The sequence below is a fragment of the Stenotrophomonas sp. 28608_Sma genome, assembly GCF_056486185.1.
In genome coordinates this window covers 4,962,501-5,019,622 of record NZ_CM151308.1, presented here as the reverse complement: position 1 = coordinate 5,019,622, position 57,122 = coordinate 4,962,501, and the positions used below count along the sequence as shown (strand labels likewise).

At 67.9% G+C, this 57,122-nt stretch carries 48 protein-coding genes (1 of these 48 only partly in view); 25 read left to right on the top strand and 23 right to left on the bottom strand.

The genetic code is table 11. The features are described from left to right. The first annotated feature begins 255 nt into the window (after window positions 1-255). The 6 genes from rpmH (at window position 256) to ACZLHH_RS23530 (ending at window position 8,099) form a co-directional block, all read left to right on the top strand. Window positions 256-396, top strand: a complete 141-nt coding sequence (rpmH, locus tag ACZLHH_RS23555) for a 50S ribosomal protein L34 (protein ID WP_005411729.1) — start codon at window positions 256-258, stop codon at window positions 394-396. A gap of 5 nt (window positions 397-401) precedes the next feature. Beyond that, entirely contained in the window at window positions 402-896 is a 495-nt protein-coding gene (gene rnpA / locus ACZLHH_RS23550; protein WP_021203275.1) for a ribonuclease P protein component, read from the top strand. After that, window positions 896-2,608 carry a membrane protein insertase YidC gene (gene yidC / locus ACZLHH_RS23545; protein ID WP_180844737.1) on the top strand — a complete coding sequence of 571 codons (1,713 nt, stop codon included), beginning with the start codon at window positions 896-898 and terminating at the stop codon, window positions 2,606-2,608. Before rnpA ends, yidC begins: the two co-directional genes overlap by 1 nt. Before the next feature lie 150 nt (window positions 2,609-2,758). Beyond that, window positions 2,759-5,431 carry a polysaccharide deacetylase family protein gene (locus tag ACZLHH_RS23540; RefSeq protein ID WP_180844736.1) on the top strand — a complete coding sequence of 891 codons (2,673 nt, stop codon included), beginning with the start codon at window positions 2,759-2,761 and terminating at the stop codon, window positions 5,429-5,431. Between the two features lie 3 nt (window positions 5,432-5,434). Next, a complete protein-coding gene (gene mnmE / locus ACZLHH_RS23535; protein ID WP_165711156.1) occupies window positions 5,435-6,784 on the top strand; it encodes a tRNA uridine-5-carboxymethylaminomethyl(34) synthesis GTPase MnmE in 1,350 nt (449 codons plus the stop codon). 199 nt (window positions 6,785-6,983) lie between these two features. After that, on the top strand, window positions 6,984-8,099 hold the full coding sequence (locus ACZLHH_RS23530) for a glycerophosphodiester phosphodiesterase (RefSeq protein ID WP_049420924.1): 1,116 nt from the start codon (window positions 6,984-6,986) through the stop codon (window positions 8,097-8,099). A 154-nt stretch (window positions 8,100-8,253) separates the two neighbouring features. Here the strand turns inward: ACZLHH_RS23530 and ACZLHH_RS23525 are convergent, their stop codons facing one another. Then, window positions 8,254-9,024, bottom strand: coding sequence for a rhomboid family intramembrane serine protease (locus tag ACZLHH_RS23525; RefSeq protein ID WP_049420925.1), 771 nt, complete (start codon window positions 9,022-9,024; stop codon window positions 8,254-8,256). A 93-nt stretch (window positions 9,025-9,117) separates the two neighbouring features. Continuing rightward, entirely contained in the window at window positions 9,118-10,080 is a 963-nt protein-coding gene (locus ACZLHH_RS23520) for a TerC family protein (protein ID WP_005411722.1), read from the bottom strand. 365 nt (window positions 10,081-10,445) lie between these two features. On the opposite strand from ACZLHH_RS23520, the gene ACZLHH_RS23515 reads away from it, so the two are divergent. Together ACZLHH_RS23515 and ACZLHH_RS23510 are read left to right on the top strand one after the other, a co-directional pair. Beyond that, window positions 10,446-11,615 (top strand): class I SAM-dependent rRNA methyltransferase, encoded by a 1,170-nt coding sequence (locus tag ACZLHH_RS23515; RefSeq protein ID WP_049400342.1) that lies wholly within the window; start codon window positions 10,446-10,448, stop codon window positions 11,613-11,615. 124 nt (window positions 11,616-11,739) lie between these two features. Next, window positions 11,740-12,981 carry a dipeptidase gene (locus ACZLHH_RS23510; protein ID WP_180844735.1) on the top strand — a complete coding sequence of 414 codons (1,242 nt, stop codon included), beginning with the start codon at window positions 11,740-11,742 and terminating at the stop codon, window positions 12,979-12,981. A 93-nt stretch (window positions 12,982-13,074) separates the two neighbouring features. Here ACZLHH_RS23510 and ACZLHH_RS23505 read toward each other — a convergent pair whose 3' ends face one another. The 5 genes from ACZLHH_RS23505 to ACZLHH_RS23485 all read right to left on the bottom strand — a co-directional run bounded on the left by ACZLHH_RS23505 (window position 13,075) and on the right by ACZLHH_RS23485 (window position 17,415). Continuing rightward, complete coding sequence (locus ACZLHH_RS23505) at window positions 13,075-14,502, bottom strand: amino acid permease (protein WP_032128498.1); 1,428 nt, start codon at window positions 14,500-14,502, stop codon at window positions 13,075-13,077. A 177-nt stretch (window positions 14,503-14,679) separates the two neighbouring features. After that, window positions 14,680-15,369, bottom strand: a complete 690-nt coding sequence (locus tag ACZLHH_RS23500; protein WP_219634980.1) for a suppressor of fused domain protein — start codon at window positions 15,367-15,369, stop codon at window positions 14,680-14,682. Between the two features lie 5 nt (window positions 15,370-15,374). Further along, window positions 15,375-15,803, bottom strand: coding sequence for a hypothetical protein (locus ACZLHH_RS23495; protein ID WP_049420929.1), 429 nt, complete (start codon window positions 15,801-15,803; stop codon window positions 15,375-15,377). After that, window positions 15,800-16,429: a leucine efflux protein LeuE gene (gene leuE, locus ACZLHH_RS23490; protein ID WP_049420930.1), complete on the bottom strand. Its 630-nt coding sequence runs from the start codon at window positions 16,427-16,429 to the stop codon at window positions 15,800-15,802. The genes ACZLHH_RS23495 and leuE overlap by 4 nt, the downstream gene beginning before the upstream one ends. Before the next feature lie 14 nt (window positions 16,430-16,443). Continuing rightward, window positions 16,444-17,415, bottom strand: coding sequence for a LysR family transcriptional regulator (locus ACZLHH_RS23485; RefSeq protein WP_132811082.1), 972 nt, complete (start codon window positions 17,413-17,415; stop codon window positions 16,444-16,446). 91 nt (window positions 17,416-17,506) lie between these two features. Between ACZLHH_RS23485 and ACZLHH_RS23480 the strand changes: the two genes are divergently transcribed. Then, window positions 17,507-18,514 carry a zinc-binding alcohol dehydrogenase family protein gene (locus ACZLHH_RS23480; RefSeq protein WP_049420932.1) on the top strand — a complete coding sequence of 336 codons (1,008 nt, stop codon included), beginning with the start codon at window positions 17,507-17,509 and terminating at the stop codon, window positions 18,512-18,514. A gap of 121 nt (window positions 18,515-18,635) precedes the next feature. On the opposite strand, the gene ACZLHH_RS23475 is transcribed toward ACZLHH_RS23480, so the two are convergent. After that, window positions 18,636-19,241, bottom strand: coding sequence for a glutathione S-transferase family protein (locus tag ACZLHH_RS23475; protein ID WP_049462905.1), 606 nt, complete (start codon window positions 19,239-19,241; stop codon window positions 18,636-18,638). A 45-nt stretch (window positions 19,242-19,286) separates the two neighbouring features. Between ACZLHH_RS23475 and ACZLHH_RS23470 the strand changes: the two genes are divergently transcribed. The 3 genes from ACZLHH_RS23470 (at window position 19,287) to ACZLHH_RS23460 (ending at window position 21,975) form a co-directional block, all read left to right on the top strand. Next, window positions 19,287-20,822 (top strand): DNA recombination protein RmuC, encoded by a 1,536-nt coding sequence (locus ACZLHH_RS23470; RefSeq protein ID WP_049400349.1) that lies wholly within the window; start codon window positions 19,287-19,289, stop codon window positions 20,820-20,822. 71 nt (window positions 20,823-20,893) lie between these two features. After that, the gene (locus tag ACZLHH_RS23465) at window positions 20,894-21,292 is read left to right on the top strand and encodes a hypothetical protein (protein WP_049462906.1); all 399 of its coding nucleotides are present in this window, start codon (window positions 20,894-20,896) and stop codon (window positions 21,290-21,292) included. Window positions 21,293-21,429: 137 nt separating this feature from the next. Then, window positions 21,430-21,975 carry a glutathione peroxidase gene (locus tag ACZLHH_RS23460; RefSeq protein WP_010487473.1) on the top strand — a complete coding sequence of 182 codons (546 nt, stop codon included), beginning with the start codon at window positions 21,430-21,432 and terminating at the stop codon, window positions 21,973-21,975. An 84-nt stretch (window positions 21,976-22,059) separates the two neighbouring features. On the opposite strand, the gene ACZLHH_RS23455 is transcribed toward ACZLHH_RS23460, so the two are convergent. Genes ACZLHH_RS23455 through ACZLHH_RS23430 form a run of 6 tightly spaced genes read right to left on the bottom strand, consistent with a single transcriptional unit; the run spans window position 22,060 to window position 26,156 of the window. Then, window positions 22,060-23,073 carry an MlaA family lipoprotein gene (locus tag ACZLHH_RS23455; protein ID WP_049420935.1) on the bottom strand — a complete coding sequence of 338 codons (1,014 nt, stop codon included), beginning with the start codon at window positions 23,071-23,073 and terminating at the stop codon, window positions 22,060-22,062. A 1-nt stretch (window position 23,074) separates the two neighbouring features. After that, a complete protein-coding gene (locus ACZLHH_RS23450; protein WP_032128488.1) occupies window positions 23,075-23,386 on the bottom strand; it encodes an STAS domain-containing protein in 312 nt (103 codons plus the stop codon). After that, a complete protein-coding gene (locus tag ACZLHH_RS23445; RefSeq protein WP_010487479.1) occupies window positions 23,376-24,038 on the bottom strand; it encodes an MlaC/ttg2D family ABC transporter substrate-binding protein in 663 nt (220 codons plus the stop codon). Before ACZLHH_RS23445 ends, ACZLHH_RS23450 begins: the two co-directional genes overlap by 11 nt. Continuing rightward, window positions 24,035-24,559, bottom strand: a complete 525-nt coding sequence (gene mlaD, locus ACZLHH_RS23440) for an outer membrane lipid asymmetry maintenance protein MlaD (protein WP_180844734.1) — start codon at window positions 24,557-24,559, stop codon at window positions 24,035-24,037. The genes ACZLHH_RS23445 and mlaD overlap by 4 nt, the downstream gene beginning before the upstream one ends. 59 nt (window positions 24,560-24,618) lie before the next feature. After that, entirely contained in the window at window positions 24,619-25,368 is a 750-nt protein-coding gene (locus tag ACZLHH_RS23435; RefSeq protein WP_005414955.1) for an MlaE family lipid ABC transporter permease subunit, read from the bottom strand. Further along, on the bottom strand, window positions 25,368-26,156 hold the full coding sequence (locus ACZLHH_RS23430) for an ABC transporter ATP-binding protein (RefSeq protein WP_180844733.1): 789 nt from the start codon (window positions 26,154-26,156) through the stop codon (window positions 25,368-25,370). Before ACZLHH_RS23430 ends, ACZLHH_RS23435 begins: the two co-directional genes overlap by 1 nt. 189 nt (window positions 26,157-26,345) lie before the next feature. Between ACZLHH_RS23430 and recC the strand changes: the two genes are divergently transcribed. Genes recC through recD form a run of 3 tightly spaced genes read left to right on the top strand, consistent with a single transcriptional unit; the run spans window position 26,346 to window position 35,247 of the window. Continuing rightward, entirely contained in the window at window positions 26,346-29,693 is a 3,348-nt protein-coding gene (recC, locus tag ACZLHH_RS23425) for an exodeoxyribonuclease V subunit gamma (RefSeq protein WP_180844732.1), read from the top strand. Then, a complete protein-coding gene (gene recB / locus ACZLHH_RS23420) occupies window positions 29,690-33,370 on the top strand; it encodes an exodeoxyribonuclease V subunit beta (protein ID WP_180844731.1) in 3,681 nt (1,226 codons plus the stop codon). The genes recC and recB overlap by 4 nt, the downstream gene beginning before the upstream one ends. Then, window positions 33,367-35,247, top strand: a complete 1,881-nt coding sequence (recD, locus tag ACZLHH_RS23415) for an exodeoxyribonuclease V subunit alpha (RefSeq protein WP_180844730.1) — start codon at window positions 33,367-33,369, stop codon at window positions 35,245-35,247. The genes recB and recD overlap by 4 nt, the downstream gene beginning before the upstream one ends. Window positions 35,248-35,703: 456 nt before the next feature. Here recD and ACZLHH_RS23410 read toward each other — a convergent pair whose 3' ends face one another. The 6 genes from ACZLHH_RS23410 to ACZLHH_RS23385 all read right to left on the bottom strand — a co-directional run bounded on the left by ACZLHH_RS23410 (window position 35,704) and on the right by ACZLHH_RS23385 (window position 41,351). Next, on the bottom strand, window positions 35,704-36,102 hold the full coding sequence (locus ACZLHH_RS23410; RefSeq protein ID WP_180844729.1) for a hypothetical protein: 399 nt from the start codon (window positions 36,100-36,102) through the stop codon (window positions 35,704-35,706). A gap of 61 nt (window positions 36,103-36,163) precedes the next feature. Next, window positions 36,164-38,203, bottom strand: a complete 2,040-nt coding sequence (locus tag ACZLHH_RS23405) for an FUSC family protein (protein WP_180844728.1) — start codon at window positions 38,201-38,203, stop codon at window positions 36,164-36,166. 3 nt (window positions 38,204-38,206) lie between these two features. After that, window positions 38,207-39,667, bottom strand: coding sequence for an efflux transporter outer membrane subunit (locus ACZLHH_RS23400; RefSeq protein WP_180844727.1), 1,461 nt, complete (start codon window positions 39,665-39,667; stop codon window positions 38,207-38,209). After that, entirely contained in the window at window positions 39,664-40,581 is a 918-nt protein-coding gene (locus tag ACZLHH_RS23395; RefSeq protein ID WP_032973896.1) for an efflux RND transporter periplasmic adaptor subunit, read from the bottom strand. The genes ACZLHH_RS23400 and ACZLHH_RS23395 overlap by 4 nt, the downstream gene beginning before the upstream one ends. Beyond that, window positions 40,578-40,787 carry a DUF1656 domain-containing protein gene (locus ACZLHH_RS23390; protein ID WP_010487502.1) on the bottom strand — a complete coding sequence of 70 codons (210 nt, stop codon included), beginning with the start codon at window positions 40,785-40,787 and terminating at the stop codon, window positions 40,578-40,580. The genes ACZLHH_RS23395 and ACZLHH_RS23390 overlap by 4 nt, the downstream gene beginning before the upstream one ends. A gap of 108 nt (window positions 40,788-40,895) precedes the next feature. Beyond that, on the bottom strand, window positions 40,896-41,351 hold the full coding sequence (locus ACZLHH_RS23385) for a MarR family winged helix-turn-helix transcriptional regulator (protein ID WP_012481667.1): 456 nt from the start codon (window positions 41,349-41,351) through the stop codon (window positions 40,896-40,898). A 599-nt stretch (window positions 41,352-41,950) separates the two neighbouring features. On the opposite strand from ACZLHH_RS23385, the gene folE reads away from it, so the two are divergent. The 4 genes from folE to ACZLHH_RS23365 all read left to right on the top strand — a co-directional run bounded on the left by folE (window position 41,951) and on the right by ACZLHH_RS23365 (window position 48,229). Further along, the gene (folE, locus tag ACZLHH_RS23380; protein WP_004141296.1) at window positions 41,951-42,562 is read left to right on the top strand and encodes a GTP cyclohydrolase I FolE; all 612 of its coding nucleotides are present in this window, start codon (window positions 41,951-41,953) and stop codon (window positions 42,560-42,562) included. 112 nt (window positions 42,563-42,674) lie between these two features. Beyond that, window positions 42,675-44,144, top strand: a complete 1,470-nt coding sequence (locus ACZLHH_RS23375; RefSeq protein ID WP_032130217.1) for a DUF3375 domain-containing protein — start codon at window positions 42,675-42,677, stop codon at window positions 44,142-44,144. Beyond that, on the top strand, window positions 44,131-44,832 hold the full coding sequence (locus tag ACZLHH_RS23370) for a DUF4194 domain-containing protein (RefSeq protein ID WP_005411692.1): 702 nt from the start codon (window positions 44,131-44,133) through the stop codon (window positions 44,830-44,832). The genes ACZLHH_RS23375 and ACZLHH_RS23370 overlap by 14 nt, the downstream gene beginning before the upstream one ends. Before the next feature lie 16 nt (window positions 44,833-44,848). Further along, window positions 44,849-48,229 (top strand): ATP-binding protein, encoded by a 3,381-nt coding sequence (locus ACZLHH_RS23365; RefSeq protein ID WP_107433751.1) that lies wholly within the window; start codon window positions 44,849-44,851, stop codon window positions 48,227-48,229. Between the two features lie 96 nt (window positions 48,230-48,325). Here ACZLHH_RS23365 and ACZLHH_RS23360 read toward each other — a convergent pair whose 3' ends face one another. Next, complete coding sequence (locus ACZLHH_RS23360) at window positions 48,326-49,105, bottom strand: sulfite exporter TauE/SafE family protein (RefSeq protein ID WP_071229494.1); 780 nt, start codon at window positions 49,103-49,105, stop codon at window positions 48,326-48,328. A 102-nt stretch (window positions 49,106-49,207) separates the two neighbouring features. On the opposite strand from ACZLHH_RS23360, the gene ACZLHH_RS23355 reads away from it, so the two are divergent. Continuing rightward, the gene (locus ACZLHH_RS23355) at window positions 49,208-49,600 is read left to right on the top strand and encodes a YchJ family protein (RefSeq protein WP_107433752.1); all 393 of its coding nucleotides are present in this window, start codon (window positions 49,208-49,210) and stop codon (window positions 49,598-49,600) included. Between the two features lie 3 nt (window positions 49,601-49,603). Here ACZLHH_RS23355 and ACZLHH_RS23350 read toward each other — a convergent pair whose 3' ends face one another. Next, the gene (locus ACZLHH_RS23350) at window positions 49,604-50,884 is read right to left on the bottom strand and encodes a GGDEF domain-containing protein (RefSeq protein ID WP_107433753.1); all 1,281 of its coding nucleotides are present in this window, start codon (window positions 50,882-50,884) and stop codon (window positions 49,604-49,606) included. Window positions 50,885-51,034: 150 nt separating this feature from the next. Between ACZLHH_RS23350 and egtB the strand changes: the two genes are divergently transcribed. The 5 genes from egtB to ACZLHH_RS23325 all read left to right on the top strand — a co-directional run bounded on the left by egtB (window position 51,035) and on the right by ACZLHH_RS23325 (window position 56,360). Further along, on the top strand, window positions 51,035-52,306 hold the full coding sequence (egtB, locus tag ACZLHH_RS23345; RefSeq protein WP_180845383.1) for an ergothioneine biosynthesis protein EgtB: 1,272 nt from the start codon (window positions 51,035-51,037) through the stop codon (window positions 52,304-52,306). After that, on the top strand, window positions 52,303-53,277 hold the full coding sequence (gene egtD / locus ACZLHH_RS23340; RefSeq protein WP_180845379.1) for an L-histidine N(alpha)-methyltransferase: 975 nt from the start codon (window positions 52,303-52,305) through the stop codon (window positions 53,275-53,277). Before egtB ends, egtD begins: the two co-directional genes overlap by 4 nt. A gap of 84 nt (window positions 53,278-53,361) precedes the next feature. After that, the gene (locus tag ACZLHH_RS23335) at window positions 53,362-54,630 is read left to right on the top strand and encodes a lytic murein transglycosylase (protein WP_180845380.1); all 1,269 of its coding nucleotides are present in this window, start codon (window positions 53,362-53,364) and stop codon (window positions 54,628-54,630) included. A 40-nt stretch (window positions 54,631-54,670) separates the two neighbouring features. Next, window positions 54,671-55,537, top strand: coding sequence for a D-hexose-6-phosphate mutarotase (locus ACZLHH_RS23330; protein WP_180845381.1), 867 nt, complete (start codon window positions 54,671-54,673; stop codon window positions 55,535-55,537). 49 nt (window positions 55,538-55,586) lie between these two features. Further along, complete coding sequence (locus ACZLHH_RS23325; protein ID WP_107433758.1) at window positions 55,587-56,360, top strand: DUF2628 domain-containing protein; 774 nt, start codon at window positions 55,587-55,589, stop codon at window positions 56,358-56,360. A gap of 6 nt (window positions 56,361-56,366) precedes the next feature. Here ACZLHH_RS23325 and ACZLHH_RS23320 read toward each other — a convergent pair whose 3' ends face one another. Beyond that, window positions 56,367-57,122 carry the 3' portion of a benzoate/H(+) symporter BenE family transporter gene (locus ACZLHH_RS23320; RefSeq protein WP_180845382.1) on the bottom strand. The gene runs 432 nt beyond the window's last position, so only the last 756 of its 1,188 coding nucleotides appear in the window; its start codon lies beyond the right edge, outside the window; its stop codon occupies window positions 56,367-56,369.

Here is a 57,122-nt window from a genome sequence, read left to right as displayed (position 1 = left end):
CAGCAATAATCGTCCGGTGGCCGGGGCATGGACGCGACAAGGCGCCCAAACACAGGCCGGAAAGGGGGGAAATGGATGGCTCAGACTACCACCGAGCGCCCGCCTTCGGAATGCTTGTCCCCTACTTATTCACAAAAACATCCACAGCTATTGCACAGCCCAGTGAATTCGCGTAGCTGCCAGGGGTTGACTTGGGGCGGGGTACCTCTCTAGAATTTCCGGTTCTTTCCGTCCCATTCATACGAGAGGCCCCCAATGGCCACGAAGCGCACCTACCAGCCCAGCAACCTCAAGCGTAAGCGCGACCACGGCTTCCGTGCCCGTATGAAGACCGCTGACGGCCGCAAGATCCTGTCGCGTCGCCGCGCCAAGGGCCGCAAAGTCCTGAGCGCCTGATTGCCATGCCGCACATCGCGGCAGACGCAATCCCTTCGACAGTGAATACTGCAGACCCGCGCAAGCGATTCCCTCGCTCTGCGCGGGTTCGCACGCGTGCCGAATACTCAACGGTCTTCAACGGCGCCCGCCGTGTGTCCGATCCGCTGATGACCCTGCACTGGCTGCCGGCTGACCGGCCGGCCAGGCTGGGTCTGGCGGTTTCCCGCAAGGTTGATCCGAACGCCGTCGGGCGTAACCGGATCAAGCGCGTCCTGCGCGACATCCTGCGTCAGACACGTACCGACATCCAGCCAGGCGACTTTGTCGTCGTGGCTCGAAGTGCTGCGCGTTCCGCCAGCAACGACGAGATCCGCCAGGCCTTCCTGCGCCTGCTGCGTCGCCTGCGTGCATTGCCCACGCCGGGCGTGGACGGCACAATGCCGCCGCCTGATGGCATCGCAACTCCTTCTTTGACCGAGCCGGCATCGCGTCCCGGCCCCGCCGAGCCTGTCCGCTGATGAACCAGACCCGCGTATTCCTCATTTTTGCCTGGCTGATGGTGGCCGTGCTGCTGTGGATGGAATGGAGCCGTGAAAAGGCTGCTCCGACCCCGGCACCGACGACCACGTCGGCTCCGGCTGCCGCACAGAGTGTTCCGGGCGCGACCCCGGGCGCCATCCCCAGCGCCCAGGTGCCGGGTGCCCCGGGCCAGGCCGTGCAGGCCCAGGCCAGCGCCACCCCGGCCAGCCAGCGCGTGACCGTCACCACCGACGTGCTGCGCCTGGTGCTCGACGGCGGCCGCGTGCTCGATGCCGAGCTGCTGCAGTTCCCGCAGACCAAGGACGAAGGCAGCCCGCCGGTCCGCCTGCTGACTGAAGACCCCGCGCACCCGTACAGCGCGATCAGTGGCTGGGCCAGCGAAGACAAGAACACCCCGGTTCCCGGCGCTGACGGCTTCAAGCTGGTCGGTGACACCAAGGACTTCGTGCTGGCCAAGGGCCAGAACGAGCTGCAGATCCCGTTCGTGTGGACCGCCGACAACGGCGTGACCATCAAGCGCACGCTGACCGTCTCGCGCAACGAGTATGCCGTGCGCTTCAAGGATGAAGTCAGCAACGCCGGCGCCGCGCCGTGGAACGGCTACGTCTACCGCACCCTGGACCGCACCCCGACCATCCTGTCGCGGAGCATGACCAACCCGGATTCCTTCAGCTTCAACGGTGCCACCTGGTACGACAACGACAAGAAGTACCAGCGTCGTGCGTTCAAGGACTACCTGGAAGACGGCACGCTGAACCAGAACATCACCGGCGGCTGGCTGGCGATGCTGCAGCACCACTTCTTCACCGCCTGGATCCCGCAGAAGGACCAGACCGCACACTACGTGCTGTCGCAGGTGGCCGGTCGTGACCTGATCGAAGCGCGTGGTCCGGCCTTCACTGTGGCCCCGGGCCAGTCCACCAGCACCGAAGCCCGCCTGTGGGTCGGCCCGAAGCTGGTCAACCTGATCGCCAAGGAAGACGTGCCGGGCCTGGACCGCGTGGTCGACTACAGCCGCTTTTCGATGATGGCGGTGATCGGCCAGGGCCTGTTCTGGGTGCTGAACCAGGTGCACAAGCTGGTCGGCAACTGGGGCTGGGCGATCGTCGGCCTGGTGGTGCTGCTGAAGCTGGTGCTGTACCCGCTGTCGGCGACCCAGTACAAGAGCGGCGCCAAGATGCGTCGTTTCCAGCCGCGCATCGCGCAGCTGAAGGAACGCTATGGCGATGACCGCCAGAAGTTCCAGACCGCGATGATGGAGCTGTACAAGAAGGAAAAGATCAATCCGATGGGCGGCTGCCTGCCGATCCTCATCCAGATGCCGATCTTCTTCGCCCTGTACTGGGTGCTGGTGGAATCGGTCGAACTGCGCCAGGCGCCCTGGTTCGGCTGGATCCAGGACCTGACCGCACGCGACCCGTACTTCATCCTGCCGGTGATCAACGTGGCGGTGATGTGGTTCACGCAGAAGCTGACCCCGGCACCGGGCATGGACCCGATGCAGCAGAAGATGATGCAGTTCATGCCGCTGGTGTTCGGCGTCATGATGGCCTTCATGCCGTCCGGCCTGGTTCTGTACTGGGTGGTCAACGGCGGCTTGGGCCTGCTGCAGCAGTGGTGGATGACCAAGCGCCATGGCGGCGAGCCGGTCCCGGCCACCACCGCGCCGGCCCCGGTCAAAAAGAAGTAATCCAACCGGCAGGTCGCCGGCTTTGTAGAGTCGACCTTGGTCGACTGCCATTGAGCCCCGACCGACCCGCAGAAGCCCGCCGCAAGGCGGGCTTTTCGCATGCGGCGTTAGAATCGCCGGCACACCGTTCCTCCATCCATCGAGTCCGCCATGCCGCGTGCGTCGTCGTTCCGCCTGTTCCTGCCCTCGCTGTTGTTGACCCTGGTCGTTGCCGGCTGTGGCGACAAGGACGCGAAGGCACCGGTAACCGGCGTGACCCAGCCCAGCGCGCAGGCCGCGGCTGCCGCCGACCCGGCCGCCGCGCCGTTGCTGGCTGCGCTGCAGAAGCAGCTCGACGGTTACCGTCGGATCATCGTGCTGCTGGCCGACGAAGAACAGCAGTCGGCCGCCGACCGCGGCACCTCCACGCGTGTGGGCCAGCAGCTGTTCCATGATGGCCTGGAACAACGTACGGCCATCGCCGCGCAGTTCGACACCCTGCTGCGCGGTTCCAGTCCGCAGCGCTTCGCCACCCTGGGTACCGTGCTGGACTACATCGAGTCCGCGCCGGAACTGTTCGATGCCGACCGCCTGGCCTTCCGCGAAGTGCTGCGTGATCTGCATGAGCGCGTCGGTACCGATTCGTCGCTGCCGGCGGTGAAGCTGCACCAGCGCATCGGCGAGGACCTGGAGGCGCTCGACGAGATCGAACGCAACTACAACCAGGAACTGACCCGCATCTTCAGCCGCTTCGAGCGCACCCGCGCCATCGAGCTGAAGCGCGAGAAGTGGGACGATTACATCGCGCACCTGCACAGGGACTACAGCCGCGAAGCGATCCTGCGCGACTACGGGGTGATCGAGCCGTACCCGATGTCCATGAAGGACAGCGACCGCGAGATCTTCGGCCGCGACCTGCCGGCCAAGACCGTTGTGCTCACCTTCGACGATGGCCCGCACAAGGCCTACACCGATGAAGTGGTGGCCATCCTCAAGCGCTACGACGTGCCAGGCGTGTTCTTCGAAGTGGGCCGCAACCTGGGCAAGGTCGAGGCCGACGGCAAGGTCAGCCTCGGCCCGATGGCGAAGATCAGCCGCAACCTGATGGAAGAGGGCTATGCGGTCGGCAATCACAGCCTGACCCACGCCCAGCTGTCGCGCACCACCGGTGACGCGCTGCGCCAGCAGGTGCTGGACACCGACACGCTGCTGAAGGATGTCGACAGCAAGCGCGCGCCGCTGTTCCGCTTCCCCTATGGCGCACGCAACGCCGAAGGCCTGCAGCTGCTCAACGAAGCCGGGCTGAAGTCGATCATGTGGAACATCGACTCGATGGACTGGGCCGACCCTGTGCCGGAATCGATCGTCCAGCGCGTGCTCGACCAGGTGAACAAGGAACAGCGCGGCATCATCCTGTTCCACGACATTCACGATCGTGCGGTGAAGGCGCTGCCGCAGATCCTCGACCGGCTGATCGCCGATGGCTACCAGTTCGCTGGCTGGAACGGCCGCGACTTCACGGTCGCCCGTGCGCGCAAGGGCGATACCGGTGCCGCCACCGTCACCACCGGCTACGAGAAGTCCTGGGCGATCGTGGTCGGCATCGACAACTACGCCAAGTGGCCGAAGCTGGAGTACGCCAGCCACGATGCGCAGGCGGTGGCCGATACCCTGACCGGGCAGTTCGGCTTCCCGTCCTCGCAGGTGATCGTGCTGAAGAACGAGCAGGCCACGCGCAACAACATCCTGGCTGCCTTCCACGACCGCCTGGCCGATGACCGCACTGGCAAGAACGATCGCGTGTTCGTGTTCTTCGCCGGCCATGGCGCGACCCGCCAGCTCGCCTCCGGGCGCGACCTCGGCTACATCATCCCAGTCGATTCGGACCCGAAGGAATTCGCTACCGACGCCATCGCGATGACCGACATCCAGAACATCGCCGAGAGCATGCAGGCCAAGCACGTGATGTTCGTGATGGATGCCTGCTACAGCGGCCTGGGCCTGACCCGTGGCGGTCCATCGTCGTCGTCGTTCCTGCGCGAGAACGCGCGGCGCAGCGCGCGGCAGATGCTGACCGCCGGCGGTGCCGACCAGCAGGTGGCCGACGCCGGTCCGAACGGCCACTCGGTGTTCACCTGGGTGCTGCTGCAGGCATGGGCCGGCAAGGGCGACCTCAACGGCGATGGGCTGATCACCGGTACCGAACTGGCCGCCTACGTGGCGCCGGCGGTCTCAGCCGTTTCACACCAGACCCCGGCCTTCGGCAGCCTGCCCGGTTCGCAGGGCGGCGAGTTCGTGTTCCAGGTGCCGGACAGCCAGGAGTTCCTCAATGCCGATACGCGCCAGTTGACCGCCGATGCGATCGCACTGAACAACAAGGTTGAAGCCGCCAGCGAAGCCAAGGGCAGCCAGGCGCCGGTGACGGTGGCCGACCTGCAGGGCGGCAAGGCCAAGCTGGTGGTGCCGACTGCGGGCCCGGCGTCGGATCGCCAGCGTGCGCAGCAGGCCAATGACCGCGGCCTGCAGCTGTACCGCGAGAAGCAGTACGACGAGGCGGTGGCGCAGTTCACCGAGGCACTGAAGCTGCGTCCGGACTTCGCCCAGGCCGCCAACAACCTCGGCTTCGTCTACTACCGCCAGCAGCGCTATGCCGAAGCGGCGCGCTGGCTGGAGAACACACTGAAGATCGACCCCTCGCGCGCCGTGGCCTATCTCAATCTGGGCGACGCCTACTTCAACGCCGGCGACAAGGCCAAGGCCAAGCAGGCCTACACCACCTACCTGGCCTTGCAGCCGCAGGGCAGTGGCGCGGCACAGGCGCGCGCACAGCTGGAGAAGCTCTGAGCCATGAACGACGCGATCCGCACCGACACCATCGTCGCCATCGCCAGTGCCCCTGGCGCCGGCGGTGTCGGCCTGCTGCGCCTGTCCGGCCCGCGTGCTGCGGCCATCGCCAATGCACTGGGTGCACCTGCACTGCGTCCGCGCCACGCGCACTACGCGCGCCTGCGTGATGCCGAAGGCGAGGTCATCGACGATGGCATCGTGCTGTGGTTCCCGGCACCGAACAGCTTCACCGGCGAGGAAGTGGTGGAACTGCAGGGCCACGGCAGCCCGGTGCTGCTGCAGCAGCTGGTCGCGCGCTGCATCGCGCTCGGCGCGCGCCAGGCGCGGCCGGGTGAGTTCAGTGAACGGGCATTCCTCAACGGCAAGCTCGACCTGGCCCAGGCCGAGGCCATCGCCGACCTGATCGCCGCGGGCGACAACCGCGCCGCGCGCGCGGCACGTCGCTCGCTGGATGGCGTGTTCTCGCGCCGCATCGACGCCGTGGTCGAGCAGCTGGTGCTGCTGCGCATCCACGTGGAAGCGGCCATCGATTTTGCCGACGAACCGCTGGATACGCTCGGTGGCGCGCAGGTGCGGCGTGGGCTGGAACAGGCGCGCAGCGATCTGGCCCTGCTGCGGCGGGATGCCGAGCGCGGCCGCCGCCTGCGCGATGGCCTGCACGCGGTGCTGATCGGTCCGCCGAACGCCGGCAAGAGTTCACTGCTCAACGCGCTGGCCGGCAGCGAACGCGCCATCGTCACCGACATCGCCGGTACCACCCGCGACACTCTGCGCGAGACCATCCGCCTGGACGGCCTGGAGCTGACCCTGGTCGACACCGCCGGCCTGCGCGACGGCGGTGACGCCATCGAACGCGAAGGCATGCGCCGCGCCCACGCGGAAATCGAGCGCACCGACCTGGCGCTGATCGTGCTGGATGCGCGCGATCCGGCGGCCGGCGAAGCGGCGCTGGGCGAGGCCGTGGCGGCGGTGCCGCACAAGGTCTACATCCACAACAAGTCGGACCTGCTGGAGGCGTTGCCGTCGCTGGACGATCCGGACCGCGTGTTCGTTTCGGCCGCCACCGGCGCCGGGCTCGACGATCTGCATGCGCGTCTGCGTTCGATTGCTTCGGCCGGGGCAGGGGAGCAGGTGGATGGCGAGTTTTCCGCGCGCACGCGGCATGTGGATGCAATCGAGCGTGCGCAGGAGCACGCGCAGCGCGCCGACGGCGAGCTGGCGCACGAGCACCTGGAGCTGGCCGCCGAGGAACTGCGGCTGGCGCATGACGCGCTGGGCGAGATCACCGGGCAGATGAGTGCCGATGACCTGCTGGGCAGGATCTTCTCCAGCTTCTGCATCGGCAAGTAAGGCGGAGCTCTGGTAGGTGCCAACCTTGGTTGGCACAGGGCGTCCGGGTCATCGACGCCCGCTGGCAGAGCGCCGACCAAGGTCGGCGACTACCAGATACATGGGTCGGAGCCCCTGCGGGGATCCGACCCCAGGTCCCCCACCTGTCACATTGCCGCCGCATACTGACGCCCATCACATACCGCTTGGGGAAGTCGCAGTGAAGTCGTGGGGTTGTGCGTTGCTGTTGTCGCTGGCCGTGGCACCATCGGTGGCCATGAGTGCTGAATCCTCCACCCCGGCCGCGCACAAGGTGTCGGTCTATGGCCACCGCGGGGCAAGCGCACTGCTGCCCGAGCACACCCTGGCGGCCTATGCGCAGGCCATCGCCGATGGCGCCGACTACATCGAACCGGACCTGGTGATGACCAGGGACGGGGTGATGGTGGCCCGCCACGAGAACGAGATCAGTGGCACCACCGATGTCGCCTCGCATCCGGAATTCGCCAGCCGCCGCACCAGCAAGGTCATCGACGGGCAGAAGGTCGATGGCTGGTTCACCGAAGACTTCACCCTGGCCGAGCTGAAGACGCTGTACGCGCGTGAGCGCCTGCCGGAACTGCGCAGCACCGCCTACGATGGCCAGTTCCGCATCGCCAGCCTGGACGAGATCCTCGCATTCCTTGTCCAGCAGGCCGGGCGTGCCAACCGTGGCATCGGCCTGGTGCCGGAGATCAAGCACCCGACCTACTTCCAGTCGATCGGCCTGCCGATGGAAGACAAGCTCCTGACCGCGCTGCGTGGCAATGCCTATACCAACGTCGGCCCGGTCACCATCCAGTCGTTCGAGACCGCCAACCTGCGCTACCTGCGCGGCAAGATCCCGCGCGGCAGCAACATCCGCCTGCTGCAACTGCTGTGGAAGGGCGACACCCAGCCGGCCGACATCGCCAAGGCCGGTGGCACGCTGACCTACGCGCAGATGATGACGCCGGCAGGACTGAAGGACATCGCCAGCTACGCCGACAGCATCGGCCCGGAACTGCGCTCGATCATTCCGCTGGACGCCAAGGGCGCGCTGAGCACTCCGACCACGCTGGTACAGGACGCACATGCAGTGGGCCTGATGGTGATTCCGTACACCTTCCGTCCGGAGAACCACTTCCAGGCCAGCAACCTGCGCAAGGGCGCCGACAACGCGCGCAATGCCGAGGGTTCGATTGCCGAGATGCGTGCCTATCTGGCTACCGGCATCGATGCCTTCTTCACCGATGACCCGGCACTGGGCCGGCAGGCGGTGGATGGCATGGGCGCGGCGGGGAATGCGGCGAACTGACCGGCCAATGCCGCCGGGCATGGCCCGGCGCTACCGGATGTGACGGAATGCTCTGGTAGTTGCCAACCTTGGTTGGCATGCAGCAGGAGCGCCGACCAAGGTCGGCCACTATCGGTTCATGAGGTTGCCGGCCAGCGGCCGGCACTACCATCGCTCAGCCGCGCGGCTCGTCCGGCCGGCGGAACGGAATCACCACGTAGTCCTGGCCTTCGCGCGGCTGCCACAGCACCGGCACGCGCTGCGGTGACGGCGGTTCCAGCTCGTCGTCGGGTAAAGGTTCGACGTCTTCTTCTTCGTCTTCCCAACTGTAGCGCGGGCGCGGCGGCAGCGGGTCGGCGTTCCGGAACAGCAGCGCAGCAATGATGCCGGCGAAGGCGCCGCCCATGTGCGACTGCCAGGACACACCATCGGCGTGCGGCAGGATGGTCATCAGCATGCCGCCGTAGAACAGCATGCCGATCAGGCCGGTGGCGATGGCCGCGCGGTCGCGGCGCAGCAGGCCCAGGCTGGCCAGCAGGAACATCAGGCCGTGGGTCACGCCGCTGGCGCCCAGGTGCACGCTGCCCGGATTGCCCAGCATCCACGCACCGATGCCCGAGCCCAGCCACAGCAGGGGCAGGGCGCGCACGGTGGCTTTCGGGTAGACGCTGCCGGCCAGCGTGCCCAGGATCAGGATCGCGATGCTGTTGGCGGCGATGTGCTCGACCGAGGCATGCAGCATCGGGCCGCCGATCAGGCCAAGCAGGCCCTTGGCTTCCAGCGGCGCGACCGCCCAGGGCCGCCAGTCGAAGGTGCCCTGCAGGGCGAACACGGCCACCAGCACCAGCACGGCGGCCAGGCTGACATTGAACGCCCGCAGGATGCGCGAGCGGTCATTGCGGGGGGCCGGTACGTCGCCGGCGGGCAGGGGCGCGTTGTTGTCCATACCTCAGCAATGGCGGTGACTGGCGCGAAACCAAGGCCACCGCAACGGGAGAGTGGGTGCGGCCGGCGGGACAATCCCGCCGGCCGGCCATGATCAGGCGTGGCCGGAGCCTTCCTTCGGCGGGTACTTCAGGCTCAGTACCACGGTGGCGGCGATGATCACCGCGACCACGCCCAGCGACACCGGGGTCGGGATCTTGAACAGGTCGATGATCATCATCTTGATGCCGATGAAGCCCAGCACCAGCGCCAGGCCATACGGCAGCAGGTGGAAGCGGTCGGCCATGCCGGCCAGCAGGAAGAACATCGCGCGCAGGCCCAGCACCGCGAACACGTTGGAGGTGAGCACGATGAACGGGTCGGTGGTGATCGCGAAGATCGCCGGGATGCTGTCCACGGCGAAGATCACGTCGGTGACCGCGATCAGGATCAGCACCGCGAACAGCGGGGTGAACCAGCGCACGCCGTCGCGCTTCACGCTCAGTGCGTTGCCGGCATAGTCCGGCAGCAGGCGCAGGTGCTTGCGCATCCAGCGCAGGGCGGGATTGGTTTCCAGGTCCGGCTCCTGGCCGGCGGCGAACCACATCTTCCAGCCGGTGAACAGCAGGAAGGCGCCGAACACGTAGAGCAGCCAATGGAACTGGCTGATCAGCACGCTGCCGGCGAAGATCATGATCGTACGCAGCACGATCGCACCCAGGATGCCGATGATCAGCACCTTCTGGCGCTGCTCCTCCGGCACCGCGAAGTAGCTCATGATCATCAGGAACACAAAGATGTTGTCGACCGCCAGCGCCTTCTCGACCAGGTAGCCGGTCAGGAACTCGAGGCCGACCTTGTTGGCCACCACCTGGCCGGCGGTCTCATTCAGGTAGTACCAGAGGCCCGCATTGAACAGCAGGGCCAGCGCAACCCAGCCGATGGACCACCACAGGGCCTCCTTGAAGGTGACCTTGTGCGGCCCACCATGGCGCATCAACACGAGGTCGACCAGCAGGGCGATGACCACCACCGCTGCGAAGCCGCCCCACAACCACACGTTACCGATCGTCTGCATTGGGAATGTCCGTTGGAAAGATGAATGCCAGGCCGGACGGCGAGGATCTGCAACGGAGGATCGGGAGGGGGATCCAGGGACAGAGCTTCGCCAGTACGGCGAAGGTCTCGCTCGCAGTTCCAGTCGGCTGGAACTGCCGTTGCACCGGAGCCTGCGGGCTCGAAATGACGGCGACAACGTCTGGGAGCTACTCCCCTTCTGGCGCCGATTCTGCGGCCTGGCCGGGCTGCCGTCAAATGTCGGGCGGCCGGGGCCCCCGCTCTGGTAGGTGCCAACCTTGGTTGGCACGCCTTGCCCGGGCCGTTCAGCAACGCCCGTCGCGCCAGCTCGACTCTACGAAAGCGCCCCCCGGCTACAATAGGTGGATGAATACCCCCCTTCCGATTGTCCGCCTCAAGAACGCGTGGCGTTCCAGCCACCCGTGGATCTTCCAGAAACTGGTCGAGAAGCCGACCGTCCGGCCCAAGCCCGGTTCCATCGTCGACGTGGTCGGCGTGGACGGGGAGTTCATCGGCCGCGGGTTCTACAACGGGCACTCGCGCATTGCCGTGCGCATCCTTGAAACCGACCAGAACGTGCCGGTCGATGCCGGCTGGTTCTCGCGCAAGATCGCCCAGGCGGTGTCGCTGCGCCGTGAGGTGCTGAAGCTCGACGCGGTCTCCGACGCCTGGCGCGTGGTGCACAGCGAAGGCGACGGCCTGTCCGGCCTGGTGGTGGATCGCTACGGCGACCTGGTGGTGGTCGAGTTCTTCGCCGCCGGCATGTTCCGCCACCGCGAGTGGATCTACGACGCCCTGCGCGAGCAGTTCCCGGGCTGCCGCTTCCACAGCTTCGCCGACGAGCACGTGCAGAAGCAGGAAAGCTTCGACTTCCACGGCAACACCACCACCGAAGCGGCGGTGATCACCGAGTACGGCATCAAGTTCCGCGCTGACCCGGCCGGTGCGCACAAGACCGGCTTCTTTGCCGACCAGCGCGAGAACCGCGAGTGGCTGAGCCAGCAGGTGGAAGGCAAGAGCGTGCTCGACCTGTGCTGCAACACCGGCGGTTTCGCCGTGTACGCGGCGGCGCGTGGTGCCACTGAAGTGGTCGGCATCGACATCGATGAAGACGTCATCCAGATCGCCAAGGGCAATTCGCGCCTGAACAACGTGCGCCCGAAGTTCGTCCAGTCCGACATCTTCCCGTGGCTGCGCGACGCCGCCAACCGCGGTGAGCAGTACGACGTGGTGATCCTGGACCCTGCGAAGATGACCCGCGACCGCGACCAGGTCATCACTGCGCTGAAGAAGTACCTGGACATGAACAAGCTGGCGCTGGGCGTGGTGAAGCCGGGCGGCCTGTTCGCCACGTTCTCCTGCACCGGCCTGGTGGCCGAGGACCAGTTCCTCGACATGCTGCGCCGCGCGGCCTATTTCTCCGGCCGCACGATCCAGATCCTGAAGGTGGCCGGCGCCGGCCCGGATCATCCGTTCATGGCCCACGTGCAGGAATCGCGTTACCTCAAGGCCGTGTTCTGCCGCGTGGTGGACTGATTTCCAGATGTAGAGTCGAGCGATGCTCGACTCGCGGTGCCTGATCAGTCGAGCACAGTTCGACTCTACAAATCCGCGGTCCGCAGCGCTATGGTCGGGCTCTTCCCATTGCCGGTGAGAGCCCATGCCATCGTTGAGCCACCTGTCCGTCGTGCTTGCCCTGGCGCTGTGCGCGCCACTGTCCGCCCACGCCATCGAGTTCAGCGCGCAGGAGCTGGCCCGTGCCAAAGCGCTGCAACAGCGCCTGGTCACCCTCGACAGCCATCTGGATACGCCGGCCAACTTCGGTCGCAGCGGCTTCGACATCGAGCAGCGTCACGACCGCAACGCGCTTTCGCAGGTCGACTACCCGCGCATGGTCGAAGGTGCGCTGGACGGCGGTTTCTGGGCGATCTACACCGATCAGGGCGACCGCAGCCCCGCCGCGCACCTCGCCGAGCGTGACCATGGCCTGCAGCGGCTGCTGGAGATCCGCGAAATGCTGGCGGCCAACCCCGAGCGCTTCGCGCTGGCATTGACCGCCGATGACGCGGCGCGGATCAAGGCCGCCGGCAAGCGCGTGGTCTACATCAGCATGGAAAACGCCAGCCCGCTGGTGGAAGACCCGAGCCTGCTGTCGTTCTACCACCGCGCCGGCCTGCGCCTGCTCAGCACCGTGCACTTCGCCAACAACGAGTTCGCCGATTCGGCCACCGATCCCAAGGGTGCGGAGTGGAAAGGCCTGAGCCCGGCCGGCAAGGATCTGGTGCGGCAGGCAGTGAAGCTGGGCATCGTGATCGACCAGTCGCATGCGTCCGACGCGGTGTTCGACGACCTGCTGGCGATGATGCCGGTGCCGTTCGTGCTCTCGCACAGCTCGGCCAAGGCGGTCTACGACCATCCGCGCAATCTGGATGACGCGCGCCTGCGTAAGCTGGCCAAGGCCGGCGGTGTGATCCAGGTGAACGCCTATGGTGGCTACCTGATCGACACCGCAAAGACGCCCGAGCGCAAGCAGGCCGAGGAAGCGCTGAGCAAGCAGCTGGGTGGCTGGGAAGGCATGGGCATCGAACAGGGCGTTGCCCTGCTGAAGGCCGAGCAGGCGCTGGACCACGAGCACCCGGTGCGCCATGCCAGCCTCGACGACTTCTTCGCCCACTTCGAGCACATCCTCAAGGTGGTCGGCCCCGAGCACGTGGGCATCGGCCTGGACTGGGATGGCGGCGGTGGCCTGAGCGACCTGCCCGATGTCAGCCAGCTGCCGAAGATCACCGCGTGGCTGCTGCGCAAGGGCTATACCGAGAAGCAGATTGCCGGCATCTGGGGCGGCAACCTGCTGCGCGTGATGCGCCAGGCGCAGGACTACGCTGCAAAGCAGGGCGGTTGACCGCCCGGCGGTAGTGCCGGCCGCTGGCCGGCATTGCCCGTATCAACAGGATGCGAGGTGCCTGCCAGCGGCCGGCACTACCGGTGAATCCGGTTATTTCGCGATCAGCGCGTGGCGGCGGCTGTACAGGAAGTACAGCACCAGGCCGGCCAGGTTCCACAGCAGGAAGTACAGCTGGGTGCTGTGCGGCAGGCTGAGGAACAGATAGATGCAGCCCAGCGCGGCCAGCGGACCAACCACGAAGGCCAGCGGGGTACGGAAGGTACGTTCGCGGTTCGGCTCGCGCAGGCGCAGCACCACCAGGCAGATGCCCACGGCGGTGAACGCGGCCAGGGTGCCGGCATTGGCCAGGGCGGCGATCTCGTCCAGGCGGGCCACGCCGGCCAGCGCCGACACCACCACCGCGGTGAACAGCGTGGTCGCCACCGGCGTGCCGGTACGTGCGTTGACCTTGGACAGGCCACGCGGCAGCAGGCCATCGCGGCTCATCACGAAGAAGATGCGGCTCTGGCCGTACAGGAAGGCCAGCAGCACCGTCGGCAGCGCGATGATCGCGATCACGCCGATCACCATCGCCGCGGTCGGATGGCCCAGCTGACGCATGATCAGGGCCAGCGGCTCAGCGCTGTGGCCGAACACCGCGTAGCTCATCGCACCGACCGCGGCCAGCGCCACCAGCACGTAGACGATGGTGCAGCCGATCATCGAACCGATGATGCCGATCGACAGGTCGCGGCCGGGGTTCTTGGTTTCCTCGGCGGCGGTGGAGATCGCATCGAAGCCGTAGAAGGCGAAGAAGATGATCGCTGCCGCCGCCATTACGCCGTGTTCGACGCCATCAGGGCCCATCGACTTGGCGAAGCCATACGGCATGAACGGCTGCAGGTTGGCGCTGTCGAAGGCGGGCAGGGCCACGGCCACGAAGATGGCCAGCGCGATCAGCTTGAACACCACCAGGATGGCATTGAGGGTGGCGCTTTCCTTGGTGCCGGCCATCAGCATGCCGGCCACCAGCCAGGTGATGACGATCGCCGGCAGGTTGATCATGCCGCCTTCCACGTGCGGGCCGGCTGCGAGCCACGCTGGCAGGTGCACGTTCCAGCCGAACTGGGTGTGGACCCATTCGAGGAAGCCGACGAAGTAGCCGGACCAGCCCACCGCCACCGTACTCACCACCAGTGAGTACTCCAGGATCAGGCTCCAGCCCACCACCCAGGCGAACACCTCGCCCAGCGCGCTGTAGCTGTAGGTGTAGGCACTGCCGGCGGCCGGCATCATCGTCGACAGCTCGGCGTAGGACAGTGCCGCGCAGGCGCAGACCGCACCGGCGATGGCGAAGGAGATCAGCACGGCCGGGCCGGCCAGGTTGGCACCGACGCCGATCAGCGTGTAGATGCCGGTACCGACGATGGCGCCAATACCCAGCGCGATCAGGTGCGGCCAGCTGAGCGTCGGGATCAGGCGCCTGCCGGCTTCGTGGACGGTGACGGAATCTAGGGACTTGCGCCGGAACAGGGACATGCAGGCCTCGGAAGGGGTGACTAAGAACGACAAGTTCCCGAGTGTGACCGAACGCAGCGCAGCATTACCACTGACGGGGGTCATGCGAGGGTCAGATGCGTCACCGGCGCGGCTGTACCCCGAGCATTCTGCCGGAATCGGCACAAATGCCGGCAGGATTCGAAATGATTCGATCCCTCAAGGCGAGCCGGGAGGCGCTTGAAGCGTGAGAGCAGGGGCCAGATCGATGCTGACCCGCTGCGGATCAACCACTGGCGCCGCACCTTGGGTTCTCAACTGGGCCACCAGCACTTCGAAGCCCTGGGCGCGGCCGAACGCATGCTCGTCCAGGGTCAATGGCAGCAGCTGCAGGAAGTCGAATCGTCCCGATGGCAGTTGCTGGGGTCCAGGAAAATGCAGTGACGGAACGAAGACGGCCGCCTGCAGCATGCTCCCTGCGTGATCCACCGGCCCCCCCAGCTTCAGCCGGTCCCATGGCGCCAACGGATTGCCGGGCATGCGTGAGTGGCACAGCAGCAGGTGGTACGCGGTGAACCAGCGCAAGGTGGTCAGTGCCCAGGTCGCTTCTTCCTGCGTCTCAAGCATCAGTTCGATGCCCAACCCCGAATCGCCATCTTCGTGCCGCCCTTCCCAGGGGTTGGACAGGCCGGAGCTGACATAGATCCAGTGCGTTCGATCACCGTGCGGAGGGCAGGCATTGACGCCGACATGCAGCCAGCGCGGGTCGATCTGGTCCTGCTTGAAGACGTTGCGCAGCAGATCCATGTCGATCGGATAGATCCCCGGCCCGGTATCGCCGAACAACCGCCGGTACAGCGTCTCCTCCCGATATTCCCAGCTGCGCTCCAGCAGGGTGTCGTCGTCCATGGTGCTCACTCGGCCACCTTGCCGGGCCAGCGGCAGCCGTCTTCCTGCCAGGCCTCGACGTCATCGTGGAAGGTGGTGCGACGTCCGTCGCGGCTACGCTCGTAGCTCAGGTCCAGCACCAGCGCGCCCTGCGTGCTCAGCAGGTAGCGGCCGTTGAGGCGCCCGTTGATGCGCTCTTCCCAGACGCTGTCGAACTGGTAGGGGCGGTCTTCGGCCAGCACCGTGGTCTCCATTGAAACCCGGCGCAGCAGCAGGCGTTCGCGCTGCCCGGCATAGCGAACGTCGGCCTGGCCGTCATCCAGCCAACGCCATTCGAGATGGATGCCGTCATTGCGGCCGCCGCTCAGGCAGCGATGATCCTGTGCGGTGGCCGCCGGGGCGGTCGTGTTGGCCAGAAGCAGCAGGGCGCCCATCGCCGTCGGCCAGGGTTTCATCCGTTCAGCCCCAACCGGATGCCGAACCCCACCAGGAACAGGCCGGCCACGCGGCGCAGCGCATCGCTGATGCGCGGGTGCTGGATCAGGCGGCGGCGGGCCAGGTTGCCCACGCCGATCAACATCGAGCAGTAGGCGATGCTGACCACCAAGATGATGCCCGCCAGCGCAGCGAAGGTGGCGATGCCCTGGTGTGCCTTCGGATCGATGAACAACGGCAGGAAGGCCATGTAGAACAGGATCGCCTTCGGATTGAGCAGGCTGACCAGGATCGCCTGCTGGAAGTAGCGGCCCGGCTGCATGCGGATCGGACCGGCGTCGCCGCTCTCGTGCTTCGGTGTGCGCAGCAGGCTGATGCCCACCCACACCAGGTAGGCCGCACCGAGGTACTGCACCGCGTGGAACACCAGCGGGTTGGCCTTGAGCAGCGCCGCCACGCCCGCCAACGCCAGCCACATCAGGATCTGATCGCCGACCAGCAGGCCGGCCAGCGCGGTATAGCCACCACGCACGCCGCCACGGCCTGTGGCGGTCAGCAGCGTGAAGGTGCCGGGGCCGGGCAGGGCGAGAAACACCAGCACAGCGACCAGAAACGTCCACAGGTCCTGGATGCCCATCCACGGCATGGCGGTGTTCTCTCTTACGGGGGGCCGCCATTGTCGGCCAGCACCGGGGTGGGCGACAGGGGGCGGAGAAGTCCATCGGGCATGCCAGACAGCAGCGGTTGCAGGTGCTGGCGCAGCTGCGCGTGCAGTTGCCGTACCGCGGGCGAGAACTGCTTGCGGTGCGGGCATACCAGCTGCAACGGAATGCTGCTGCCAACACCGTCGAGCAGCAGCTGCAGGCGCCCTGCCAGCACGTCCTCGCGCAGGTCCAGCCAGGACTTGTAGGTGATGCCTTCGCCGGCCACGGCCCAGCGTCGCACTACATCGGCGTCGTCGCAGACCAGCGGACCGCGCACCGGAATCACGCTGCGACGCCCGTCGACCTCGAATGACCAGCGATCGTAGGCGCGGCCGTTGAGTTGATAGACCAGGCAGTCGTGCTCGCGCAGATCCTCCAGGCGGGTGGGCGTGCCACGCCGCTGCAGGTAGCCGGGCGAGGCGGCCAGCACGCGTCGATTGCCTTCCAGCAGCGGCAGGGCGACGTAGTTGGCGTCGTCGAAGTGGCCGATGCGGATGGCCACGTCGACCGGGTCGCGGAATACATCGGCCACCTCGTCGGACAGGCGCAGGTGCAGGCGCAGCCGCGGGTGCGCAGCGCGGAAGGCGCTCAGCCAGGGCAGCAGCAGGTTGCGGCCGAGGTCCGAGGGCGCCGACAGCTGCAGGGTGCCGTGCAGCTCGGTGTCCTCGCCCTGCACGCGGGCCTGTCCCTCGCGCAGGGTGGCCAGTACCTCCTGCGCATACGGCAGGTACAGCGCACCCTCGCCGGTGAGGCGCAGGCTGCGGGTGGTGCGCACGAACAGGCGCAGGTCCAGCTCGCGTTCCAGCCGCGCCACCGCCGCGGCGACCTGCCCGGGCAGCAGGTCGGCCTCGCGCGCCGCCTGCGAGAAGCTGCCCAGTGCGGCAGTGCGGACGAACAGCTGCAGATCGTCGAAGCGGATCATCTTCATTGCCAGAGTGAAAGTGCTGCCCGATTCTGCGCCTTTCAGCGGGAGCGCGTGCGGCGCAACCTGTCGCCTCCTTCCCCACTGGACCGCTGCCATGCGCGCCATTGCCTACACCCAAGCCGGCCTGCCGATCGATGATGCCCAGGCCCTGATCGACATCGAACTGGAGCTGCCGCAGCCCGGCCCGCGTGACCTGCGCGTGGCGGTGCGCGCGGTGGCGGTGAACCCGGTCGACACCAAGGTCCGTCGCGGCGTGGCCACCGATGGCCCGCGCGTGCTGGGCTGGGATGCGGTCGGCATCGTCGACGCGGTGGGCAGCGAGGTGACCCTGTTCCAGCCCGGCGATGCGGTCTACTACGCCGGCGTCATCGATCGCCCGGGCAGCAACGCCGAGTACCAGCTGGTGGACGAACGCAGCGTCGGCCGCAAGCCGGCCAGCCTCGACGATGCCGCCGCCGCCGCGCTGCCACTGACCGCGATCACCGCCTGGGAACTGCTGTTCGACCGCCTGCGCATCCCCGAGGGCGGTGGCGAAGGCCAGACCCTGCTGGTGATCGGCGCTGCCGGTGGCGTTGGTTCAATCCTGGTGCAGCTGGCGCGGAAGCTGACGAAACTGACGGTGATCGGCACCGCCTCGCGTCCGGATACCCAGGACTGGGCGTACGCAATGGGTGCACACCATGTGATCGACCACAGCCTGCCGCTGGCCGAGGGCCTGGCGCGGCTCGGCATCAGCGAGGTGCAGCACGTGGCCAGCCTGACCCACTCCGACCAGCACTACGCGCAGATCGTGGAACTGCTGGCGCCGCAGGGCCAGCTGGGGCTGATCGATGATCCCGGCCAGGTCGACGTGATGGCGCTCAAGCGCAAGGCGTTGTCACTGCACTGGGAGTCGATGTTTACCCGGCCGCTCTACAAGACCGCCGACATGCAGCGCCAGCATGACCTGTTGAACCGGGTGGCCGAGCTGATCGACACAGGCGTGCTGCAGACCACCCTGGGCGAGCATTTCGGGCGCATCGACGCGGCCAACCTGCGGCGTGCCCACGCGCTGCTGGAGAGCCACCGCGCCAAGGGCAAGATCGTGCTGGAAGGCTGGTAAGGCCCGGTTTTTCCTGTGGAGCCGAGCCTGCGCCCGGCTCTACAGCGCTTCATCCACGCATGGCGTGGATCAGCCGTGTCGACCAAGGTCGACACCTGCCAACAGCTGCAGAAGCCACTGCTCAGGCCACACCGTTGTCGACGTACTCGGCGAAACCGGGCTGCTGGCGTAGGCGTTCGAACCAGGCATCCACATGTGCCAGTACCGGCTTGCTGCCCGGCGTGCTGCGCCAGCGTTGGGTCGACAGCCCGAGCACGATGTCGGCCAGAGTGAAGGTGTTGCCCGCCACGTAGCCGTCGGTAGTGGCGAGCTGTGCATCAAGGACGCCCATCAGCCGGTTCCACTGCGCCAGGCTGGCCTCGGCACGGGCGTCATCCGGATAGTCCGGATGCTGGCGCACGCGTGCCATGAACACATGGCGCCATGCGCTGTTGAGGTCGCTGGCCTGCCAGTCCATCCACTGCTCCACCCGGGCCCGGTCCTTTGCTGCATGTGGCAGCAGATCCTCGCGACCGGCGCGTGCGGCCAGGTAGCGGCAGATGCTGTTGGATTCCCACAGCACGAAGTCGCCATCACGCAGCACCGGCACCTGCCGGTTGGGGTTCAGCGTGGCCAGCAGGTCCGGCGAGGGGGCCGGTTCGTGGTGCAGGGGCAGATCCAGCCCCGCGCACAGCCACAGCACTTTACGCACATTGATGGAGGTGGGCTTTCCGTAGAGGACGACCATGGTCCTGACGCAGCAGTTGAGACTCGGCCAGCCTACACTTGCCCCATGCAAACCGAATATCTGCTCATTGGCGGCCTTCTATTGGCCGTGCTCATCCTGCAGCTGGTCGCCCTGCTGCGCCGCCCGCCGCATGACCGCCTGGAACAGGCGGTGCGCGAGGAGGCGCGGGCCGGGCGCAGCGAGCTGCGCGAACAGCTCGATGGCTTCGCCCGCGCGCTGACCGATCTGTCCACCCGCACCGACCAGCGCCTCGACCTGCTGCGCGAAGCGCTGGGCGAAGATGCCCGCAAGGCGCGCGCCGAAGCGGCCGAGAGCCAGCAGCGCGGCGCGGCGTTGATGGGACAGCGGCTGCAGGAGCTGCGCGGCCAGCTGGAGACCTTCGGCCAGCAGCAGGAAGCCCGCATCCATGCGTTTGGCCAGCAGCTGCAGGAGCTCACCGGGCGTACCGATACCCAGCTCGGCGCGCTGCGGCAGACCCTGGTGGACGATGCACGCAAGGGCCGCGAGGAGGGCGCGCAGTCGCAGCAGCGCCTGACTGAAAGCCTTGGCCTGCGCCTGCAGGAACTGACCCAGCGCAACGAGCAGCGCATCGCCGAGATGCGCACGACGCTGGAAGAGCAGCTGCGCGCGCTGCAGAGCGACAATGCGCAGAAGCTGGAACAGATGCGCGTGACGGTGGATGAGAAGTTGCAGTCCACCCTGGAAACACGCCTTGGCCAGTCCTTCAAACTGGTCTCGGAGCGCCTGGAGCAGGTGCAGCGCGGCCTCGGCGAGATGCAGCAGCTGGCCACCGGCGTGGGTGACCTCAAGCGCGTGCTGACCAACGTCAAGACGCGCGGCAGCTGGGGTGAAGTACAGCTGGAGAACATCCTCGAGCAGACCCTGATCCAGGAGCAGTACGCGCGCGGGGTGAAGGTACGCCCGGATAGTGGCGAAATGGTCGACATCGCCGTGCGCCTGCCGGGTCGCAGCAGCGATGACACGCCGGTGTGGCTGCCGATCGACTCCAAGTTCCCACGCGAAGACTACGAGCGCCTGCTGGACGCACAGGAGCAGGGTGATGCCGAACTGGTACGCGTGCAGGGTGCGCAGCTGGAGCGTGCGGTGAAGGTGCAGGCCAAGTCGATCTGCGAGAAGTACATCGTGCCGCCGCACACCACCGACTTCGCGGTGATGTTCCTGCCTACCGAAGGCCTGTATGCCGAGGTGATCCGGCGCCCCGGCCTGGTCGATCTGCTGCAGCGCGACCACCGCGTGGTGGTCGCCGGGCCGACCACGATCACCGCACTGCTCAACAGCCTGCAGATGGGCTTCCGCACGCTGGCCATCGAGAAGCGGTCCAGCGAGGTGTGGAGCCTGCTGGGTGCGGTGAAGACCGAGTTCGGCAAGTTCGGTGATGTACTGGACAACGTGAAGGCCAAGCTGGACCAGGCCAGCAAGCAGATCGACCAGACCGGGGTGCGCACCCGCGCGATCGCCCGCAAGCTGAGGGATGTCGAGTCGCTGCCGGTTGAGCAGAGCCGCCAGTTGCTGCCGGACGCGCTGCCAGCAGAGGAAGGCAGTGACGGCGACGAGGCCTGAGCCACGCTGACACGCCGCCTGCATCGCCGATGCGTATGCTGGCGGCCTGTCCGCCTCGATCAGGTATCGTCATGCGCCTGCGCCGCTTCACCAGCCTTGTCCTGACCGCGCTGCTTGCCGCCTGCAGCAGCGCACCACCGGCTGCCGATACGACCGCGGCACCTGCCGCAGCCACCAGCCCTGAAGCGGCCGAGGCGTATCGCGAAGCGCGCGACGTCGACTGCCAGGCCGCCGGCGGCAGCCTGCAACGGCTGGGCCGGCTGCAACGCGAGCAGTGCGTGATTCCCTATGCCGATGCCGGCAAGGCCTGCAGCCGCAAAAGCGACTGCACGGGCCAGTGCCTGGCCGGTCCCGAGGTGGGCGCTGGCAGCGCCGCTACCGGTACCTGCCAGCGCGATGTGCGCCAGAACTTCGGCTGCCGCCAGCGCATTGATGACGGCAAGGCGCAGGGCACGATCTGCGTGGACTGATCGTAGTGCCGGCCACTGGCCGGCAACCGCATGAACCCTTGCGAACGGTCGCACGATTGCCGGCCAGCGGCCGGCACTACCGCCATCGCACGGCGCTATGCTGGTGGGCCATTCCCCGCTGTTGCCGGAGCCCCCGCGTGAGCACCCCGATCCAGGACATTTCCCTCACCACCATCGACGGCCAGCCGTCCTCGCTTGCCGACTACCAGGGCAAGGTACTGCTGCTGGTCAACGTCGCCTCCAAGTGCGGCCTGACACCGCAGTACGAAGGCCTGCAGGCGCTGTATGCGGAAAAGCACGCGCAGGGTCTGGAAGTACTGGGCTTCCCCGCCAACAACTTCCTCGGCCAGGAGCCGGGCAGCGAGGCGGAGATCCAGCAGTTCTGCCAGCTCACCTACGACGTCAGCTTCCCGATGTTCTCCAAGATCAGCGTGGCCGGTGACGATACCCATCCGCTGTACCAGCAGCTGACCGCCGCCCAGCCGCAGTCGATCGGCGAAGGCCCGCTGCGTGAGCGCCTGGCCAGCAAGGAGATCCCGATCCACGCAGCACCGGCGGTGCTGTGGAACTTCGAGAAGTTCCTGGTTGGCCGCGACGGCAAGGTCATCGCGCGTTTCGCCCCGGACGTGGCTGCCGATGACGCGCGCCTGCGCGAGGCCATCGAGGCAGCGCTGGCAGCCTGAGGAAAGCGTGCCAACCAAGGTTGGCACCTACCGGAAAAGAAAAACCCCGCCGAGGCGGGGTTTTTCATGCGCTGCAGACCGGACTCAGTGCGTCCACTGCGGCATCGGCATCGCATCGACCGGGATCGGCGAATTGGCATCGTCGTGGCCACGGTCGCGCTTGCTGCGCAGATCGTTCTCGATCTGGTAGTTGCGGCGCTGCATCCACGCATCGCGTACCAGCGAGTACTCGTCCACGGCGGTGTCACGCAGGTCGTCGATGGCCAGCAGCTGCGCGCGGGTATCGACCAGCTGCATGCCCTGCAGGCCGATGCGGATCTTGTCCTCTTCGATGCGGCGGATCGGCGACAGCGGAATGTCACCGGCCAGGCCGAACACATCGCGCACGGTGCGAGGGCCGAAGAACGGCAGTTCCACGTAACGCGAACGACGCCAGCCCCAGGCACCCAGGGTCTGCCCGAAGTCCTCATTGCGGCGCGGCACCATCGCCTTGCTGGCCGGATCGAACAGGCCGCCGATACCCAGCGTGCTGTTCATCAGGAAGCGGCCGAGGCTGTCCCACGCATCTGCACCGCGGCCCTGCAGCAGCTGGTTGGTGATCGTCACCGGTGCGCGCAGGTTGCTGAAGAAGTTGCTGACGCCGGTGCGGGCGAAGCGCGGCACCACGTGGGTGTAGGCCGTGGCCAGCGGGCGGGCGATGCCACGGTCAACCGCGTTGTTGAACGTGTGCACCTTGCGGTTGAACGGTTCCCACGGATCGTAGGCTGCCGCGCTGCCAGTGTTGCCGGCACCGCCGTAGAGGGCATCGAAGTCGTCGTCACCACCGGGGGCGGTCGCCGCCGCGGCCCTGGCCGCATCGGTGTCGGCGCTGCGGGCCGGTGCGGATGGCGGCGTGGCCGGCGCAGGTGCGGCAACCACGGCTGTTGCCGGTGCGGCATCGACCGTAGCGGTATCGGCGGTGGCGGCAGAGGCCTCGGCGATGGTGCTGGCCGGGACCACGGTGCTGGCTGCGGGCGCATCGCTGCGTGCGGGCTTGCCGGCGCAGGCGGTCAGGGCGGTGGCCAGGACGATCAGGGGGAAAGTGCGTACGACGTTCATGTCAGCTCGCAGCAGAAGTAGCGTTGAAATCCAGGTCGGGCGACAGCCGGTAGGCTGCGCTCAGCTCGTTGTAGCCGGCCGGCGCGCCGGAGACTGCCAGCGGGTGACCGCTCTTGCGCGCACGTGCGGCCAGCTCGGCCAGCAGCGCCAGGCCGGCGCTGTCCACGCGTTCGACCTCACCCAGCTCCAGCCGTGACAGCTTTGCAGGCAGGGCCTGCAGCTGCGGCCACAGTGCGATCACCGCGGCACGGTCGAGCACCCCGCGCAGGCGCAGGGTGTCGCCTTCCAGCAGCGCCAGTGCGTTACTTGCCATTGCCCGCGGGCCCGGCCTGCATGCTGCCGCTGTGCAGTTCGTTGGCCACCTGCTTGATGCCCTTCTGGCGCAGCGGGGTGTCGAACTGGTTGCGGAAGGTCTGCACGTAGGAAATGCCTTCGATGTTGACGTCGAAGATCTTCCACTGGCCGTTCACGTTGCGCATCCAGTACTCGACCGGGGTCGGTTCGTTGCCGGCGCGCACCAGTTCGGTGCTCACGCGCACGCCACGATTGCCCGGCAGCGGGCTTTCACCCTTCAGGCGGAAGCTCGGCTTGCCCTGGATGTTGAGCAGGGTGGAGCCGTAGCGCTGCATCAGGCTGTCGGCCATGGCATCGGCGAACAGCTTGATGTCGGCGTCGGAGGCGCCGCGGGCGTGCGGGCCTAGCACCAGGCGCGCGGCGTAGTCGCGGTCGAAGGTGCGGGTCAGCTCGCTGTCGATGTAGCTGCGCAGGCTGGCCGGGTTGCTGGTGAACTCGCTCTTGCGCTGCTGCAGCGTGGACAGGATGCGGCTGCTGGCATCGATCACCACCTTGCCGGCCTGGCTCTGCGTTGCGGCAGCGGCCGGCGCAGCGGCCTGGGCCTGGGCCAGGAACGGGGTGGCCGCCAGCAGCGCCGAGGCGAGCAGGGCCGGGATCAGTTTCATCTTCATGGTTGCGGTTCCGTTGCAGGCGCCTGCGCGCCATCGTTGGGCTTCTGAGCAGCGCCGCCACCGGCGCCGCCACTGAACATGTACTTGCCGACCAGCTGGATCAGGTCCACCGCCGGCTGGGTGAAGACGATCTCGTCGCCGGCCTTCAGCACGTCCGGATCACCGCCCGGCTGCAGACCGATATAGCTCTCGCCGAGCAAACCACTGGTGAAGATGCCGGCCGAGGTATCCGCCGGCAGGTCCTTGACCTTGTTGTCCATGCGCAGGGTGACGATGGACTCGAACTTCACCGGGTCCAGGTCGATCGCGGCGACCTGGCCGACAGTGACGCCGCCGATCTTCACCGGCGCCTGCTTGCGCAGCTGGCCGACCTGGGAGAAGCGTGCCTTCAGGTCGTAGCCTTCGCTGCCCCAGCTCCAGCGCTGGTTGGTCGAGGCCACGGCCAGCACCATCAGCGAGGCCAGGGCCAGCAGCAGGAAGGCGCCGACGGAAAATTCGAGTCTGGGACCGCGGATGGCCATGTGGATTACCTGATCGAGTCGTTGTGGCCGCGCGCGCCTGCGCACCGCCGGTGGAGGGGTTAGGTGAACAACATTGCCGACAGCACGAAGTTGAACATCAGTACCAGCAGCGAGGCGTTGACCACCGCACGGGTGGTCGCCACCGACGTGCCTTCAATGGTGGGCTCGGCATGGAAACCAACGTAGGCGGCAACCAGCGCGGCGGTGCCGCCGAAGATCGCCGACTTCAGCATTGCCACGCCGAAGTCGTCCCAGAAGTCCACGCTGTTGCGCAGCGCCGACCAGAACACGCCATTGTCCAGGCCCAGCACGTGCACCGCTTCGAAGTAGCTGGCACTGATTGCAAGCGAACAGAAGATGCCGGTCAGCAGCGGCACGGTCAGCACCGCCGCCCAGAAGCGCGGCGCCACCGCCTTGGCCACCGGGTCGATCGCCATCAGCTCCAGCGCCTTGATCTGGTCGGTGGCACGCATCAGGCCTAGCTCGGCGGCGATCGAGCTGCCAGCGCGGCCAATGAACAGCAGCGCGGTCAGCACCGGTGCCAGTTCGCGGTACAGCGACAGCCCGAGCAGGGTCGACAGTGCGTCGGCCGCACCGAAGGTGGTCAGCGTGCGGTAGCCCTGCAGGGTCAACACCAGGCCGACGAAGGCACCGCCGACGGCGATGATCGGCAGCGAGCGCGCACCGATCTTGTAGATCTCGCGGGTCAACTCGGCCAGGAAATCACGGGTCGGCAGCGAACCGCGCAGCACGGTCAGCGAGAACAGGCCGGCACGACCCAGCGAGCGGGTGGCTTGAACGAACGGCATCAGGCGACCCTCGCGCGCGGCGCGGCATCGAACGGGATGGGGCCATCGGGCTGGCCGTGCAGGAACTGCCGCAGCAGCGGGTCCTGGCTGGACTGCAGTGCCTCGGGCGTGCCCTGGAACACGATGCCGCCATTGGCGATCGCGATCACCTGGTCGCAGATCGGCAGGGTCTCGTGCACGTGGTGGCTGACGATGATGCTGGTCAGGCCCAGGCTGTGGTTGAGGCGCTGGATCAGGCTCATGATCACCCCAGAGGCGATCGGGTCCAGCCCGGTCAGCGGCTCGTCGTAGATCATCAGTGGTGGGTCCAGTGCCAGCGCGCGGGCCAGCGCCACGCGGCGCGCCATGCCGCCGGACAGCTCACGCGGCCAGGCATCGGCGGCGGCCAGCAGGCCCACCGAATGCAGCTTCATCTGCACCAGCCGGCGCAGCACGGCGGTCGGCAGGCGGGTGTGCGTACGCAGCGGCAGCGCCACGTTTTCCGCCACGGTCAGGTCGGTCAGCAGGCCGTTGCCCTGCAGCAGCACGCCCACGCTCTTGCGCATTTCCAGCAGCGCGCCGCTGTCATGCGGAATCGGCTTGCCGAACAGGGTGACCTCGCCAGCGACCGGGTGCAGTTCGCCGGTCAGCGCCGCCAGCAGGGTCGACTTGCCGCTGCCGGACGGACCCAGAACGGCGGTGATGCTGCCCTTGGGCACCTGCAGCGACACGTCGCGCAGGATCGTGCGTCCGCTCCGGTCGATGCGGACGTTGGATAACTGCACCAGACTGGAGGTGGAAGCCGACATGGGCACCGTTAACGTTTTTTAGACATCGAAGGATCGGGCCCGTCGGCTGAACATAAGCAGACTGGACGGTGCAGTATTGTTGCACGACAAGCCTCGGCGGAGGCCGGGACAATCGGCCGGCGTCCCGGAACAATCCGTACCGCTGGCCGCCCAAGCATTGAATACTGCCTGCCGTCCTGCACACTGTGCATGATGAGTGACCCAGGCAGCGATTTCCGCCTCTACCATTCCAACTCCCTGGACGTGCTGGCCGCGCTGCTGGCGCGCAATGTGCGTGCGCCCGTTCCTGGCCAGCCGCTGCTGGCACCGGAAGTGGTGCTGATCCCGCAGGTAGCGATGCGGCGTTGGCTGCAAGCGACACTGGCCGCCGAGTTCGGTGTGGCTGCGAACCTCGAATTCCTCACCCCGGGTGAGTTCGTGGCGCGCGCGCTGAAGGCCAACGTCAGCGGCGAGCAGGACGACCTGGACGCGGCCGGCCTGCATTGGAAGCTGTACCAGGCCCTGCGCGACCCGGCGTTGCTGGCGCAGCCACCGATGCGCGCGCTGCAGTCCTATCTTGCCGGCGATGACGCATTGAAGCCGTGGGCGCTGGCTGGCGAGCTGGCCTCGGTGTTCGAGAAGTACCAGGCGTGGCGCCGCGACTGGCTGCTGCGCTGGGCGGCCGGTGCCGATCCGTCCGATCCGCAGGCGATCCTGTGGCGCACCATCACCCACGGCCACGACTACCGCGCGCGCCGCATCCAGGAATACCTGGACCGCTTCGAGGGTGCCGGTAAGCCGCTGCCGCAGGGCTTGCCGCTGCGCATGTCCGCGTTTGCGACGCTCAACATCTCGCCCGACGTGCTGCGGGTGATGGCCACCCAGGCACGTGTTGGCGAGCTGCACTTCTATATGCCCACCCCGGTGCAGTCGTACTGGGGCGATCTGCAGACCCTGGCCGAGCGCCTGCGCAGCGGCGCGCCCGATCCCTTCGGCGAAGCAGCCGGCGAGAACCGCCTGCTGGAAGCCTGGGGCGCGGCCGGGCGCGACTTCATGGCGGTGCTGGGCAGTTACGAGGTGGTGCACCCGGCCGGCGAAATCGCCGCCTATTCCGATCCGGAGGACGACACCCGGCCGACCCTGGACGAAGGCGGCCTGTCCGACAGCCTGCTGCATCGCCTGCAGTGTGACCTGTTCCACCGCCGCGCACTGCCCTCGGGTGAGCTGCGTGACGGGCTTCGCAGCGACGACCCCAGCCTGCAGGTACACGCCTGCCATACCCGCCTGCGCGAGTTGCAGGTGCTGCACGACCAGCTGCGCAGCCTGCTGCAGGACCCGCGCTTCGACCCGCCGCTGCAGGCGCGCGAGATCGCGGTGCTGGCGCCGGACATCGATCCCTACGTGCCGTACCTGGAAGCGGTGTTCGGCGGCCGTGGTGGCGAGGAGGAGCACATCCCCTATGCGCTGGCCGACAGCAGCCCGCTGGCCGGTGAACCGCTGGCTGATGTGTTCGTGCACCTGCTGGGCCTGCCGGTCTCGCGCTTTGGCCTGAATGAAGTGCTGGACCTGCTGGCCAGCGCGCCGCTGGCCGAAGCGGCCGGGCTGGAAGCGGTGGACTTCGACCGCCTGCATGGCTGGCTGCAGCAGGCCGGTGCACGCTGGGGCCTGGATGCGAAGCACCGCCACCAGCACCAGGCGCCGGCGGACGACGCCTACACCTGGCAGTTCGCGCTGGATCGCCTGGTGCTCGGCCATGCCACCGGCAGCGAGGCCGACCTGGCCGGTGTCGCACCGTGGATCGAACTGGAAGGCGGCGCGCTGGACGCGCTGGACCGGCTGCTGCGCCTGCTGCGCGTGCTGGCGATCTACCAGCGTCGCCTCGGCGAGCTGCTGACCCCGGCGCAATGGCGACAGCGCCTGCTGTCGTTGCTGGATGCACTGCTGCCCACCGCGCCGAGTTCACCCAACAGCCAGCGCGCGCTGGAGCGCCTGCGCAAGCTGCTCAACCAGTTCGCCGAGGATGCTGCCAAGGCCGGCTTCGCGGAAGGCGTGCCGCCGGAGGTGGTACGTGCGCACTTCGCCGGCGCGCTGGGCGAGGCCGATACGCGCGCACCGCTGCTGACCGGTGGCATCAGTTTCGGCCGCATGGTGCCGATGCGACTGCTGCCATTCCGGGTGATCTGCGTGCTGGGCCTCAATGATGGCGATTTCCCGCGCCGTGACCCGGCGGCCGGTCTCAACCAGCTCACCGCCGAACTGGACACGCCGCGCCGCCGACCGGGCGACCGCTCCACCCGCGAAGACGACCGTTTCCTGTTCCTGCAGCTGTTCGCCGCCGCGCAGGAGGTGTTCTACCTCAGCTACCTCGGTGCCGATCCGCGCGATGGCAGCGTGCGCGAGCCGTCGGTGCTGGTCAGTGAACTGATCGATGCCGCCGCTGCGTATCACCTCGATCCGCCTGCGGCGGTCCGCGACTTCACCGTGCGCCATGCCTTGCAGCCGTTCTCGCCCGCCGCGTTCGGTGACGGCGACCCACGCCGCTTCAGCTATCGCCGCCAGTGGCATCCGGCGGCCGGTCGCCTCACCGGCCAGCGCGGTGGACTGCAGCCGTGGTTCGACGCACCGCTGCCACCGCCGCTCGACGATGCGGTGGAAGACGACGTCGCACTCGATACCCTGCGCCGTTTCCTGTGCGATCCGGCCGGACAGTTCCTCGCACAGTCGCTGGGCCTGCGCCTGGCCGACGATGTCGAGGAGGTCGATGACCTGGAACCGCTGGTGCTGTCATCGCGCGGCCCGGAAAAGCGCAGCGTGCAGGCGGCGGTGGTGCGTGCCACGCTCAGCGGCGATACCGAGCCGTTGTACCCGCGGCTGCGCGCGCGCGGCCTGCTGCCGTCCGGCCCATTGGGCGAGCGCCAGTTCGAGGGGGAGCAGTTGAAGACGCGCCCGTATGCCAGTGCGTTGCTGGGCTGGATGCAAGGCGAACCGCTGGAAAGCCGTCGCTACGAAGTGGACATCGACGGCGTGCGCCTGCATGGCCGCGTGGCCGATCGGCATCCCGAGGGCTTGGTGCGCCTGCGCGCCGGTACCCTCAATGGCAATGCAGTGATCCGCCAGGGCCTGGACTGGCTGCTGGCCAACGCCGCCGGCGATGCGTTGCCGCTGGTGCAGTTCCACGATGGCGGTGACGCCGGTCCCGGCCCGCATGTGCTGCCAGCACTGAGCGCCCCCGCTGCACGCGCCGCGCTGCGCGCGCTGCTGCAATTGCGCCAGCGCGGCCTGCGTGAGCCGCTGCGCTTTGCCCCGTATACCGGCTGGGTGCTGTACAACGCGCCGGCAGAAAAACAGCGCAGCGAAGGCTGGAAGCAGTGGCATGGCAGCGACCGCAGTTGGGGTGAATCCAGCAGCGACGCCTGGCAGCTGCTGCTGCGCGGTGCCGACCCGTTTGCCACCGATGCCAGCTATGCCGAGCTGCTGCGCAACAGCCAGGTGGTCTTCAGCGCGGTGCGCGAAGGCCGCACTCTCGGTACCGAAGCACGCCAGGAGGGCAACGCATGAACACCGCCATCGCTGATCAGGAAACCCAGCGTATGGCGGGCGATCCCTACCTGGCCCTGCCGCTGGACGGCATCCGCCTGATCGAGGCCAGCGCAGGCACCGGCAAGACCTTCACCCTGGCCACGTTGTTCACCCGACTGGTGGTGGAGCAGGGCCTGCGTATCGGCCAGATCCTGGCGGTGACCTTCACCGATGCGGCCACCCAGGAACTGCGCAAACGCATCCGCGAGCGCCTGGCGCTGGCCGCGCGCCTGGTCGATCTGGAACCGGCCGAGGGCGAAGCGCCAGACCTGCGGTTGACCCGCGAGGTACTGCAGCGCCATCTACAGGGCGGAACCGAGAGCGCGGTCGCACTGAAACGCCGCCTGCAGGTGGCTGCCGACGAGATCGATCTGGCGTCCATCTTCACCATCCACGGCTTCTGCACCCGCGTGCTGCGCGAGCATGCACTGGAAAGCGGCCATACCTTTGATCCGCCGGAACTGCTGGCCAGCGATCGTGAACTGCTGGAGGAGCTGGCCGCTGATCTGTGGCGCGTGCATGCCAATGACCCGGCCACATTGGAGCCGCTGACCTGGCTGTGGTCCAACCCGGACGCGCTGGCCGCAGATCTGCGCGCGCTGCTGGGCACGCCGCCCCTGCACCCGTTGCCACAGCCGGTGACGCTGGCTGATCCACACCCGGCCTTGCAGGCCACCGCCGCCGAACTGCAGCAGGCGCTTCGCGAGCATGGCGAGCAGTTCTTCATCGACCTCTGCGATGCCGTCGACAACAAGTGGATCAACGGCGTGTCCTACAAGCTGGGCTGGCTGCACCCGCTGGGCCGACAGCTGCTGGCCTGGGCCGAGCGTGCCGACCCGCGCGAGATGCTGGCCAGCGAGCGCCTGCCGGCACTGCTGCCGGAGGTGCTGGCCGACAAGACCAACAAAAAGTTCCCCGACCGCACGCCATCGTCGCCATTGCAGGCGCCGTTGGCGCGCTATGTCGCGCTGCTGGCCGAACGCGATGCCTGGTTGCGTGGTACCGCGTTGAACTTCCTGCACGCGCTTCGCGCCGAAGCCATGCAACGCCTGCAGGCGCTGAAGCGCACGCGCCGGGTACAGACCTACGACGACCTGATCGATGGCGTGGCGGTGGCGCTGGAAGGCCCGCAACGGCTGACACTGGTGAAACAACTGCGTGCGCAGTACCGCATCGCGCTGGTCGATGAGTTCCAGGACACCGACGATCGCCAGTGGGGCATCTTCCACACCGTGTTCGGCGATTCGCCGGAGGTGCGCGAACTCGGCCTGGCGCCGGCACTGTTCCTGATCGGCGACCCCAAGCAGGCGATCTACGGTTTCCGCGGCGGTGACATCCACACCTACCTGAAGGCCAAGCAGGTGGCGCAGCAGGCGCCGGTGCTGGACCAGAACTTCCGCTCGCGACCGGCTGTGTTGCGCGCGTTGCAGGCGCTGTACGACAACGGTGGCGAAGACGCCTTCCTCGAACGCGACATCCAGTTCGAGCCGGTGCGGCCCGGTGGCGTGCGCATCGACGAGGACTACCAGCGTGATGGCCATGCCGCCGCGGCACTGACCCTGCGCGTGCTGCGCAGTGGCGGTGACAAGGCGATGAGTGCGGACGCCTCGCGTGATGCCGCGACCCAGGCCTGCGTGGCTGAGATTCACCAGATCCTGGTCGAGGCGCGTGCGGACAACGCCGTGTTGCGTGGGCGCCCGGTTCAACCCGGTGATATCGCGGTGCTGGTGCGCTCGCATCGCGAGGCCACGCTGGTGCAGCGCGCGCTGGCCGCGGTCGGCATCCCCGCCGTGGCGGCCGGCAAGCAGAGCCTGTTCGCCACCAGCGAAGCGCGTGATCTGCGCGCGCTGCTGCTGGCGCTGCTGCAACCGGCCGACGAGGGCCGTCTGCGTGCAGCGTTGGCCACTGTCCTGCTCGGTCAACGCGCCAGCGCGATCGCGGCGATGGAGCGCGAGGGCGACCTGCAACGCGAGTTCCAGGCACAGCTGCTGCACTGGCGCGAGCGCTGGCAGCGCGGCGGACCGTTCGCGGTGATCGCCGATGTCTGTGCCGCACAGGGCGAACGCCTGCTGGCGCTGATCGACGGCGAGCGCCGCCTGACCAATTACCTGCAGCTGGGCGAACTGCTGCAGGAAGCCTCGGCGCAGGCGCTGGGCATGCACGGCCTGCTGGATTGGCTGCAGGGGCAGATGGCCAGCGCCGATCAGGATGACGAGCAACAGCTGCTGCGCCTGGAATCGGATGCGCGCCGGGTACAGATCATCACCCTGCACAAGAGCAAGGGCCTGGAGTACCCGCTGGTGTTCCTGCCGTTCGTCGGCATCGACGGCGGCGCGCCGAACACGTCGTCGCACTGCACGGTGCATGTGGATGGCCAGCGCCAGCTGCACTGGAAGCTGGACAAGGACGAAGCCTGGGAAGCGGCCAGCAACCAACGTGAGCGCGAGCAGCGCGCCGAGGATGCGCGCCTGCTGTATGTGGGACTGACCCGTGCCGAGCATGCGCTGTGGATCGCCGTGGGTGATCTGGCCGGGCTCGGCAAGACGCGGCTGGCGCCGCTGCTGGGTGACCTGCAGGCGCTGCGCGCGCACGCCGATGTGCACATCGATGACAGTGAGGCAGCGGCCGCGCTGCCGCAGCTGGCGGCCGAAGTGGAAGGCGACCTTCCGGCGGTGCGTGCCCTGACCCGGCGCGTCCCGCACGACTGGTGGGTGTACAGCTTCACCCAGCTGGCCCACGCCGATGCCGGCGCGGGCAGTGATATCGAAGCCGCCGCCACCGAGCTGCCGGCGCCCGCTGCCGACGAACCCGCTGGCCCGGAACTGCCACTGGAACCGGCGTTGCCGGAGCCCGCCGCGGCGGCCGAAGACAGCACACCGATCGACCCGCGCTTCATGGGCAGTCGCTTCGGCAACGTGCTGCACGAAGCGATGGAGAACGTCGACTTCGCCGCATGGGGTGATTGGCAGCCAGGTCTGCAAGCCCCTGAGGGACAGGCCGAGGTACTGCGCAAGGCACTGCACGACGAAGGATATGCTGACGTCGATCTGGATGATGGCGTGTCCGTACTGGTGCCGCTGGTCGGCCACACGCTCACCGTGCCGCTGCCCGAAGGCGGCGCGCTGCACAGCCTGGGTGAAGGCGAGCGCCGCGCGGAAATCGACTTCCATTTCGCCATCGAGCCGACCACGGTGCCGGCGCTGCTGCAGGTGCTGCATGCGCACGGTGTTTCCAGCACGCGACGCGGCTTCGGCCAGCGCCGCCGCCTGGAAGGGCTGATGACCGGCATGATCGACCTGACCTATGTGCGCGATGGGCGCTGGTACGTGCTCGACTACAAGTCCAACCGCCTGCCTGGTTACAGCCCGGACCTGCTGGCCATTGCCATGCGCCACAGCGAGTACGACCTGCAGGCGCTGATCTACACCGTGGCCCTGCATCGCTGGCTGCGTTTCCGCCTGGGTGCGGCCTACGACTACGAGCGCGACATGGGCGGCATCCGCTATCTGTTCTGCCGCGGCCTGGATGCCGCCGGCAACGGTGTGCATGTGGACCGCTTCCCGTTGGCGCTGGTGGATGCCCTGGATGCGTTGTTCGCCGGTGGCGAACAGGCCCAGGCCGAACTGGCTGCGCGTGCCCGTGGAGCAAGTGCATGAGCCTGCTGCAGGAGCTGTATCGCAACGGCCAGCTGCGCACTCTCGATCACGCACTGGCGACCAGCCTGCAACGCTTGCGGGAGGACACCCCTGACAGCGTGGCAGTGGCGGCCGCACTCGCCTCGCTGGCGGTGTCGCAGGGCCACGCCGGTTTCGATCCGGCGCAACCGCAGCGACTGCTGGAAGGCGTGCCGGAGTGGCCTGCCGCGCAGGACTGGCTGGAGCAGCTGCGCGCATCGCCGTGGGTGGCGACGCCGGAGCAGGCCGATGCCATCGCCGAGGATGCACCGCTGGTGCTGGAAAACGGGCTGCTCTACCTGCGCCGCTATCGTGAGTACGAGCGCCAGCTGGCGGCCGGCCTGCAGCGCATTGGTCGGCATCCGCTGCCGGCACCGGACATGGCCGCGCTGGCACCGCTGTTCGCGCACCTGTTCCCGCAGGCATCGGGCAGCGAGGATCACCAGGCACGCGCTGCCGGCGTGACCCTGCGCCATCCGCTGGCGCTGGTCACCGGCGGTCCCGGCACCGGCAAGACCACCACCATCGCGCGCCTGTTGCTGCTGCTGGCCGCACAGGCCCGGCACGCTGGCCAGCCGCTGCCCGAGGTAGCGTTGGCCGCGCCCACCGGGCGCGCCGCCGAGCGCATGGCCGAGAGCCTGCGCGTGGCTGTGCAACGCCTGCAGGAACAAGGACTGGACCCGGCGCTGTGCGCGGCGCTGCCCAGTACCGGCACCACCCTGCATCGCCTGCTCGGCGTGATTCCCGAATCACCGCGCTTCCGCCACCACGCCGACAATCCGCTGCCGGTGGATGTGGTGGTGGTCGATGAAGCCTCGATGATCGATCTGCCGATGATGGCCAAGCTGGTCGACGCAATCGCCAGCGGCACCCGGTTGATCCTGCTCGGCGATCCCGATCAGTTGCCCTCGGTCGAGGCCGGTGATGTGCTCAGCGCGATCCTGCGTGCCAGCGGTGATGGCATCGGCACCCGCGCCGATGACGCGCAGGCACTGCATGATCTGCTGCTTCCAGCCACGCTGCAGCCGCAGGCGGCACCACGCGCCTTCGCCGGGCGCCGCGTGCAGCTGCAGCGCGGCTACCGGCAGAGCAATGCGCTGGACCTGGCACCGCTGGCCCATGCCGTGCGCGAGGGCGACAGCAGCACCGCGCTGCAGCTGCTGCGCAGTGGTGAACTGGCCGGCGTGCATTTCCACGAAGGCGAAGCCGATCCGCTGCGCGGCCAGCGCGAGCACCTGCTGGGCCACTGGCGCGCGCTGGCCGATGCGGCTGATCCAGTGTTTGCCCTGCAGCAGGCCGGGCGCCTGCGCGTGCTGACCGCGCTGCGCGAAGGCCCGCAGGGCGCGCGCGGGCTCAACAGCCGCATCGAACAGCTGCTGGCCGGCAACACCCCCGGCTACTTCCAGGGTCGCCTGCTGCTGGTCACCGAGAACAGCTACCGTCATCGCCTGTTCAACGGCGATATCGGTATCTGCCTGCGCGATGGCAGCGGCGCGATGGTGGCCTGGTTCCCCGGAGACAGCGTCGACCAGCCACGCGCCTTCCACCCGGCCGCACTGCCCGCGCACGAAAGCGCCTTCGCGATGACCGTGCACAAGGCACAGGGCTCGGAGTTCGATGAAGTGTGGTTGCAGCTGCCGCGCCAGGACAGCCGCGTGCTGTCGCGCGAACTGGTCTATACCGGCCTGACCCGCGCCCGCCAGGTGCTGCATGTGGCCGGCAGCGCGGATGTGCTGCAGGCGGCGTTGAAGCGCCATGCCAGCCGATTGGGTGGGTTGGCCTGGCGGCTGGGTGTGGAAGAAGTGGCCGAAGCACCGGCGCACATCGAACAGCCCACCGTGCAGGGCACGTTGTTCTGAAACGGGCGCGATGCGCCCCTGTAGAGTCGAGCCATGCTCGGCTGATGGGCCATGGAGTCGAGCATGGCTCGACTCTACAAAAGCGTACTTCGATCATTCCGACGTTCATCCACGCATGCCGTGGATCTACCGTGTCGACCAAGGTCGACACCCACCAGAGCAGAACGCCGTGCCGGCAGATCGCAGGAAACTGTCGAAGGCGGGGTGGGTCCGGTTGAGGGGGCGTGAGCCGCATGGGCCCGAGGCATGCCTCGGGCGGGTTGGGCAGGACGCCCAACCCCGGTCTTGCCGTGTACGCAGGACAGCGCACACGAGCAAGCGGCGACCGAGCTTACATGGACGTACTTGCAGCGTTCCCCTCAACCGGACCCACCCCGCCTACCCACGGATAGCACGCATTTGACGTTGCTGTTGACGTTGTTTCGGCAGGTGCAGGGCGCAGCCCTGCCTCCACACCTATTCCGCGATCAACACCAGCCCATCCGGGAACACGATCGCCGCTTCATCGGCACTCACGTCGAAGAAGCCCACGCCGTGCTTCTCGGCCAGGTCCTGCACGCGGCCGTGCGCACGTTCGGCCACCGAATAGGCGAAAGCGCCGTAGATCACCTGACTACCGATGCTGTACTCGGTCACCTCAGCACGATCATCGTCGTCATTGCTCAACGGCCCGTTCATTGGCGGAAATTCCTGTGCCATCTCCGCGAACCACGCCCGCAACGCGGGACTGCTGACCGCCGGGTCGTCGTACTCGTGGCGTTCGTTCCACTGCGTCTGCTTCTCGAACCAGGCGATGAAGGCCGCCGCCTCACGTGGAGCGGTGCTGGCCTCGAACACCATCATGTCGTAACTCATTGAACCGTCCTGCGGGCGTGGTGAAAGGCTGCCGGGCGTCGCCCGGCGCTAGTGCTCATTATCAGGCCGATGCAGTGTTGGCATCCGCCAGCCCCGGCGCCAATGCCTTCGCCTCCGGGAACAGCGCGAAGCGCAGGCCGATCAGGCCCATCAGGGCTTCATCGCGGGCCTTGCAGGCGGCCACACTGCCGACCCGTCCCAGCGAGGTATCCAGCCGCTCGCGCAGCGCCTCGGCCGCCACAATCGGTTTGCGCGCGGCGATCTGCCGGCGGTAGTGCACGGCGACCTCTTCCAGGATGTGCTCGACCGCTTCGCGGCTGCGCTCGGGCAGTTCCAGCCGGGCGCGGCGCAGCTGCAGGATGTTCAGGCCGATGCGTGCTTCATTGAGCATGTCCACCGACGCGATGTCGCTGCCCTCCGGCGTCGCCGCCAGGCGCGGCGCGAGCAGGCCCAGCAGATCGAGCATGCGCGCGGCGAAGCGCTGGCGGTCCTGCTGGCCACGACCTTCGGCGGCTTCGGCCAGCGTGGTCCAACCCTGCCGCACCAGCCGGCGCGCGGTCCACTCGGCGCCCACCGAACGGAACAGGCGCGTCATCACCACCGCAAAGCCAATGCCGATGAACATCGCGATGGACGAGTTGAGGAAGGTCTGGATGTTGGCGCTGTAGGTGTTCTGCAGGCTCAGCAGCGCGGCCAGGTTCACCGTCAGCGGCAACGCGAACAGCGCGCTCTTGGGGTGGTGCAGCATCAGCCCCAGCGGCAGGAACGCCACCGCCAGCACCAGCGCCAGCAGGCCGAAGTCGTGCACGGCCGGGAACACGCCGAACAGGTACACGCCGGCCACCACCGAGGCGACCATCGCCCAGACCAGGAACGACACCATGCTCGGTGCCGGATCGTCCTGCGCGGCGAAAAATGCGGCGGTCACTGCGGCCATCATCGCGCCGTTGCCGCCGCCTTCCCAACCCAGCGCGATCCACAGCACGCAGTAGCTCATCAGCGCCACGCCGGCACTGAGCGCGGAGAACAGCGCCATGCCGTAGTCGACGTGCTTGTCGGCGGCCACGCGTTCGGTGCGGATGCGGTAGTGCGCGCGGTCCAGCGGCGCGGTGCCGTGGTCGATCGCGTGCTGCAGCGTGCGGCAGTCCTGCCACAGGTCCACCAGTTCCTCCAGGCGCAGCAGCAGGCTGGCCAGCTGCAGGTGCTGCAGGTCGCGGTCCACCTGCGGCTTCAGTGCGCTGATGCGCGCGCGCAGGCGGGCGTACTCGCTGGCGTTGGTCGGCCCGTCCAGCCAGTCGTGGATATCGTCGACCAGTGCCGGCAGCCCTTCCGGCAGGGCCTGTCCGTCGCTGCGCAGCGCACTCAGGCGGTCGGCAATCGAGGACAGCACCGGCAACAGCAGCAGCATGCGCTCGCGCAGGCGCTCCATCGACACCGCCGAACCGGTGTGGCGTGGATCATCGCGGCGCAGGAACTCGATCAGCGCCTCGAACTGCACCAGGTCGGCGGCCAGCCGGTTGCGCGGCGCATGCGCGCGGCCACGTTCAAGAATCTGCCGGCACCACTGCGCGGCGTCCTCCATCCAGTTGCCGATGCGCGCGCGCAGCATCGGACGCACCGAGGCCGGGAACAGCAGCGAGGCGAACAGCACCGCTACCACCGTGCCGAGGATGATCTCCTCGCTGCGTGCCACCACCGTGTCGAAGATGGTTTCCGGCGAGGTCACCGCCGGGAAGCCGATGAAGGCGGTGGTGTAGCCGGCCAGCAGGAACGCGTAGCCGCGCGGCCCGCGGTTGAGCAGGGCCATGAACAGGCAGCCGGCCAGCCAGATCGACATCGCCGCGCTCAGCACCAGCGGCGTTTCCACCAGCGCCGGCAGCACCAGCAGGGTGGCCAGGCCGGCCACCAGGGTGCCGACGATGCGGTACACGCCCTTGGCCCGGGTCGGGCCCAGCAACGGCTGGCTGACGATGTACACCGTGCCCATCGCCCAGTACGGGCGCGACAGGTTGCCGGCCATGGCGATGTACAGCGCGGCCACCGCGGCCAGGTAGGTCTTGATCGAGAACAGCCAGGCCTGGCGGTCGGTCAGCGCGTTCATGGCTTACTTCGCTGCGGTCGAGGCGTTGGGCGCGGCGGCGCTGGCCTGCCAGCCACCACCCAGCACCAGGAACAGGTGGATCTGGTCGCGCGAGACCTGCGCTTCGGCGGCGGCCAGGGTGGCATCGCTGGTGGCCAGGCTGCGGTCGGCATCCAGGCTGGACAGGTACGGCGTGCGGCCGCCCTGGTACAGCCGGCGGTTCTGCTCGGCGGCCAGTGCGGCCTGCTCCTGCGCGATGCGCAGCGACTGCAGCCGGCGCAGGTCCTGCGCATAGCGGTCCAACGCGGTCTGGGTCTCGCGCAGCGCCTGCAGCACGGTGTGGTCGAACTCGGCCAGGGCTGCATCGGCACCGGCTTCGGCGGCGTGGATGCGCGCGTGGGTGCCGGACGACGGCAACGTCCACGAGATCAGCGGGCCGATCGACCACTGCTGGGTCATCGGCGTGCCGAAGTCCTCCAGCAGGCCGGCGGCACCGAGCGAGGCACCCAGGCGGATGTCGGGGTACAGCTCGGCGGTGGCGACACCAATCCGTGCCGTGGCCGAGGCCAGCTTGCGTTCGGCCTGGCGCACGTCCGGGCGACGCTGCAGCAGCGCACGGCCATCACCGACCGGCAGCGGCTGCGCCAGGGCGGGGGCGTGCGCGCAGTCGATCACTCCGGCCGGCAGCTGGCCCGGGGTCTGCCCGAGCAGGGCGGCCAGCGAATAGGCGGCCGCCGAACGCTGCGCCTGCAGCGGCGGCAATGCAGCTTCCAGCAGCGCCACCTGGGCATTGGCGCGGGCCAGCTCCGGTGGTGTGCCGCGGCCGGCCGCGATCAGGCGCTCGGTGACCGTGCGGCTGCGCTGCTGCAGCTGCAGCGAATGCTCGGCCACGTGCAGCTCGTGGTTGGCGTGGCAGATTTCCAGATAGCTGTCGGCCACCTGCGCGACCACGCTGACCTGGGCCAGGTCGCGCGCTGCGGCGACCGACTGCTCGTCGGCACGCGCCGCTTCGGCGCCGCGCTTGAGCTTGCCGAACAGGTCGAACTGGTAGCTGACCGCGAACTTGCCATCGGCCAGGTTGATCACCGGCAGCTCGTGTTCCTGCAGGAACGATTCGGCCGACAGCTGCGCGCGGCTGACCCCGGCCTCGGCCTCGTACTCGAAGCCACCGGCGTCCAGCGCCTGTTCGTACACCGCCGCCGCACGACGCAGGTGCGCATCGGCGGCCTTCAGCTCCACGTTGTCACGCAGCGCCTGGGTGATCAGGCCATCCAGCACCGGGTCGTTGTACAGCGACCACCAGCGGTCGGGCAGCGCCTGGTTGGCGGCGATCTGCGGGTTCTGGGGATCGATGAAGGCGGCATTGGCCTGCGGGCGCTTGAACGCCGAGCCTTCCGGCAATGCATAGTCCGGGCCGACGGTCCTGCACGCGGCCAGGCTGGCCAGCGCGACGATCAGGCCGAGACGGGGCAGGGCGGCGTTCACAGGCCCGCCTGTGTCGGCGCGGTGCCGGCCTTGTCGTTGTGCGGATGGCGGCCGGTGTCCACGGTCACCGTGGCGGTGCGGCCGGCGATCAGTTCCACGCCCTTGGGCACCTCGTCGATGGCGATGCGCACCGGGATGCGCTGGGCCAGGCGCACCCAGTCGAAGGCCGGGGTCACGTTCGGCAGCAGGGTGCTGCCATTGCTGCGGTAACGGTCCTCGATGCCGGCGGCGATGCTTTCGACATGGCCACGCAGCGGGGTCGATTCGCCCATCAGGCGGATGTCCACGGCTTGTCCCGGGGCCACGCCACGCAGGCGGGTTTCCTCGAAGTAACCATCGATGCGGAACGAGCCGGTATCCAGCAGCGCCAGCACCGGCTTGCCGGCCACCACGTAGTCGCCCACGCGCATGGTGCGGTCGTTGACCCGGCCATCGGCCGGTGCGCGCACCTCGGTGCGCCCCAGGTTGAGCTCGGCCAGGTCGACCGCCGCCTGTGCGGTGGCCAGCGCGGCCTGTGCGGCCTGCAGCTTGGCGCGGCGCACTTCGGCGTCCTCGGCGGCGACCAGGTCCTGCAGGCTGCGGTCACGGCCGATCTCGCGGCGCAGCTGTGCCACCGAGGCCTGGCGCTCGCCCAGGCTGGCCTTGGCCTGTTCCAGCGCGATGCGGTAACGGGCACGGTCGACCACGAACAGCAGGTCACCCTTCTTCACCGCCTGGTTGTCGGCCACCTGCACCGTTTCCACCAGCCCGGATACGTCCGGCGCCACCTGCACCACGTCGGCGCCGACATGGGCATCGCGGGTCCACGGCTCATCCATGTAATAGACCCACAGCTGGCGCAGCACCAGCAGGGCGACGATCACGGCTGCGCTGGTGAGCAGCACCGGCAGGGTCTTCTTCACGATCTTGTTCACGATTGCATCCAACGCAGGAGGTGGAACAGCAGGCCCAGCACGATTCCGTACAGCGCCAGGTTGAACAGCGCCGGGTGCCATACATGGCGATAGGCGCCGGCACGCTGCAGCAGCGCGTGCAGGCCGCTGTTGACCAGATAGGCCAACAACATCAACCCGAGCAGGGTCGGGACGAACACTCCGTGGAGACTGAATTCACCGGGCATCGGTAGGGGCGGGGGCGAGGTGGGGGAGGGGAGGAACAACGAAACAACAGCAACGGGCAAAAGCCGCTGGCGTGTGCACGGCAGCGGCGGTATTCGGGGGCAGCGGTCTTACGTGATGCGGTCGGCGGCCTCGGCCAGCAGGCGCCATGCCTTCAGCACGGCGTGCAGTTCATCCATGGAAAGTTCGCCGAACACGTCCTGGCGCAGGCCGATCAACTGGTCTTCCAGCTCGCTGACCAGCGCGTGTCCCGCGTCGGTCAGCCACAGCAGGTTGGCGCGGCGGTCGCTGGCATCGCTCTCGCGGCGGACCAGGTCGCTGGCGCACAGCTTGTCCAGCAGGCGCACCAGGGAAGGACCCTCCATGCCCAGCTGCTGGGCCAGCGCCACCTGGCGGATGCCACCGCCGGAGCGGCCGATCATCAGCAGGGGCATGGTGCAGGCGGTGGAGATGCCGTAGCTGCCGAGCCGGCTGTCGGCCAGGCGCTGCCACTGCCGCCCTGCGTACAGCAGGCCGGAGCTGAGCTGCATCTGCAGCACGGTGCGCTCGTCGAGGGGTCGGTCCATAAGAGATAGATAGGATACTACTAATTTCATTCCTATCAATGGGTTTTTCTGAATGGGCGGGTGTGTTGAGTAAAGCGTTGCGCCACGTTGCTACGGGTGGGGCAGCGGGGGCCGGACGGGGCAGGACACGCCGTGAACCCATCCTTGGGGGCTCGGCCGCGGCATCCATGCCGCGGACGGTCCTGCCCCGCCCGACCCCCGCTGCCTGCCCATCACCCCGCGGGCGCGGTGGGTTGGCTCTTTAAAGGCAGAAGCAGAAGCAGTGCGGACCAACGGTCCGCACCCACCAATGCCGCAGCGCGCGGTGCTTCCGGAGCCATGAACCCCGCTTTTGACCCCCGCTTTCGGGTGGTCCGGCCGCGCCCGCAGGAAACTGTCAGGGAGGGGGGAGAGGGGGCTGCGCAGGACCGTTGGCGCCATGGATGGCGCCATCGAGCCCCCATGGACGGGTTTACGGCGTGTCCTGCGCAGTCCCCTCTCCCCCTCCAGACCGACAGCAACGACGCGCCAACAACGACCCCCCGATGAACCGTCCCAACAGGACGACCCACCCCCCGGTCGGGTACGATGCTCGCCCCCCGTTCGGGACGCTGTACGCAATGAGCAAGAACAACGAAAAGGCCGCCCCGCAGGGCGACGTGACCCAGGACCAGGCCGAGGATGCCGTGCGCACCCTGCTGCGCTGGGCCGGTGAGGACCCGTCCCGTGAAGGCCTGCTGGATACCCCCCGCCGTGTCGCCGAAGCCTATGGCGACTGGTTCAGCGGTTACCGCGACGACCCCCGCGCCTACATGGAGCGGACCTTCGAGGAAGTGGCCGGCTACGACGAACTGATCGTCCTGCGCGACATCGAGTACGAAAGCCACTGCGAGCACCACATGGCGCCGATCATCGGCCGCGTGCACGTCGGCTACCTGCCGGCCGGCAAGGTGGTGGGCATCAGCAAGCTGGCCCGCGTCGTCGAAGCCTATGCCCGCCGTTTCCAGGTGCAGGAGAAGATGACCGCGCAGATCGCCCAGTGCATCCAGGATGTGCTGCAGCCGATCGGTGTCGGCGTGGTCGTCGAAGGCGCCCATGAATGCATGACCACCCGCGGCATCCACAAGCGCGGCGTCAGCATGGTTACCTCCAAGATGCTGGGCAGCTTCCGCGACGACGCGCGTACCCGCGCCGAGTTCCTGCGCTTCATCGAAGTGGGCGGCAAGCGCTGAGCCGCTTGCCCGCACTCCGCCGGCCCCTGCGGGCCGGCATGCCCACGGCTGCCCGCGCGGCCGCCGTGCGTGGCGGCTCGTCCCTGTCAGCCCAACAGACCTCTTTCGCTGCATGAAGCATCGCGAACGCATCTCCCGTTACCGCCATCTGCGCGAACAGCCCCAGTGGAAGCTGCTCGCCGCCGACCACGCTCCGGAAATCATCGGCCTGCTGCAGGGGCTGCTGATGGACGGCGAGCGCACGCTGTCGTCGTCGGTGCTCAACGAGCGCCTGCAACGTGCGCTGGACCAGCTCAACGGCGACGAACTGTCGCGCGACCTGCCGCGTACCGCGCAGGCCTACATCGCGCACTGGCTGGCCCAGGGTTGGCTGGAACGCCGCCTGCCCGAAGGTGCCGACCAGGAGCAGTACGAGCTGTCGACCGCGGCACTGCAGGCGATCCGCTTCGCCGATGGCCTGGAGCAGGCCCGCGTGGCTGCCACCGAAAGCCGCCTGGCGCTGGTCATCGAACAGCTCTCGCAGCTGGCCGCGCAGACCGAGTCCGATCCGGATGCGCGCCTGTCGGCGCTGCGCGACGAGCGCGACCGCATCGACGCCGAGATCGCCCGCGTCGGCGCTGGCCGCGTGATCGCGCTGGATGGCAAGCGCGCACTGGAACGTGCGCGCCAGATCATCGGCCTGGCCGACGAGCTGACCGAAGACTTCCGCCGCGTGCGCGACGACTTCGAGCAGCTCAACCGCGATTTCCGCGAACGCATCATCGACGATGAGGGCGAGCGCGGCGATGTGCTGTCGCAGCTGTTCGAAGGCGTGGATGTGATCGGCGAGAGCGATGCCGGCCGCAGCTTCCAGGCGTTCTGGCGCCTGCTCAACGACGCCGAACAGAGCGCACAGCTTGATGCTGCGCTGGAAGCGGTGCTGGCGCGTGGCTTTGCGCGCCGCCTGGACCGCAACGAGCGCAACTTCCTGCGCGGCTTCACCAGCACCATGCTCGAGCGCGGTGGCCAGGTGCACGATGTGCTGCAGAACTTCGCGCGCAGCCTGCGTGGCTTCGTGCAGAGCCGTGGCTACCTGGAACAGCGCCGCCTCAACCAGCTGCTGAAGCAGGCGCAGTCCGAAGCACTGGCCCTGCGCGACGAGTTCCCCGCACAGCGCGGCATCGGCCGTGACCTGCAGCTGACCACCAGCCGCCTGCGCTCGTGGTCGCAGTGGAGGCTGCACGATCCACGCAGCGCCCAGGTCGATGGCAACGTCGAGTACAACGACGCGGCCGCGATCAGCCTGGAAAGCGTCGGCGATCTGGTCGCTTCGTCCGAAATCGACTTCCGCACCCTGCGCCGCGACCTGCACGACCTGCTCGATGCACAGCCGCGGCTCAGCATCGCCCAGGCGCTGTCGCAGCGTGAAGCGCCGCAGGGCCTGGGCAGCGTCATCGGCTACCTGTCGCTGGGCACGCGCTTCGGCAATGTGATCGCCGGCGAGCAGGAGCTTGCCGAATGGCGTGGTGGCGACGGCCAGATCCGTCGCGCCCGCATCCCGCTGGTTTGGTTTACCCAGGAGAGACGCCATGAGCTGGCATGAAGATCCCATCGACGCAGCGCAGGCCGACGTGGCGGAAGACGCCTACGAAGCCGAGCCGGTGGCGGCCGTGGCGCAGCCCCGCCGTGGCAACGACGTGTACTACCTCGGCGATACCGGGCGCCTGCCGCTGGATGCGCGCCGCGCGCTGTGCCAGCTGCTGATCGGCCCCAGCATCGACCAGCTGCGCCACGCCAAGCTGTGGCCGGCGCTGATCCGCAGCGAGGCGGCCATCCGCTCGTCGCTGGCGGACCTGTTCCTGGAACTGGTGCTCGACCGTGACAGCGGCGTGGCGTTCACCCGCCAGGCCGACACCGAAGACGTTGATGCGCCGGTACTGCTGCGCACCTCGCCGCTGACCTTCATCGATTCGGTGCTGCTGCTGTACCTGCGCCAGCAGCTGGCCGAGGCCGATGCGCGCGGCAACCGCGCGGTGGTCGCCGACGCCGAGATGGCCGAAGCGCTGGCCATCTACGAGAAGAACCTGTCCACCGACCGCGCCGGCTTCAACCGCCGCGTTGCTTCGGCAGTGCAGAAGATGAAGGACAACCACATCCTGACCCGCCTCAGCGGCCAGGAAGACCGCCACGAAGTCTCGCCGGCGCTGAAGCTGCTGTTCTCCGCCGAAGACGTGTCCCAGCTTTCGGCGGTGTACCGCCAGCTGCGCGAAACCCCGGCCGCCGAGGCCTGAGAGACCCGACCATCGCATGGCTATCTCCAAGCACACTCCCGCACTGTTCAACGAAGGCCTGCCGGACCCGCGCCTGCAGCAGTTCCGCATGCGCCGCCTGCAGGTGCACAACTGGGGCACCTTCAACGGCCTGACCGAAGTGCCGATCGCCGAGCGCGGCTTCCTGTTCGTCGGCCGTTCCGGCTCGGGCAAGTCGACCCTGCTCGATGCCATGTCCGCGCTGCTGACGCCGCCGGCCATCGTCGACTTCAACGCCGCCGCGCGTGAAGCCGAGCGCAGCGGCCGCGACCGCAACCTGGTGTCCTACGTGCGTGGCGCGTGGGCTGACCAGCAGGACAGCGGCACCGGCGAAATCGCTACCCAGTACCTGCGCAAGGGCGCGACCTGGACCGCACTGGTGCTGGAGTACCGCGCCGGCGATGGCCGCGTGGTCAGCCTGGTGCGCCTGCTGTGGATCTCCGGCAACGGCACCTCGGCCGGCGACGTGCGCAAGCACTACATGATCGCCGAGCGTCCGTTCGACATCGCCAAGGATCTTGGCGGTTTCGACCTGGACCTGCGCAAGCTCAAGCAGAAGCTGTCCGACCTGCATCACTTCGACACCTTCTCCGGCTATGCCGAGCGCTTCCGCGACCTGCTCGGCATCGACAACGAGATGGCGCTGCGCCTGCTGCACAAGACGCAGTCGGCGAAGAACCTGGGCGACCTCAACGTCTTCCTGCGCGACTTCATGCTCGACACGCCGAAGACCTTCGACGCCGCCGAGCGCCTGGTCAGCGACTTCGCCGAGCTCGATGGCGCGCACCAGGCCGTGGTCACCGCGCGCCGCCAGGTGGAAACCCTGCTGCCGGCACGCGCCTACTACAACGACCTGAAGGAAATGCACCGCCAGCGCGGCGACGACGAAGCGCTGAAGCTCGGCGTCGACAGCTTCCGCGAAAGCCGCCGCCAGGCGCTGATCGAAGCGCGCCTGCGCGAGATGGACGTGCGTGACCGTGGCCTGCTCGGCGAAGAGGCCCAGCGCCGCGCCGCGCTCGACAACCACACCGAGCGCCTGGCCGAACTGGAACTGCAGCGCCGCCAGCAGGGCGGTGAGCGCATCGAGGAACTGGAACGCGAGCAGGGCCGCGCCGAAGCCGAGCGCGACCGGCGCAAGGCCAAGCGTGACCAGGCCCAGGAAGCGGCACAGCAGCTGCAGGCCGAACTGCCCGACGATGCCCATGGTTTCGCCGAGCTGGTCGAGCGCGCGCAGAACGAACTGCAGGATCGCCAGCGTGCCTCGGCGGCACTGGACGACGCGATCAGCGATCGCCTCGGCGGCAAGCGCGACGACGAGCGCCGCTTCGGTGAAGTGCGCAGCGAACTCGAAGCGATGCAGCGCACGCCGTCCAACATTCCGGCGCCGATGCAGAAGCTGCGCGCGCGCCTGGCCGAGGAAACCGGCATCGCCGAAGCTGCGCTGCCCTTCGTCGGCGAGCTGATCCAGGTCCGCTCGGAAGAGCAGGGCTGGCAGGGCGCCATCGAACGTGTGCTGGGCGGCTTCGCGCTGTCGCTGCTGGTCGATGACAAGCACTACAACGACGTCGCCGAGTGGGTGAACCGTACCCACCTGGGCATGCGCTTCACCTACTACCGCGTGCGCCGCAACGATGATGCGTTCGCGCGCGAGCCGTCGGCGAAGTCGCTGCTGCACAAGCTGGAGCTGCGCGAGCATGTGTTCGAAAGCTGGCTGCGGCGCGAGCTCGGCAAGCGCTTCGACTACGAGTGCGTGGATGCCAAGCAGCTGCGCAACGTCGACCGCGGCATCACCCGCGAAGGCCAGGTCAAGCATCCGGGCGACCGCTTCGAGAAGGACGACCGCAGTGCGGTGGGCGACCGCCGTCGCTGGATCCTCGGCTTCAACAACCACGACAAGGTGGGCGCCTTCGAGCGCGAAGCACAGGAACTGGCCAAGCGCATCGCCAGCTGCGAGACCGACATCGCACGCCTGCGCGGCCAGCGCGACCGCGACAATGAGCGCCGCCTGGCCTGCCACGAGCTGGTCAGCATCAGCTGGAACGAGATCGACATCGCTGCCCCGCAGCAGCGCCTGAGCGATATCGAAGCGACTCTGCGCGACCTGCGTGAAGGCAACGCCGACCTCGCCAAGCTGGCCAAGCAGATCGACGCCGTGCGCGCCGACATCGAGCAGGCCCGCCGCACCTATGAAGACGTCCGCGTCGAGCGCGGGCAGCTGGTCAAGGAACGCGACCGCCTGGACCGCGCGCGCCAGCAGAGCCGTGCGCTGGTGCTGCCGAGCCTGGCCCAGGAGCAGGAAGCCGGCCTTGCCGAGCGCCTGCAGGAGCAGGGTCCGCTCAGCCTGGAAACGCTGGAAGCGCACATGCGCCAGGTCAGCAACGCGCTGAACGAGCAGCTGTCGTCCTCGCAACAGGACCTCAACCGCATCGAGAACCAGCTGATCGGCTGCTTCCGTCGCTTCATCCAGCAATGGCCGGAGGAATCGGGCGACTTCACCGTGTCGGTGGCCTCGGCCGAGGACTTCCTCGCCCGCCTCGAACGCCTGGAGCGCGATGGCCTGCCGCAGCACGAAGAGCGCTTCTTCGATCTGCTGCAGAACCAGAGCAAGAACAACCTGCTGGCCCTGCAGCGCCACAGCGCCGAGGCCCGCAAGTCGATCGGCCAGCGCCTGGACGAGGTGAACGCCAGCCTGGAACAGGTGCCGTTCAACCGTGGCACGCTGCTGACCATTGAACTGAGCGACCGCCGCCTGCCGGAAGTCGGTGAGTTCCACCTGCAGCTGCGCGAGGTGCTGTCGCAGCAGCAGACCGAGCAGCGCGAGCTGGCCGAATCGCAGTTCACCGTGCTGCGCCAGCTGGTCAACCGGCTCGGCTCGCAGGAAGGCGAGGACAAGCGCTGGCGCGAGCTGGTGCTGGACGTGCGCATGCACGTGGAGTTCATCGGCGTCGAGCTGGATGCGGAAACGCGCCAGCAGGTCGAGATCTACCGCAGCGGCGCCGGCAAGTCCGGCGGCCAGCGCCAGAAGCTGGCTACCACCTGCCTGGCGGCAGCGCTGCGCTACCAGCTCGGCGGTGCCGACAGCCAGCTGCCCAGTTACGCCGCGGTCGTGCTTGACGAAGCCTTCGACAAGGCCGACAACGAGTTCACCGCACTGGCGATGAACATCTTCGACAACTTCGGCTTCCAGATGGTGGTGGCCACCCCGCTGAAGTCGGTGATGACGCTGGAACCGTTCATCGGCGGTGCCTGCTTCGTCGAAATCAGCGGCCGTCACGACTCCGGCGTGCTGCTGATCGAGTACGACGAAGAAGGCAAGCGCCTGAAGCTGCCCGAGCGCAGCCGCCAGCAGGCCAACGAACCGGAAGAAGCGGAGGCCTGACCCGGCCGATTGAATGGGAATGCCGGCCAGCGGCCGGCACTACCCATGGGCGGGGTTCATGACCCGGTAGTGCCGGCCGCTGGCCGGCAACCGCACTCACGCTCCGCGCAACGTATCCCACGCCATCCGCGCGATCAGCACCACCACCAGCCCCACGAACAGCTTGCGGATGAACGGCGTGCCGCCCTTCAGCGCCAACCGCGTGCCCACCACCGAACCGATGATGTTGGCCGCCGCCATCGGCAGCGCGAACAGCCACAGGATGTTGCCGGTCGGCACGAAGAACGAGATCGCCGCCACATTGGTCGCCAGGTTCACCACCTTCGACGCGGCCGACGCGCGCAGAAAATCCAGGCCGAAGAAGCGCACGAACAGGAAGATCAGGAAGCTGCCGGTGCCCGGCCCGAAGAAACCATCGTAGAAGCCGATCGCCGCACCAATGGCCAGTGCGATGGTCAGCTCGCGGCGGCCGATCTCCTGCGGCCGGTGCAGCGCGCCGAAGTCCTTTTTCCACAACGTGTAGGCCAACATCGCGATCAGCAGCACCAGCACCAGTGGGCGCACCGCGTCCTTGGGCAGCAGGCTCACCGCGGTGGCCCCGGCGAAGGAGAAGATGAAGGCGGTGCCGGCCGCGAACAGCACCGGCTTCCACGGGAAGCGCACGTTGCGCGCATAGCGCCAGGCAGCCGCACCGGTGCCGAACATCGAACTGAACTTGTTGGTACCGAACAGCATCGCCGGCGTCTGCTGCGGCAGCACCGTGAACAGGCCGGGCAGCTGAACCAGGCCACCGCCACCCACGGCGGCATCCACAAGACCGGCGATGAAGGCGATCACCACCAGCCACCACAACTCAGGGGGAACCAGTTCCAGCACGGCGATCAATCAAGGTGGGGGCGCGACAGCATACGCCTGTCCTGCTTCAGCTGGCCCGTGCCGCGCGTGGATCAATCCGCGCAACCCGGCGACAATGCCGGCATGAGCCGAAAACCCGCCGATCCCTGTCCCTGTGGCCTTCCCGCCGACTATGCAGCCTGCTGCGGCCGTTTCCACGCCGGCGAAGCCGCGCCCGATGCCGAGCGCCTGATGCGTTCGCGCTACAGCGCCTACGTGCGCGGTCTGGCTGACTACCTGCGCCAGAGCTGGCATCCGGACACGCGTCCGGCCGAGTTGACGCTGGATGATGCACCCGGCCAGCGTACCCATTGGCTGGGCCTGACCCTGCACGAGCACACCGTCACCGGTGCTGACAGCGCCGATGTCCGCTTCACCGCGCGCTATCGCGTCGGCGGCGGCAGTGCGGTCAAGATGACCGAACACAGCCGCTTCCAGCGCATCGACGGCCGCTGGTACTACCTCGACGCGGCCTGAGCCCTACGCGCTGCGCGCAGCCAGCACGCGCTGGCCGCCGTGCGCGTGCACCTGGTTGCGACCCCCGTCCTTGGCCACGTACAGCGCCTGGTCGGCGGCCTTGACCACCGCCATCGGGCGCGGATCCACGCGGCTGTCGGCCAGCCCGATGCTCACCGTCACCTGTACCACCTGGCCGCTGCCACCGCGTCCGCGCTGCTGTCGGCCGGCTTCGTCATCACGGCTGCGGGTGCTGCGGTCGCGCAGCTGCATGCGGGTCTCCTCGATGCTCTGCCGCAGCGCCTCCACGGCATCCATGCAGGCCGCCGCAGGGCGGTCCAGGAACACCACCGCGAACTCCTCACCGCCATAGCGGAATGCACGGCCACCGTCGCCCACCCGCGCCAGCCGCGAGGCCACCAGGCGCAGTACATCGTCTCCGGTGTCGTGGCCATGGGTGTCGTTGAATGACTTGAAGTGGTCCACGTCCACCATCGCGATGCTGTAGATGCCGCGTGCCCGCTGCAGGGTCTCGTTGAATGCCCGTCGCCCCGGCAGGCCGGTCAACTCATCGCGGAAGGCCATGTGGAAGGACTCCTGCAGCATCGCGCCCAGCATCAGCAGCAGGGCGGCGCTGCTCAGCGCCGGCAGCAGCACCGGCTGCAGGAAGATCCGCGGCAGCATCCACCACAGGCACAGCAGGGCCAGCAGCATCGCCGTGTGCAGTGGCCGAGGATGCCGCCACGCCTGCCAGCCCAACGCTGCGGTCGCCAGCAGGAACAGCAGCGCCGGCAGCTGCGCCAGCGCGTTCCAGTCGGCGGGAATCCAGGCCCAGTGACGGTTCGACAGCAGATCGTGCATGCCGCGCGGCTGCTGTGTGGCCAGCAGCAGGAAGATCATCACCGGGGTGCCGCTGGCAATACCGCGCAGCAGCAGGTCCTGGCGCCGCCGTCCGCGCTCCGGCCACAACGCAAGGCCGGCAGACAACAGCGGCAACCAGGCCGAGATGGCGTGGAAGCGCAGCGGTGTCAGCGTGGTGACATGGCCATTGCGCAGGTAGCCAGCGACGTCCTGGTGCAGCAGCGCGAACATCACCGCCACAACCATCAGCAGGCACAACGTGCGCACCTGGTGGTAGAGCAGGGCCAGGCCGGCACCGAGGCAGGCCATCAGCCAGGGCAGGACGCGCTGGGCCGGGCTGGCCACGTCTGCGGTATCCAATGCGGTCCACACCACCACGGCAACCAGCACGGCAGGCAGCACGAACAGGTAATGCGCAGGCTGGCGGAGCGGATGCAGGGGCAAGCAGGAATTCCAGCGCGGTGACGACGCGGCCGCAGCATTGCCGTTAGCGGCGTGCGTGCCTGCATCTTGAATGCGGCAGGCTCATCCATGTGAACGAAGTGACGCCGAACCATGACGTCGCACTCACCGTCCAGCGCCGATGCTGCCCACATGGACAGCGTACCCGCCGCCGTCGCTGCCCCGCAGCACGATCTCGCCCGCCAGTTCGCCCGTGTACGGACGCGCAGCCTGCAGTTGGCCGCGCCGCTCAGTGCCGAGGACGCCATGCTGCAGAGCATGGCTGACGCCAGCCCGAGCAAATGGCACCTGGCCCACACCACCTGGTTCTTCGAACGCTTCGTGCTGGCGGGTTTCGGCACCGCGCCAGCGCATGACCCGGCCTGGGACTACCTGTTCAACAGCTACTACAAGAGCATCGGCCCGGCGCATGCGCGGCCACAGCGCGGGTTGCTGTCGCGCCCGTCGCTGCAGCAGGTGCGCGACTACCGCCAGCAGGTCGATGCGCAGGTGCAATCGCGGTTGGCGGCGGGCGATCTCGATGAACAGGCACTGCAACATCTGCAGCTGGGCCTGCAGCACGAGCAGCAGCACCAGGAACTGCTGCTCACCGACATCAAGCATGCGTTCTGGTGCAACCCATTGCAGCCCACCTACCGCGAGGACCTGCAGCCTGCCACCAGCGCTGCCAGTGCGCAGGGCTGGATCGAATCACCCGAGCGCATCGTCACCGTCGGCGCCGCGGCATGGCCGCAGCAGGCCGCGTTCGCCTACGACAACGAATCGCCAGCGCACCGGGTGCTGCTCCCCGCGCACGCATTGGCCGAGCGTCCCGTCAGCAATGCCGAGTATCGGGCCTTCATCGACGCCGGCGGCTACCGCGAACCGCGCTGGTGGCTCAGCGAAGGCTGGGCGCTGCGCGAAGCCGAGGGCTGGCAGCACCCGCTGTACTGGGATGACGCCCTGCAGCGCGAGTACACCCTGGGCGGTTGGCGCGAACTGGATCCGCACGCGCCGGTCTGCCACCTCAGCTACTACGAGGCCGATGCCTGCGCCCGCTGGTCCGGCGCGCGCCTGCCCAGCGAGTACGAATGGGAAGCCGCCGCTGCGTCGCAGCCGCTGCGCGGCCATTTCGCTGACGACGACCGGCTGCATCCGCAGGCAGCGCAGGGCAGTGGAATGCGGCAGCTGTTCGGCGATGTCTGGGAGTGGACCCACAGCGCGTATGGCGCCTATCCGGGCTTCCGTCCCTTCACCGGCAACCTCGGTGAGTACAACGGCAAGTTCATGTGCGGGCAGTGGGTGCTGCGTGGCGGCAGCTGCGCGACACCCCGCGGCCATGTGCGTGCCAGCTACCGCAACTTCTTCATGCCGCCGGCGCGCTGGCAGTTCTCCGGGCTGCGCCTGGCCAGGGACCTCACATGAGCACCGTGCATGACGCGCTGCAGGCATTGACCGATCTCACCCCCGGGCGGCAGCAGATCCTCTCCGACGTAGTGGCCGGACTCTCACGTACGCCGCGCCAGCTGCCGTCCAAGTACTTCTACGATGCGCGTGGCTCGCGACTGTTCGAGCAGATCACGCAGACCCCCGAGTACTACCCCACGCGCACCGAGCTGGCCCTGCTGAAGCGTGTGCTGCCGGACATCGCCCGCAGCGTTGGCCCGCGTCTGCACGTGGTGGAGCTGGGCAGCGGCAGCGGACGCAAGACCGCGCTGCTGCTGGCCGCACTTCACGACCCGGTGGCCTATACGCCGATTGAAATCTCGCGGGCCGCGCTGCTGTCCAGCATCGATCATCTGGCGCCGGCGTTGCCGGAGGTGGAGATGCTGCCGGTCTGTGCCGACTTCACCCGCCCCGTCGCCGTTCCCATGCCCGAGCGCGAACCCGCGCGACGGCTGCTGTTCTTCCCCGGTTCCACGCTGGGCAACTTTGAAGGCGAAGACGCGGTCGCACTGCTGCGGGCGATGCGCCAGACGATGGGCCGCGACGGCCTGGCCCTGGTCGGCATCGATCTGCACAAGGACCCGGCGCTGATCGAAGCGGCCTACAACGACGCGCAGGGCGTCACCGCCGCGTTCACTCTCAACCTGCTGGCCCGGCTCAATCGCGAGATCGGCAGCGACTTCGACCTCGACGGCTTCCACCACCGTGCCTGCTACAGCACCGCGCGGCTGCGCATCGAAACCGATCTGGTCAGCCGCTGGGCGCAGGATGTGCATCTGGACGGCCGCACCTTCCACTTCGCCGCCGACGAACCGATCCGTGTGGAGTACAGCCACAAGTACACCGACGACAGCTTCGAGGTGCTGCTGCAGCACGCGGGCCTGCAGGTCACGCAGCGCTGGAATGCCGACAGTCCCGCCTACGGCCTGCGCCTGCTGCGTGCCATCTAGGGCGGCCGGCCAGCCGGTACCCCTTCAGGTTCTGCAGCACCGCTACCCCTAAGATGGCCGTGCAACGGCAACACGGAGGACGCCATGCCCATTCTGACCACCCTCGGCCTGGCGGCCGCTCTCGCCTCGCCCCCCGCGCTGCCTGCAGCACCGGATGCCAGCGTCGATCTGGCCTTCAGCCGCTGCCTTTCGGGCCTGCAGGCCACGGCCGCCAGCCAGGGCATCAGCGCCGAGCGCTTCAACGAAATCACCGCCGGCCTCACCCCGGACCCCAGTGTGCTCGGCCTGCTCGACGCGCAGCCGGAATTCACCACGCCGATCTGGGACTACCTGGCCGCGCTGGTCGATCGCCAGCGCGTGGCTGATGGTCGCGCCATGCTGCAGCAGCATCGCGACCTGCTCGATCGAGTGTCGGCGCAGTACGGCGTCGATCCGGCCACCATCGTCGCGGTCTGGGGCGTGGAGAGCGACTACGGCCGCGTGTTCGGCAAGCGCCCCCTGCTGCAGTCACTGGCCACGCTGTCCTGCGCCGGCCGTCGCCAACCCTTCTTCCGCGGTGAATTGCTGGCACTGCTCAAGCTGATCGATCGCGGCGACCTGCAGGCACAGGGCCTCACCGGTTCCTGGGCCGGTGCCTTCGGGCATACGCAGTTCATGCCCAGCACCTACGCACGCATCGCCGTGGACGGTGATGGCGATGGCCGCCGCGATCTGGTCGGCAGCATTCCCGATGCGCTGGCCTCCACTGCCAACTACCTCAAGCGTGCCGGCTGGCGCAGTGGCGAGCCGTGGGGCATGGAAGTTCTTGTTCCCGCTGGCTTCAACGCCAGCCAGGCCGGACGTACCCAGCGTCGCGCCCTGGCCGACTGGCGTGCGCAGGGCCTGACCGCGCTGGATGGCAGTGTGCTGGCTCCGGCCAACCTGCCGGCGGATGCGCGCGCCGCCCTGCTGCTGCCGGCAGGGATCAAGGGTCCGGCGCTGCTGGTGTTCCGCAACTATGACGCGATCTACAGCTACAATGCCGCCGAAAGCTATGCGCTGGCGATCGCCACGCTGGCCGACCAGCTGCGTGGCGGCAACGGGCTGGCCACCGCCTGGCCGACGGATGATCCCGGCATCGGCCGCGATGAGCGCCGTCAGCTGCAGACCCTGCTGCTGGCGCGTGGCCACGACATCGGTACCGCCGACGGCATGATCGGTACCGCCACCCGTCGCGCGATCCAGTCCGAGCAGCAGCGCCTGGGCTGGGCCAACGCCGATGGGCGTGCCGGCCAACGCATCCTGCGCGCGCTGCAGGAAGAGGCGGCCGCCATCGCACCCGCTGCGCAGAAGGCCTTGCCCCAGGCACGCTGACCGCGACATCATCGCCGCGGTCTTCAAGGAGCGTCATCGCATGCAGTCGGATCCGGACATCAGCAGCGGCCTGTATCACGGGCTGGAGGCCTGGCACGTGCGCACCCCCAGCGCGACGGCGGTCATCAGCGTGTTCGGCGGACAGCTGCTGTCGTTCATTCCCGATGGGCAGCCCGATGTACTGTGGCTTTCGCCCACGCGCGCCGAGCTGCCCACGCCCATCCGCGGTGGCGTCCCGGTGTGCTGGCCGTGGTTCGGCCGCCAGGGCCAGAACAATGATATGCCCGCGCATGGCCTGGTGCGCACCGCGCGTTGGGAGCTTCTGCAGGCCAGCCAGAGCGATGACGGTGAGGTCGAGCTGCAGTTGGCACCTGCACCCTGCGCCGATCCCGGCCTGCGCCTGCAGATGCAGTTGCGCATCGGCCGCCAGCTGCGTCAGCAGCTCGTCACCGAGAACACCGGAACCTCGCCGGTGACCTTCACCCAGGCCCTGCACAGCTATTTCCGGGTGGGCGATGCCAACCAGGTCGAGGTCGAGGGCCTTGATGGCCTGCAGTACCTGGACAAGTACGAGGACTATGCGCAGCTGCGCCTGCAACAGGGACCGTGGTCATTGCGCGATCCGCGTGACCCCGGTCGCAGCGATCGCATCTATACCGGTGCCGGCGGCCATTACGTGCTGCGTGATCCCGTACTGCAGCGGCGGATCGAGATCCGCAGCGAAGGCAGCCAGACGCTGGTGGCCTGGAATCCCGGTGCGGAGGCGGCAGCGAAAATGGCCGATGTCGGCGATGGCTGGCACGATTACGTTTGCCTGGAAGTGGCCAACGCAGGCCCGGAGCAGATTACGCTTGCGCCGGGTGAGCGCCATCAGCTGGTGCAGACCCTGGCCAGTAACGCGCTGTAGGCGCTGGCAGCGGTTTCAGTTTGTCGATGCAGTAGCAAGGACGGAAAACATGCAGGAAGCACAATGGTGGTACGCCAATGGCAGGCAGAGCAGTGGGCCGGTGGATCTGGCCGGTCTTCGCCAGCTGCAGCGGGAAGGGACGGTCACGGCGCGAACGCTGCTCTGGTGCGAGGGCATGCCCTCGTGGCGGCCGTTGGCGGAGCTGGATCAGGCCTCAACGCAGGTCGAGGTGGCTCCGGTCCTGGATATCGACGCAGCGCCTGCGGCCGAGGGCATTGCGCCGAGCGTCGGCGATCCGTCCGACCCCTATCGTGCGCCGGTCGCTGCACCGGATGTGGCTGCGGCTGCCGGGCTGGAGGGCGAGATGGCCTTGTACGCCAGCGTGGTCGGTGGCAACTTCCCGATCTATCGCCAGCGCTGGCGGCTGGATCAGGGCATCGCCACGGGCAGTGGCACCTGGCACTGGCCGGCATTCCTGCTCGGCCTGATCTGGATGATGTACCGCAAGATGTACCGCCTGGCGGCGATGTGGGCTGGCCTGCTGCTGCTGATCAGCGTGGTCGAGACCTTGCTGGATGTGCCGGATGGCCTGTCACTGGTCATCACCTTCGCGCTCAGCATCACCACCGGCATCTTCGGCAACAGCTGGTACCTGGCACACTGCCAGCGACTGATCGCCCAGGCCCGTGCCGTCACCGGCGGCGATGACGCACGGCTGCGCAGCGAGCTGACCGCGCGCGGCGGCACCAGCGTGGTCGCCACACTGATCGCCATCGTCATCGCGGTGGTGCTGAGCACCGTCGGCGCCGCATTGGCGGGGTAGGGCAGGTCAGCGTCCCTGGCGGGGCCGCAGCACCAGCAGGCACAGCGCACCGGCCACCAGGCCCCAGAACGCCGAGCCGATGCCGGCCAGCGAGACGCCCGAGGCGGTCACCAGGAAGGTGACCAGTGCCGCCTCGCGGTCCCGCTCTACTGCCAGCGCACTGGCCAGGCTGTTGGCGATGGTGCCGAACAGCGCGATACCGGCCACGCAGGCCACCAGCTCTTTCGGGAACGCCGCGAACAGTGCGGCCACGGTGGCGCCGAACAGCCCGACGACAATGTAGAAGGCGCCGGCCGCCATCGCGGCGGTATAGCGTCGTGCCGGGTCCTCATGGGCATCACGGCCCATGCAGATCGCGGCGGTGATTGCCGCCAGGTTCAGCGCGTACGCACCGAACGGTGCCAGCAGCGTATTGACCACACCGATCCAGCCGATCAGCGGCGACACCGGGGCGTCGTAGCCGGATGCCCGCATCACCGCCACGCCCGGAATGTTCTGCGAGGCCATGGTGACCACGAACAGGGGCAGGGCGATGCCGGCCACCGCGGTCCAGGACAGGGATGGGGTCACCCATTGCGGTACCGCCAGTTGCAGCTGCACCTGCTGTGCGTGCAGCAGGCCACGGCTGGCCGCAACCGCGATGCCGACCAGCAGGGTGGCGATGACCGCATAGCGCGGGAACAGGCGGCGTCCGGCCAGCCACGTGGCGAACATGGTCAGCGCCAGTACCAGCTGGGCGTTCATGGCCACGAACACGTCCAG

Excerpts from the sequence above, each read along its gene's own strand:
- rpmH (WP_005411729.1), top strand. The coding sequence starts at position 256 with ATGGCCACGAAGCGCACCTACCAGCCCAGCAACCTCAAGCGTAAGCGC.
- rnpA (WP_021203275.1), top strand. The coding sequence starts at position 402 with ATGCCGCACATCGCGGCAGACGCAATCCCTTCGACAGTGAATACTGCA.
- yidC (WP_180844737.1), top strand. The coding sequence starts at position 896 with ATGAACCAGACCCGCGTATTCCTCATTTTTGCCTGGCTGATGGTGGCC.
- ACZLHH_RS23540 (WP_180844736.1), top strand. The coding sequence starts at position 2,759 with ATGCCGCGTGCGTCGTCGTTCCGCCTGTTCCTGCCCTCGCTGTTGTTG.
- mnmE (WP_165711156.1), top strand. The coding sequence starts at position 5,435 with ATGAACGACGCGATCCGCACCGACACCATCGTCGCCATCGCCAGTGCC.
- ACZLHH_RS23525 (WP_049420925.1), bottom strand. The coding sequence starts at position 9,024 with ATGGACAACAACGCGCCCCTGCCCGCCGGCGACGTACCGGCCCCCCGC.
- ACZLHH_RS23520 (WP_005411722.1), bottom strand. The coding sequence starts at position 10,080 with ATGCAGACGATCGGTAACGTGTGGTTGTGGGGCGGCTTCGCAGCGGTG.
- ACZLHH_RS23515 (WP_049400342.1), top strand. The coding sequence starts at position 10,446 with ATGAATACCCCCCTTCCGATTGTCCGCCTCAAGAACGCGTGGCGTTCC.
- ACZLHH_RS23510 (WP_180844735.1), top strand. The coding sequence starts at position 11,740 with ATGCCATCGTTGAGCCACCTGTCCGTCGTGCTTGCCCTGGCGCTGTGC.
- ACZLHH_RS23505 (WP_032128498.1), bottom strand. The coding sequence starts at position 14,502 with ATGTCCCTGTTCCGGCGCAAGTCCCTAGATTCCGTCACCGTCCACGAA.
- ACZLHH_RS23500 (WP_219634980.1), bottom strand. The coding sequence starts at position 15,369 with ATGGACGACGACACCCTGCTGGAGCGCAGCTGGGAATATCGGGAGGAG.
- ACZLHH_RS23495 (WP_049420929.1), bottom strand. The coding sequence starts at position 15,803 with ATGAAACCCTGGCCGACGGCGATGGGCGCCCTGCTGCTTCTGGCCAAC.
- leuE (WP_049420930.1), bottom strand. The coding sequence starts at position 16,429 with ATGCCGTGGATGGGCATCCAGGACCTGTGGACGTTTCTGGTCGCTGTG.
- ACZLHH_RS23485 (WP_132811082.1), bottom strand. The coding sequence starts at position 17,415 with ATGAAGATGATCCGCTTCGACGATCTGCAGCTGTTCGTCCGCACTGCC.
- ACZLHH_RS23480 (WP_049420932.1), top strand. The coding sequence starts at position 17,507 with ATGCGCGCCATTGCCTACACCCAAGCCGGCCTGCCGATCGATGATGCC.
- ACZLHH_RS23475 (WP_049462905.1), bottom strand. The coding sequence starts at position 19,241 with ATGGTCGTCCTCTACGGAAAGCCCACCTCCATCAATGTGCGTAAAGTG.
- ACZLHH_RS23470 (WP_049400349.1), top strand. The coding sequence starts at position 19,287 with ATGCAAACCGAATATCTGCTCATTGGCGGCCTTCTATTGGCCGTGCTC.
- ACZLHH_RS23465 (WP_049462906.1), top strand. The coding sequence starts at position 20,894 with ATGCGCCTGCGCCGCTTCACCAGCCTTGTCCTGACCGCGCTGCTTGCC.
- ACZLHH_RS23455 (WP_049420935.1), bottom strand. The coding sequence starts at position 23,073 with ATGAACGTCGTACGCACTTTCCCCCTGATCGTCCTGGCCACCGCCCTG.
- ACZLHH_RS23450 (WP_032128488.1), bottom strand. The coding sequence starts at position 23,386 with ATGGCAAGTAACGCACTGGCGCTGCTGGAAGGCGACACCCTGCGCCTG.
- ACZLHH_RS23445 (WP_010487479.1), bottom strand. The coding sequence starts at position 24,038 with ATGAAGATGAAACTGATCCCGGCCCTGCTCGCCTCGGCGCTGCTGGCG.
- mlaD (WP_180844734.1), bottom strand. The coding sequence starts at position 24,559 with ATGGCCATCCGCGGTCCCAGACTCGAATTTTCCGTCGGCGCCTTCCTG.
- ACZLHH_RS23435 (WP_005414955.1), bottom strand. The coding sequence starts at position 25,368 with ATGCCGTTCGTTCAAGCCACCCGCTCGCTGGGTCGTGCCGGCCTGTTC.
- ACZLHH_RS23430 (WP_180844733.1), bottom strand. The coding sequence starts at position 26,156 with ATGTCGGCTTCCACCTCCAGTCTGGTGCAGTTATCCAACGTCCGCATC.
- recC (WP_180844732.1), top strand. The coding sequence starts at position 26,346 with ATGATGAGTGACCCAGGCAGCGATTTCCGCCTCTACCATTCCAACTCC.
- recB (WP_180844731.1), top strand. The coding sequence starts at position 29,690 with ATGAACACCGCCATCGCTGATCAGGAAACCCAGCGTATGGCGGGCGAT.
- recD (WP_180844730.1), top strand. The coding sequence starts at position 33,367 with ATGAGCCTGCTGCAGGAGCTGTATCGCAACGGCCAGCTGCGCACTCTC.
- ACZLHH_RS23410 (WP_180844729.1), bottom strand. The coding sequence starts at position 36,102 with ATGAGTTACGACATGATGGTGTTCGAGGCCAGCACCGCTCCACGTGAG.
- ACZLHH_RS23405 (WP_180844728.1), bottom strand. The coding sequence starts at position 38,203 with ATGAACGCGCTGACCGACCGCCAGGCCTGGCTGTTCTCGATCAAGACC.
- ACZLHH_RS23390 (WP_010487502.1), bottom strand. The coding sequence starts at position 40,787 with ATGCCCGGTGAATTCAGTCTCCACGGAGTGTTCGTCCCGACCCTGCTC.
- ACZLHH_RS23385 (WP_012481667.1), bottom strand. The coding sequence starts at position 41,351 with ATGGACCGACCCCTCGACGAGCGCACCGTGCTGCAGATGCAGCTCAGC.
- folE (WP_004141296.1), top strand. The coding sequence starts at position 41,951 with ATGAGCAAGAACAACGAAAAGGCCGCCCCGCAGGGCGACGTGACCCAG.
- ACZLHH_RS23375 (WP_032130217.1), top strand. The coding sequence starts at position 42,675 with ATGAAGCATCGCGAACGCATCTCCCGTTACCGCCATCTGCGCGAACAG.
- ACZLHH_RS23370 (WP_005411692.1), top strand. The coding sequence starts at position 44,131 with ATGAGCTGGCATGAAGATCCCATCGACGCAGCGCAGGCCGACGTGGCG.
- ACZLHH_RS23365 (WP_107433751.1), top strand. The coding sequence starts at position 44,849 with ATGGCTATCTCCAAGCACACTCCCGCACTGTTCAACGAAGGCCTGCCG.
- ACZLHH_RS23355 (WP_107433752.1), top strand. The coding sequence starts at position 49,208 with ATGAGCCGAAAACCCGCCGATCCCTGTCCCTGTGGCCTTCCCGCCGAC.
- egtB (WP_180845383.1), top strand. The coding sequence starts at position 51,035 with ATGGACAGCGTACCCGCCGCCGTCGCTGCCCCGCAGCACGATCTCGCC.
- egtD (WP_180845379.1), top strand. The coding sequence starts at position 52,303 with ATGAGCACCGTGCATGACGCGCTGCAGGCATTGACCGATCTCACCCCC.
- ACZLHH_RS23335 (WP_180845380.1), top strand. The coding sequence starts at position 53,362 with ATGCCCATTCTGACCACCCTCGGCCTGGCGGCCGCTCTCGCCTCGCCC.
- ACZLHH_RS23330 (WP_180845381.1), top strand. The coding sequence starts at position 54,671 with ATGCAGTCGGATCCGGACATCAGCAGCGGCCTGTATCACGGGCTGGAG.
- ACZLHH_RS23325 (WP_107433758.1), top strand. The coding sequence starts at position 55,587 with ATGCAGGAAGCACAATGGTGGTACGCCAATGGCAGGCAGAGCAGTGGG.